The organism is Microbacterium sp. MTN4-26 (assembly GCF_042846595.1).
Classification (GTDB): Bacteria; Actinomycetota; Actinomycetes; order Actinomycetales; family Microbacteriaceae; genus Microbacterium; species Microbacterium luteum.
Genome location: NZ_BTGO01000008.1, coordinates 55,849 through 112,854, shown reverse-complemented (window position 1 = coordinate 112,854; position 57,006 = coordinate 55,849). Strand labels below are relative to the sequence as shown.

Below are 57,006 nucleotides of genomic sequence, written 5' to 3'. Positions count from 1 at the left end.
AGATGTAGTGCGTCACGTCACTCGCTCCATCGGGATGTCATCGGGCGCCCCTTCGGGCGCCCTTCCACCCTATGTCACGGCCTCTTCGCCCTCGCCCGCCGGGCGGCGCGTCGGCGATGCCGATCCTCAATCGGCGGCGCGGGCGATCTCTGCCAACTGGGCCCGGCTGAGATGCACGCCGACGCCCTGCATGAGCTCCTCGACGTGCTGCGCCGCATACGCGTTGACGATCGGCGCGCTCACCAGCTTCTGCGCGAGCAGCCACGCGACGGCCACGGCGGCATCCGGAACGCCCAGCTCCGCCCCCACCACGTCGAGCGCGCGGAGCGTGCGCGTTCCACGACGGTTCAGACTCGCCGCCAGCTGCGCACCGCGCACCGACAGCGCCCCCTTGGACCGGGTGCGGTGACGACCGGCGAGGAATCCGTGCTCGAGCGCGTGAGACGGCGTGACCGCCAATTGCTGCGCCCCGGCGATCAGCCGCAGGTCCTCGTCGAACTCGTGGCGGCGGAGGATGTTGAAGGGCACGTCGAGCACGTTCAGCCGTGGGAAGCCGGCGGACGCGAGGATGCGCGCCTCGATGAGCTGCGTCGCGGTGTAGCCGATCGCGCCGAGCGCTCGCGCCTTGCCGGTGTCGACGAGCCACTCGGCGGTCGCCAGCGTGTCTTCGAGCGCGGTGGCCGAGTCGGCGGTCGCGTCGAGGTAGATCAGATCGATGCGGTCGGTGCGCAGTCGGCCGAGCGAGGACTCCACCGCGCGGACGAGGTCGACCGGCCCGAGCCCGGGATTGTCGGGATGGCCGCCGATGCGGACCGCCAGCACCATGTCGTCACGCAGGCCGCGGGAGTGCATCCACTGGCCGATGATGTGCTCGCTGCGTCCTCCGGAGAAACTGTCGGCCGTGTGCACGGCGTTCCCGCCGAGCTCCGCGTACGCATCGAGGATGTCGTGGCTGGACTCGAGATCGACGTTCCACCCGAACTCGGATCCGCCGAGAATGAGCGGGAAGATCTCGAGACCGGTCTCACCGAGCCTCTCCCGGAGCCCGGTCGCGACCCCCGGTCCCTGCACCGGGATCGGCGCGGACGGGTGGTGTCCGCGGGATGTGTGGGAGCCGGCGGCCATCGCCGCAGCGTTTCCCCCGAAACCCGCGTTCGCTCCGATCACCGACATCCCACACCCCCTCGCGAATCTCGAGGCGGGCACCCGCCCCTCGCACCCCCCGGCACGTGATTCGAGGGTACGGCAGCGGCGCGCAGGATCGTTGCTCCCAGGCGACGTGGCGGTGAACTATACATAACGCTTTCATCACGGTCAATGGCGAATGCCCGCCCCCGGATGGGGACGGGCATTCGCTGCGGGAAGCGGATCAGCCTTCGGCAGGAGCCTCCGGGCCGGGGTTGGCCGCAGCGCGGCCTTCCTGGTCGGCGTCCTCGAGAACCGGCTCGAGCGACAGCTTGCCGCGGTCGTCGACCTTGGTGATGCGCACGAGGAGCTTCTGCCCCACCGACACGACATCCTCGACGTTCTCCACGCGCTTGCCCCCGGCGAGCTTGCGGACCTCGCTGACGTGCAGCAGGCCGTCCTTGCCGGGCAGAAGCGAGATGAACGCACCGAAGGTCGCGATCTTCACGACCGTACCCAGGAACTGGTCGCCCACCTCGGGGTTGGTCGGGTTGGCGATCGCGTTCACCTGTGCACGCGCGGCTTCGGCCGACGGACCGTCGGTCGCGCCGATGTAGACGGTGCCGTCCTCCTCGATCGAGATCTGTGCGCCCGTCTCGTCCTGGATCGAGTTGATCGTCTTGCCCTTGGGGCCGATCAGCTCACCGATCTTGTCGACCGGGATCTGCACGCTGATGACGCGCGGCGCCGTCGGTGCCATCTCGTCGGGAGCGTCGATCGCGCTGTTCAGCACGTTCAGGATCGTCAGACGCGCATCCTTCGCCTGGGTGAGCGCCGCCGAGAGCACCGACGACGGGATGCCGTCGAGCTTCGTGTCGAGCTGGATGGCCGTGACGAACTCGCTCGTTCCGGCGACCTTGAAGTCCATGTCACCGAGAGCGTCTTCGGCACCGAGGATGTCGGTCAGCGCGGCGTAGCGCGTCTGGCCGTCGACCTCGTCGGAGACGAGACCCATTGCGATGCCGGCGACGGGCGCGCGCAGCGGCACGCCCGCGTTCAGCAGCGAAAGCGTCGAGGCGCAGACCGAACCCATCGACGTCGAGCCGTTCGAGCCGAGCGCCTCGGACACCTGACGGATCGCGTATGGGAAGTCCTCCCGGCTGGGCAGCACGGGCACGAGTGCGCGCTCGGCCAAGAAGCCGTGGCCGATCTCGCGACGCTTCGGGCTGCCGACACGGCCGGTCTCGCCCGTCGAATACGGCGGGAAGTTGTAGTGGTGCATGTAGCGCTTGCTGGTCGTGGGCGACAGCGAGTCGATCTGCTGCTCCATCTTCAGCATGTTCAGCGTGGTGACGCCCAGGATCTGGGTCTCGCCGCGCTGGAAGATCGCCGAACCGTGCACGCGCGGGATGACCTGCACCTCGGCGTCGAGCGGGCGGATATCGGCCAGTCCGCGACCGTCGATGCGCACACCCTCGGTCAGGATCCGGCTGCGGACGATCAACTTGGTGACCGACTTGTACGCGGCGGAGAACTCCTGCGGCGCGGTGGCCGGAAGCTCGCCCGACTCGGTCGCGGCGATCAGCTCGGCCTTGACGCGGTCCTTGATGGCGTCGTCGGCGTTCTGGCGCTCCTGCTTGTCGGCGATCTGGTAGATCCCGACGAGCTCGTCGTACGCACGGGCAGCGACGAAGTCGTAGGTCTCCTGGGCGTATGCCGGGAAGACCGGGTACTCCTGGATCTCCTTGGCCGCGGTGGCGGCGACCTGGCTCTGCGCCTGGACCAGCTGGGTGATGAACGGCTTCGCCGCCTCGAGCCCGGCTGCGACGACCTCCTCCGACGGCTTGGTCGCGCCGCCGCGGATGAGGTTCCAGCTGTGCTCGGTGGCCTCGGCCTCGACCATCATGATGGCCACTTCGCCGTCGGGCAGCACCCGGCCGGCGACGATGAGGTCGAACACGGCCTCGTCGAGCTGCTCTGCCTTCGGGAAGGCGACCCACTGGTCGGCGTTGTCGCCCTGGCCCGGGATGAGCGCCAGGCGCACACCCGCGATCGGCCCGGAGAACGGCAGACCCGAGATCTGAGTGGACAGCGATGCGGCGTTGATCGCGAGGGCGTCGTAGAACTCCCCCGGCGCGATCGAGAGCACGGTCACCACGATCTGGACCTCGTTGCGCAGACCCGAGACGAACGACGGGCGAAGCGGCCGGTCGATGAGGCGGCACACGAGGATCGCCTCGGTCGAGGGGCGTCCCTCACGACGGAAGAACGAGCCGGGGATCTTGCCGGCCGCGTAGGAGCGCTCTTCGACGTCGACGGTCAGCGGGAAGAAGTCGAAGCCTTCGCGCGGGTGCTTGCCCGCGCTGGTGGCCGACAGGAGCATGGTCTCGTCGTCCAGGTAGGCGGCGACGGAACCCTGCGCCTGCTGGGCGAGGCGCCCGGTCTCGAACCGGACGGTGCGAGTGCCGAAGCGGCCGTTGTCGAGAACGGCTTCGGCGGCGGTGATTTCAGGACCTTCCAAGAGGTCTCTCCTTCTTTGTTTAGACTCGCGGGCGCGTTTCGCCGGCGAGATCGTGCGAAGGAGCAGGAACAGGCAGATCTCAGCGCGCGGCGACGCCGCGTTCGCGCCAGCACTGGTCACCAGTCGAAGATCACCGATCGCCTGATCGGGAACCCACCACAGGGGACCAGCTTCCTGCCGGCCTGCTCCGTGAGCTCATATGGAATTGAGCGGCTGCCACGGGGGCAACCTCGACGAGCCTACCAGCGCGCCGGCGTGCGACCTAGGAACGCCCGGACAGCGCCAGCGTTCGGCGAGCCGCGTCGACCAGCGCGGCGCCGTACGCCGGCCCGTGGCCCACTGCGTGCACGGCCAGCGGATGAAGCTGGTGAACCGGGATGCGCTGGACCCATCCCTCCCGGAGCGGGTGGGTGAGCCGGTAGCCCTCGATCACCTCCTGAAGGTGGGAGCAGCCGAAGAGCTCGAGCATCGCCAGATCGGTCTCACGATGGCCCCCGTGAGCGGCCGGATCGATGAGCACGACCCCGTCGGGCGAGAACAGCACGTTGCCGTTCCAGAGGTCGCCGTGCAGACGAGACGGCGGATCGTCGTCGTCGAACACACCGTCGGCGATCACCGCGCACGCCCGCTCGACGAGCGGCACGTCGTCCGCGGCGAGGTTGCCCGCGTCGACCGCGGGGCGGAGGAACACCTCGACGCGGTCTCGGGCGTAGAACGCACCCCAGCTGCGCTCGGCGGACGCGGGCTGGGCGAGCCGGCCGATGTAGAGCGGACCGTCCCACCCGTTCGGCGGCGCGCCGAAGGCGGCAGCTCCGGCGTCGTGCGTGCGGGCGAGAGCTCTGCCGAAGGCCCGGGCCGCATCACGGTCGGCAGGCGCGGTGGCGACGCGCTCGAGACGGATGCGCCCTGCGGCGACCTCGATCACCCTGGCGACGCGTGCTCCGCCCCGTTCCTCTGCCTCGCCCAGCCAGCGGAGCCCCGCCGCCTCGGCCTCGAAGAATCGCGCCGGCGCATCCGCCTTCTCCTTGACGACCTCTCGCATTCGACCATGCAATCACAGCCGCTCCGGCGAGAGGCCGCCGCTGTCAGCCGGGTCAGGGGGCGGGCTGGCGGTCGCGCGCGCCGGTGCCGCCGCGGCCGATGTCGACGAGGCCCGAGTGCTTGGCCAGCAGGCCGTCGCCGGCCGTGCGGCCGCGCAGCCGACGCCAGATCCAGGGCAGCGCGTCGCGTCGGAACCAGGTGCCGGTGAGCACCGGGTCGTTGTCGGCGTGCAGGGCCGCATCCAGACCGCCGAGGGTCTCGGCGTCGGGAACCCCGAGCGCGTCGGCGGCACGATACGCGACGAAGCGGTGCCCCCGGCTGCGCAGGTGGACCTTGTCGGCGGCCCACATCTCCAGGTCGCCGATCGCGGGGAGCGCTTCGAGGTCGAGCAGGATCGCTCCGGTCTCCTCGGCGATGCGCCGGAGCTCCGAGTTGAAGGCGGCGAAGCGCTTGGCGAAGAGCAGCGCGACGCGACGGCGAGGAAGGAACGGCGTGACCAGCAGAACGTCGGCGCCGGCCGTGCGAAGGGCGCGCACCGCCACCTCCACCTCACGGGCGAGGCCGACGGGGTGCCCCTTCCGCGCGACCAGGTCGTTGGACCCCATGAGGATCGAGACGAGGTCCGGCTTCATCGCGAGCGCCTGCGGCAGCTGCTCCTCGGTCAGATGACGCACCCGACGGCTTCGGACAGCGAGGTTGGCGTAGTGGAAGGGACCCGCCCCTCCCCCTGCGTAGGCCAGCAGCTCGGCGAGGCGATCGGCCCACCCGCGGTACTCGCCGGCGGCCATGCGCGAGGAGTCGCACAGGCCCTCGGTGAGCGAGTCGCCGAGCGCGACGAAGCGCTGCCACCTCGGCGCGGCACGGGTCTCGAGCGGGGCCCACGGCCGCATAGCCGCTCGCGCGAGCAACGCGTCGTCGATGCGACGAAGGCGCCGCGCATCCTCGTAGTGTGCTTCGAGGCGTCCGACCATCGCCTCCCACGACCGCTCGCGCACCGACTCGTGGGCGGCAGCGGCGAAGGCCAGACGCTTGGAATCGTCGCCGGTGAGGTCCGACACGCGCGTGCGCAGGTCGTCGAGATCACCGGGTCGATACAGCCAGCCGTCGATGCTCGAGCGGACGAGGTCCACGGGTCCTCCCACGCCGGTCGCGACGACCGGAACGCCGCTGGCGAGTGCCTCCTGGATGGTCTGCCCGAAGGTCTCGCTCTCGCCCGGGTGCACGAAGACGTCGAAGCTCGCGAGCGCCTCACCGAGCGCGTCACCCGTGAGATGCCCGGTGAACACCGCTCCCGGCAGCGCCCGCTCGAGAGCGGGTCGCGAGGGTCCGTCGCCGACGATGACGAGGCGTACACCGGGGAGGTCGGCGAGCGCACGCAGGTCCTCGACCTGCTTCTCGGGCGCGAGACGCCCGACATAACCGACAATCGTCTTGCCGGGTGCGACGCGCTCCCGCCACGGATCGCTTCGCCGGGCAGGGCTGAAGCGATCCGTGTCCACGCCGCGCCCCCACCGTCGAACCCTGTCGACCCCGAGGCCGGCCAGCTGCGTCATCGACGACGTCGACGGCGCGAGGTTGAGCGTGGCCCGCCGGTGCAGGCGCGTGATGTGCGCGGCCACGAGGGACGTCGCGTGGGGAAGACCGTACCGCTGTGCGTAGGCGATCACGTCGGTCTGGTACACGGCGACCGTCGGGATCTTCAAGGCGTCGGCCGCGGCGATGCCCTGCCAGCCGAGGACGAACGGGGAAGCGAGGTGGACGACATCGGGATCGAACTCGCGCAGCAGTGCGGCCAGTGTCGCTGCTCGAGCGAAGACCACGCGCACGTCGGGATAGGAGGGCAGGGGGACCGAGCGCATGAGCGCCGTGCGGGCGCCGTGCAGGTCGGCGTCGACCTCGCCGGCCTTCGGAGCGGTGACCAGCGTCTCATGTCCGTGGTCGGACAGGTGGCGCAGGACGTGGAGGACAGACCCGGTCACACCGTTCATGTGCGGGAGGAAGGATTCCGCAAGGATCGCGACTCTCACGACTCCAGGGTGAGGCTCGCAGCCCGCGACATGAGACGTTCCCCGCGGTCGTCGCCGACTGTTCACCCGATGCACCTCGGCATGTCACCCGGCCGTCGGCGTTCCGTCGCCGTTCACCGGCGCCTGGTAGTTCTTCGCGCATGCTCGACGACATGCTGACGTCCCTCGCCGCGAGCCCGTGGGCTCTGCCGCTGCTGTTCGCGGTGGTCATCGGCGACGCGTTCCTCGTGATCGTCCCCGGTGAGGCGTCGGTGACCGCGTTCGGAGCGCTGGGAGTCTCGACCGGGCAGCCGCCGGTGTTCGCCGTCGTGCTCGTCGCCGCGGCTGCGGCATTCGCCGGCGACGCCATCCTGTATGCGGTCGGCCGCTTCTCCACCATCGAGCGTCGCCGATGGATGCAGACGCCCCGCGTGCGCTCGGCGATGTCGTGGGCTCACGCACGCCTCGACCGCAGCATGGCGGTGATCGTCTTCACCGCACGATTCATCCCCTTCGCTCGCCTCGCGGTGAACCTCACCGCGGGCGCCACCCGCGTGTCCGCGCCGCGGTTTCTCACGGTGGCGGCGATCGCTGCCACCGGCTGGGCGTCGTATCAGGCGTTCGTCGGCGCCGTGGTGGCGCTGCTGGTGCCGGGGGGACCCGTGATCGCGGTCGTCGTGTCCGTCGCGATCGCGCTCGCCCTCGGCGTCGCCGTCGATGTCATCCTGGCGGCGCGACGGCGAGCGGCGCCGTGATGAACCTCACTCGCCGGCGAGACCTCCCAGGAGGTGACCGAAGGAGCGTCCTTCACCGAGGTAGGTCGCCGGGTCGAACGGATCGGCCGAGCGAGCGACCGGTCGCGACGCGATGGCCTCGGCGAACTCCGTGGCCCCTCGGGTGATCCGACTCGACAGGGACGCCGCGTTCCCGTCTGCTCCGCCCCAGTCCCCCGATGCGGCGAACACGCCGGTCGACACGGGCTGGGTGTGCAGGTACGCGAACACGGGTCGGATGGCGTAGTCGATCGCGAGGGAATGGCGCGGCGTGCCGGCATTGGCTCCGATCAGCACGGGCTTGCCCGTGAGCGAGTCCGGGTCGAGCACATCGATGAACGATTTGAACAGGCCGGAGTAGCTGGTGGAGAAGATCGGGGTCACGGCGATGAGCGCATCGGCCGACACGACCGCGTTGATCATCGCCTCGAGCTTCGGAGGCGCGAAGCCGGTCAGCAGGTTGTCCGTGATGTCGTGGGCGTGGTCTCGCAGCTCGAACGTGTCGACGTCGACGGGGATCTCCCGCGAGCGCAGCTGCTCCACCGTCGCGCGTGCCAGGCGATCGGCGAGCATGCGGGTCGAGGACGGGTTGGACAGGCCGGCGGAGACGACGGCGATGCGGCGCGGGAGGGTGTCGGTCATCTCACGCCCCCTGTCGTGCCGCAGCGGCGCCGAAGGACGAGCCCGCCGCCGCGGGGACGTCCCGGTAGGGGCTCGGGCCCGAGAGGTTGTCGCCCCGGTTCGCGCGAGGCCGGGCCTCGCGGGCTCCCCCGGCCGCGGCGACGCGTGCCGCGTGCGTGGGAGCGTCGGGCACGGCGGCGGGTCGGTTCTCGGCCAGTTCCCGGCGCAGGACGGGCACGACCTCCCCGCCGAGGATGTCAAGCTGCTCGAGCACCGTCTTCAGGGGCAGACCCGCGTGATCCATGAGGAACAGCTGGCGCTGGTAGTCGCCGTAGTGTTCGCGCATGCTCGCGTACCGGTCGATGACCTGCTGCGGCGACCCGACGGTCAGCGGCGTCATCTGGCTGAAGTCCTCGAGCGAGGGACCGTGCCCGTAGACGGGGGCGTTGTCGAAGTACGGGCGGAACTCGCGCACGGCATCCTGGGAGTTGCTGCGCATGAACACCTGGCCGCCGAGCCCGACGATGGCCTGCTCGGGGCTGCCGTGGCCGTAGTGGGCGTACCGCTGACGGTAGAGCGCGATGAGCCGCTGATAGTGCTCCTTCGGCCAGAAGATGTTGTTGGCGAAGAACCCGTCACCGTAGTAGGCGGCCTGTTCGGCGATCTCCGGCGTGCGGATCGACCCGTGCCACACGAACGGCGCGACGCCGTCCAGCGGTCGGGGGGTGGAGGTGAAGCCCTGCAGCGGCGTGCGGAACTGACCTTCCCAGTCCACGACGTCTTCGCGCCAGAGCTTGTGCAGCAGCGCGTAGTTCTCGATCGCGAGCGGGAGTCCCTGGCGGATGTCCTTGCCGAACCACGGATAGACCGGCCCGGTGTTCCCGCGGCCGAGCATCACGTCGGCGCGGCCGCCCGAGACATGCTGCAGCATGGCGAAGTCCTCGGCGATCTTGACCGGGTCGTTCGTCGTGATGAGGGTCGTCGCGGTCGAGAGCACGAGGCGCTCGGTCTGCGCCGCGATGTAGGCGAGGGCCGTCGTCGGCGACGACGACCAGAACGGCGGGTTGTGATGCTCGCCCAGCGCGAAGACGTCGAGCCCGACGTCTTCGGCGTGACGGGCGATCGTCAGTGTCGCGCGGATCCGCTCCGCCTCGCTGGGGGTCCGACCGGTCGTCGGGTCCTCGGTGATGTCGCTCACCGTGAAGATGCCGAACTGCATTCCAGGCCACGTGGTGTCGTCCACGATCTCTCCGATCCTCCGGATGCGGGTGGCATCCGATCTATGCAAGTGAATGTACCTTGTGGAACGCCGTACGCTCCAGGGTATTCCCGGCGATAGGGTGTCCTTCTCGACATGAGCGCTGCCACCACTCCCCCGCCACCCGCGACCGGATCCGTCCGAACGTCCTCGGGCAAACGCCGCGTCCCCTTCTGGGACAACGCGCGGTTCGCATGCATCGTGCTGGTCGTGCTCGGCCACGCGATCCAGCGCCTCACCTACGACTCCGACATCGCACTGGGCCTGTATCTGCTCGTCTACGCCTTCCACATGCCGGCGTTCGCGCTCATCTCGGGATACTTCTCGAAGTCCGACCCTCCCGGCAGGCGCCAGATGGTGCGCGTCCTCACCGACATCGTGCTGCCGTATCTCGTCTTCGAGGGCCTGTGGACGATCACCAAGCTGCTCGTCGAAGGGCAGGCGAACCCCAACATCACGCAGCCGTCGTGGACGCTCTGGTTCCTCCTGGCACTCGCGATCTTCCGGCTCGTGCTTCCCTACCTCGCCCTCCTGCGCTGGCCGCTGCTGTGGACGATGGTCATCAGCATCGGCGTGGGATATGTGCCGAACATCGACTCGACCTTCTCGCTGTCACGCACTCTCGGCCTGCTCCCCTTCTTCACCCTCGGATGGTGGGTGCACGAACGGGGTCTGGTCGAGCGCTTCGCACTGCTGCGCGTGCGGTGGTGGGTCACCGCCGCTTCGGTGGCCGCCTTCGCGGTCGCGGGATGGGCGGCCTGGTACTTCTTGGACATCTGGCAGGCGATGGAGCTGCGCCAGTGGCTGTTCTACGACGACGATTACGCCTCCATCGGCGAAACCGGGTGGTGGGCGGGCGGCGTGCGCCTTCTGCTGATGGTCGTCGCGCTCATCCTCAGCCTCGCCTTCTTCGCGCTCATCCCGCGCGACGGCCACTGGTGGACGCACTTCGGCCAGTACACGATGTACGTGTACCTCCTGCACTCCTTCGTGCTCTACCCGTTCCGGGAATCGGGCGTCCTGCGGGGCCTCGACCCGACATGGCTGTGGCTCCCCATCGTCATCGTCGCATCGGTGCTCATCTCCCTGGGCTTGGCGACCTCTCCCGTACGAAAGGTGTTCCGCCCCCTGGTCGAGCCGCGCCCGTCGTGGCTGTTCGCGGATGCGACCCTCGCCGACGTGGGCCGTCGCGATGACCCGACGGGGTCGCGCCGCGCTCGCAGCGGCTGACTCGAGCGGAGCGCACGACGAAGGGCCGCCCACACCGTGGACGGCCCTTCGAGAAGACGATTGAACGCGGTGGCTCTTATCGGCGAAGCCCCAGACGACCGATCAGCGCGCGGTAGCGCTCGATGTCGACGTCCTGGAGATAGCCGAGCAGGCGACGGCGCTGACCCACGAGCAGGAACAGACCACGACGCGAGTGGTGGTCGTGCTTGTGTCCCTTGAGGTGCTCGGTCAGGTCGGTGATGCGCCGCGTCATGAGCGCCACCTGCACCTCGGGGGATCCGGTGTCACCGGGGTGCGTCGCGTACTCTTCGATGATCGCCTTCTTGACGTCTGCTTCCAGTGCCATAAAGTGATCCCCTCTCTGCTTGTTGCGCGGTGCCCGACGCCTGATGCGTGAGCTCTCTTTATCCGCGGCCGATCCAACGGCAACCGCAACAGTCTACCAGCGTTGTGCCGCCGCCGTCGACGCGACGACGGGGCGGAGGAGACGCGCTCTCCCGCCCCGTCGCCATGCCGTGAGAGCGGCTCAGTCCTGCTGCAGCGAACCCTGCAGATCGAGGGTGATCGTCACGTCCTTGCCGACGAGGACCCCGCCGGTCTCCAGGGCGGCGTTCCACGTGAGACCGAACTCTTCGCGGTCGATGACCGTCTTGGCGGTCGCGCCGGCCTTGTAGTTGCCCCACGGGTCGGTTCCGAAGCCCCCGAACTCGACCTCGAAGGTCACCGGCTTGGTGACGCCGCGCACGGTGAGGTCGCCGTCGACGAGGAAGTCACCGCCGTCGTAGCGCACACCCGTGGAGACGAAGTCGATCGTCGGGTAGGTCTCGACGTCGAAGAAGTCCCCCGAGCGCAGGTGCGTGTCGCGTCCCTCGTCGCCGGTGTTGATCGAGGCGACGTCGACGGTCGCGGTCAGGGACGCCGCCAGCGGGTTCTCCGGCGCGGTGATCGTCGCGCTCTTCACACCGAAGGTGCCGCGCACCTTCGAGATCATCATGTGGCGGACCGAGAAGGTCACCTCACTGTGGGACGGGTCGAGGACCCAGGTCCCCGCCTTGTAGCCGGGAACCTCGATCGTGGTCGTTTCGGTCATCGTCATCCTTCGTGTCGTTGTCCAGCCGCCGCCGCGACGGCTCAGGGGGACTCAACGCCGCTCCGCGCCATCTATTCCCGTGAATGAAAAAAGAAGCGGATGCAACCTCATCCGCTTCTTTCTCAGGTCTGTCAGCCGACCTGCATGAGGTCGATCACGAAGATGAGGGTCTTGCCGCCGAGGAAGTGGCCGCCGGCGGGGCCGTAGGCGAGGTGCGGCGGAATGACGAGCTCGCGACGCCCGCCGGCCTTCATGCCCGGAATGCCATCCTGCCAGCCCTGGATGAGACCGCGCAGCGGGAACTGGATCGTCTCACCGCGGTTCCAGGACGAGTCGAACTCCTCCCCGCTGTCGTACTCGACGCCGACGTAGTGAACGGTGACGGTGTCACCAGGCTTGGCCTCGGCGCCGTCACCGACGACGATGTCGCGGACGACGAGCTCCGCAGGAGCCGGCCCCTGGGGAGCGTCGATCTCGGGCTTGGTGAGGTCTGCAGTCATGTGTCCATCCAAACACGTCGCGCGCGGCGCCGGGTGCCGGAACGACGGCTCTTGACACCCCGAAAGCACAAGGGCATCCTGAGATCAGACCAACTCAGCGCTCGGGAGACACGCAGGCATCGCCGCGGCACCGGGCGCTGAGTCTTTCACGTCAGGGCGCGGTCAGGGCGCGAACATCGCCGCTCGCGCGGCCGTGGTGCGATGCAGCAGCACCTGCTCATCCTGTGCGGCGTGGGGGTCGCGGCCGCTGATGGCACGCTGGCGCGCGGCGGCGAGCGCCGTCGCGTCGCGGATGAACCCTTTCATGATCTCGGTGCGATCGCCGCGGAGGGTGCCGGCCCACTGGAGGGCCGCCTTACGCCCGCGTCCGGTTGCGACCATGTCGACCTCCTGCTCGGTGAACCACCCGGCCGCCGCGTAATCGGCCAACCGCGTGCGGGTCAGCCGCGCCTCCTCGCGCCGCAGCGCCACCAGACCGAGGATGAACACGATGAACAGCGGGACCTGAAGGGTCAAGTAGAGAGCGAAGAAGTCGCCGAACACGGCAGAGCCGTTCCAGAACGCGTGCAGCAGCACGGCTCCGCCGAGCCCGAGCAGCCACGGGCCGAACGCCGCTCCCGCGCGGGCTCCCCGGCGGGCGGCCAGGCCCAGCGCGAAGCCGGTGACGCTCGTGAACATCACGTGCGCGAACGGTGACAGGATGCCTCGAACGAAGAACGTCGCGGTGGTGTCGGCGGCTCCGCCCTCGATGAAGCTCACAGCGAAGTACTGGATGTTCTCCGTGAAGGCGAATCCCGCGCCGACCAGTGCGCCGTACACGATGCCGTCGACGGGACCGTCGAAGGCCCGCCGCGCGCTCAGGAAGATCACGTACACCCCGAGCCCCTTGGCGACCTCTTCGACGATCGGCGCCTGGACCACGGGGGCGACGACGTCGGCGACAAAGGACGAGTCCGGCCCGAAGGCGAAGAGCAGAGCGAGATCGAACCCGAGGGTGATGCCGATCGCCACGAAGGCGCCCCACGCGATCGCGGCGGCGACCAGACCCTTCGGTTCGGGCTCCCAACGGTCGATGATCCGCACCGCGAAGAAGACGACGGCGAGAGGGACGAACGCGAGGATCATGCCGATGACCGAGGCGACGGGGCCGAGGGCGTTGAGGAAGTAGCCCACGACGGCGACCGCCACCAGCACGACCACGCCGAGCACCCACAACGGCGCGGAGCGACCGGAGCGCGGCGACACGGCACGCCCCTGGGGCATCGGAGCGGCGGGGGCGTCGGCGCGCGGGATCGGCGCGCCTGATGCCACGTCGGGCTGCTCGAACGGCGAGTGGAAGGGAGGGGGCGTCAGCGACGGGCGCGACGGATCGGACGACGGCGCGGAATGCGTCATGGACACAGCCTAGGGGCGACCGTGACCGCACCCTCGGCGATAGCCTTGAGATCATGCGCTTCGCCCACGTCGTCCGTCCCGGGTCATCGGAGCCCCGCCTGGTCGTCGCCGACAACGACGCCGTGATCGAGGTGGCGGAGCTGTTCGACGGCGCGCCGCGCACCCTCGAGGAGCTCATCGCCGGCGGCGACGAGCTCCTGGGACGTATCCGCACCGCCACGGCCTCGCCGAGCGGAACGCGGCACCCGATCGCGGGCCTCTCCTTCGCGCCGGCTGTGCTGACGCCGCCCGTGATCCTCGCGATCGGTCTCAACTACGCCGCCCACTCGAGCGAACTGGGGCTGAAGACCGATTCGACGCCGACGGTGTTCGTGCTCTGGCCGAACTCGCTGGCCGGTCATGAGGGCACCACGAGCTGGCCACGGGCACTCAGCGAGTCCGTGGACTACGAAGCCGAGCTCGGTGTCATCATCGGCACCCCCGCGAAGGATGTCTCACCCGAAGACGCCCTCTCGCACGTCTGGGGCTACACCGTCGTCAACGACATCACCGCGCGCGACATCCAGTACTCCGAGGCCCAGTGGTCGCGGTGCAAGTCGTTCGACGGCTTCACGCCGGTCGGTCCGTACGCCGTCACCGCCGACGAAGTGCCCGATCCGCAGAACCTGCACATCTGGACCCGGCTCGACGGTCACCTCCTGCAGGACGGCTCGACGGGGCAGATGGTGCGCCCCGTCGCGACGCTCGTCTCGCACCTGTCCCGCGCCGCCACCCTCCTGCCCGGCACGCTCATCTCGACCGGAAGCCCGGGAGGCGCCGGCTATTCACGCGACCCGCAGGTCTTCCTGCGCGATCGCTCCACCGTCACCGTCGGGATCGACGGGATCGGCGAGCTGACGACCCACTGCCGCATCCTCGACTGACGATGGGTCAGCCGCATGTGATGACGGTGCCGTCCGTGAGCTCCCACACGCCAGGTCCGAGCTCTCCGCAGGCGGCGAGGAGCGGGCCGAGGGCGGCGATCAGCACGACGGCGATGATGATCCCGATCACCATCAGAACGGAGCTGATGATGATGGCGGCGACGGCGAAGCCGTTCTTCGCACCGGCCTTGCGGCTCTGCACGAGCGCGACGATGCCGAGGATGAGGGCGACGAGCTGCACGAAGAACGAGAGCACCAGCGCGACGATGCCGAGGGTCTTCCCGGGCGTGGGGGCGGAGGACGGAGCGGGCGCGTCCTGCGCCCCGGGCGCCGCCGGAGGCGCCGGAGGATGACCGCCGGGCTGGGCAGGCGGCGGATACGCACTCGACGGCTCACGCGGCGTCGCGGCGTCGTCGCCGCGGGATGACGGGGGTACGGGGTTCTGCGGATCGGACACGGTCTTCCTCCCTCGCGGCCGCGCGGTGCGGCGTCGTTCCTCGGAACGCTATCGGTCCCGTGTGACCGGCGGCAACGGGTCAGCCGCGACACTCTCCTCGGCGCTGACGTCGCGGCCGCGCGAATCCGCTGGGGAGACGAGGTTCTCGGCCGGCTGCGCGATCGGGATCGCCGACGTCACCGCCTCGAGGCCCGACAGACGCGCCGGCGAGAGCTGCTTGGCCACCTCCTCGCGGGTCATGAGCTCCGCTTCGACCACCAGATCCGCGATGTTGCGCCCCGTCAGCAGCGCCGTCTTCGCCAGCGCCGCCGACGCCGCATAGCCGATGAACGGTGTGAGGGCCGTCACCACCCCGACCGAGGCGCCCACCATCGCACCGAGACGGTCGGTGTTCGCCGTGATGCCGTCGATGCAGTTGACCCTCAGGGTGTGCATGCCGCGTCGCATCCAGGTGATCGACTGGAAGATCGAGTGCGCGATGATCGGCTCGAAGGCGTTCAGCTGCAGCTGGCCGCCCTCCACCGCCATCGTGACCGTGGTGTCCGCGCCGGCGACGGCGAAGGCGATCTGGTTCACGACCTCCGGGATCACGGGGTTCACCTTGCCCGGCATGATGCTCGAGCCGGCCTGTCGCGGAGGAAGGTTGATCTCTCCCAGGCCGGCCTGCGGACCCGACGACAGCAGACGCAGGTCGTTGCAGATCTTCGACAGCTTGATCGCGTTGCGTTTGAGCGACGCCGAGAAGGACATGAACGAGCCGGTGTCGCTGGTCGATTCGACCAGGTCGGTGGCGAGCTCCAGATCCAATCCGGTGATCGCGCGCAGATGGCGCAGGACCGCCGGGGAATACCCCGGGTGGGTCGTGATGCCGGTGCCGATCGCCGTGGCCCCCATGTTGATCTCGAACATCAGGTACGCGTTCTCGGTGAGCCGCTTGTGGTCCTCTCCCAGGGTCGTGGCGAACCCGTGGAACTCCTGCCCGAGGGTCATGGGAACCGCATCCTGCAGCTGCGTTCGCCCCACCTTGAGGATGTCGTGGAACTCGGCGGCCTTGTCGAGGAACGACCGGCGCAGCAGGTCGAGTTCTTCCAGAAGGCTCTGCAGGTCCAGGCTCAGCCCGATCTTCACCGCCGTCGGGTAGACGTCGTTCGTAGACTGCGACCGGTTGGTGTGGTCGATCGGCGAGAGGAACGCGTAGTCCCCCTTCTCGCGTCCCGCCATCTCGAGGGCGATGTTGGTGATGACCTCGTTGGCGTTCATGTTCGTCGACGTGCCCGCGCCGCCCTGCACGACGCCGACCACGAACTGGTCGTGGAAGTCGCCGTCGATGATGCGCTGGGCGGCACGATCGATCAGGTCGGCGCGCTCGGCGTTCAGCACGCCGATCTCACGGTTCGCCCGCGCCGACGCCTGCTTGACCATCGCGAGCGCGATCACCAGATCCTTGTAGACCGAGATGGGACGCTTCGAGATCGGGAAGTTCTCCATCGCCCGGGCGGTGTGGATCCCCCAGTAGGCATCGATCGGGATCTCGAGGGATCCCAGCGAATCGGTCTCGATACGGGTGCGCGTCGTCGCGTCCTGGGCCATGGGTCATCCTCGTGGGTCGGCACGGCAAGGTGGAACGATGCCGAGCCTACTCGGCCCCCGCAGCGACCCGGATGGACATCGCGGCGGAACCGACTATCGCCGCTGTACGCCGCGGACGGTCAGCGCTTCCGGGAGAACGCCTCCAGGCGCTCGTGCGGGCTGAGCGCGGCCATGCGGTCGACCCACTGCTGCGAGAAGAAGTCGCCGGAAGGGGCTTCGACGACCGGGACCACGGAGTGGGTGACGGTGTCGGCGTACACGTGCGTGAGATGGAAGGACTGACCGGCATCCATCCCGTTGACCTCGACGGCGGGACGCGAGATGTCCATGGTGTAGCAGGTCGCCGCGGCGACGCTCACCGGCACGCCGGCGAACGTTCCCGACGTGGAGTAGTGGAGGTGCCCGGCGAGGATTCCCCGCACATCCGTGCCGGCGATGACGGCGGCGAGCGCCGGCTGGTCGCGCAGCTCCAGGATGTCGAAGACGGGCAGGTGGCACGGCAGCGGCGGGTGATGAAGCGCGAGCAGGGTGCCCAGCGGGGCGGGCTCGGCGAGGATCTCGGCCAACCACGCGAGCTGCCCGGCATCCAGCTCACCGTGGTGCCAACCGGGGACACTCGAATCCAGGGCGATGATCCGCAGGCCGCCGAGGTCGGTGACCGACGTGACGGGCTCTTCGGTGGGGTCGAGGTCGAGCAGATGCTGCCGCATCGGCGCCCGCTCGTCGTGGTTTCCCGCGACCCAGATGAGCGGTGCCTCGAGCGCCTCGGCGATCGGCTCCACCGCGGCTCGCAGGGCTCGGTAGGCCTCGGGCTCGCCGAGATCGGTGAGGTCGCCGGTGAACACCAGCGCGTCGGGCTGAGTGCCCAGGCGCTCGACCCGGCGAAGCGTGGCCTCGAGGTTCGCCGCGGTGTCGTAGACCCCAACCAGCGGTGCGTTCCCCGCGAGGAAGTGGGTGTCGCTGAGGTGCAGGATCGTGCGCTGGGCGGGGGCGTGCTGACCGAACGTCACGGATGCGGCGACCATGCGCCCAAGCCTAGGCCAGGGCACCGACGGGCTACCGTGGAGGGGTGACCGACACCCTCGAGCCGCCCCTCCCCCGCGCCGCCGCCCGTCCCGTCATCCGCAGCCATCACGGCGACGACGTCGAGGACCGCTACGAGTGGCTGCGCGACAAGGACGACACCGAGGTGATCGCGCACCTGGAGCGCGAGAATGCCTACGCGGATGCGCGCACGGCCCATCTGGAGGCCCAGCGCACACGCATCTTCGAGGAGATCAAGGCGCGCACGCTGGAGACCGACCTCTCTGTACCGATCCGCCGGGGCGAGTGGTGGTACTACGGCCGCACCCGCGAAGGCCAGCAGTACGGCATCCAGTGCCGCGCACCGCTCACTTCTCCCGACGACTGGACCCCGCCGGAACTCCACCCCGACGAGCCCGTGCCCGGCGAGGAGGTTCTGCTCGACGGCAACGTCGAGGCCGAGGGCCACGAGTTCTTCTCCCTCGGCAGCTTCGAGGTCTCCGCGGACGGGTCCCTCCTGCTCTACGGCGTCGATGTCGCCGGCGACGAGCGGTACACCATCCGCGTGCGCGAGCTCGCCACCGGCCGTCACCTGCCGGACGTGATCCCCGAGACGTTCGCCGGCGCGGAGTTCTCCCCCGACGGCCGGTTCATCGTCTACACCACGGTCGACGACGCCTGGCGGCCGGACACCGTCTGGCTCCACGAGATCGGCACGCCGGTCTCGGCCGACCGCAGACTCCACCACGAACCCGACGAGCGCTACTGGGTGGGGGCGGGATTCACCCGCAGCGAGCGCTTCCTCGTGATCGAGGCCGGGTCCTCCGTCACCTCCGAGCAGTGGCTCGTGCCCGCCGACGACCTCGGCGCCGAGCCGCAGGTGGTGTGGCCCCGCACCGAGGGCGTCGAATACGACGTCTCGCACGCCGTCGTCGACGGTCACGACGTGCTGTACATCCTCCACAACAGCGATGCGCTCGACTTCGAGCTCGTGCGCGTGGCCGCCGACGACCCGACCGGAGAGCGGCAGATCGTGCTGCCGCATGCGCCGGGCACGCGACTGCTCGGGCTGTCGACGTTCCGCGACTGGGCGGTCATCGGCTACCGTCGCGAAGGCCTCGCGCGACTCGGGATGCTCGACTACGTCTCCGGGTCCGTTTCGGAGATCGCGTTCGACGAGCCGCTCTACTCGGCCGGCACGAGCGGGAACGCCGAGTGGGCGCCGCCCGTGCTGCGGATCGGCTACGGCTCGTTCGTGACGCCGGGGACCGTCTACGACTACGACCTCGCCACCGGATCGCTCCTCCTGCGAAAGCGCCAGCCGGTCCTCGGCGGATACGAGCCCGGCGACTACGCGCAGGCGCGGGTGTGGGCCGACGCCGAAGACGGCACGCGCATCCCGATCTCACTCGTCTGGAAGCGTTCGTTCGGCGAGGCCGGCGCGACCCCTCGCCCCGTTCACCTCTACGGTTACGGCTCATACGAGCACTCGATCGAACCGGGGTTCTCGATCGCACGGCTGAGCGAACTCGACCGCGGTGTGGTGTTCGCGGTGGCGCACGTGCGCGGCGGCGGTGAGATGGGCCGGCAGTGGTACGAGGACGGGAAGCTCCTGGCCAAGCGCAACACGTTCACCGACTTCGTCGCGTGCGCGCGTCACCTCGTCGACAGCGGATACACCACGCCCGAGCGCATGGTCGCCGAGGGCGGATCGGCCGGCGGGCTCCTGATGGGCGCCGTGACCAACCTCGCCCCCGAGCTGTTCGCCGGCATCCTGGCCGCGGTCCCCTTCGTCGACGCGCTGACGACGATCCTCGATCCGACGCTGCCGCTGACGGTGATCGAATGGGACGAGTGGGGCGACCCGCTGCACGATGCCGAGGTGTACGCCTACATGAAGTCCTACAGCCCCTATGAGAACGTGCGCGAGGGCGTCACGTATCCGCGCATCCTCGCCGTCACCTCGCTCAACGACACCCGTGTGCTCTATGTCGAGCCGGCGAAGTGGGTTGCGCGATTGCGCGACGTCGGAGCCGACGCGCTGCTCAAGTGCGAGATGGTCGCCGGTCACGGCGGCGTCAGCGGCCGTTACAACTCGTGGCAGGAGCGCGCCTACGAGCTCGCCTGGATCTTCGACACCCTCGGCGTCGCCGATCCCACCTGATCCACCCCGCCTCCCCCACCGCGCATCCCCTCACCCCGGCGGCCGCGCATCCCCAACCCCGGCATGTCCCAATTTCTGTCCTCATGAGCCGCCATGAGAGCCGAGAGTGGGACACGCTCCGGCGGCGAGAGGATGCGTGTCCCACTCTCTGCGCCCAAGCGGCCTCAGGGCAGCAGATATTGGGACATGGTGCGTGGTGGTGTCCAGCCGGCCTCCATGAGGGCCGCGACGACCAGACGCACCGCGGGGATGCCTCGACCCCGCACGTGATGGTCGAGGCAGCGGACATGACGCCAGCCAGCGCGACGAATCGCCTCCCACCGGTCGGCGTCGCGCGCGAACTGCGCGGCGTCCTCGGCGTGCACACGCCCGTCGTATTCGGGCGTGACCTTCCACCGCGGGTAGGCGAGGTCCAGCTCGGCGACGAAGACGCCGCGGTGATCGCGCAGAACCCAATTGATCTCGGGTTCCGGCAGCCCGGCTCGCACGAGCAGGAGCCTCAACCGGGTTTCGCGCGGTGATCGGACGCCGTCACGCGCCTCCGCGAGCGCACGCCGCAGCAGTCCGTCCCGCACGTCGCCCATGATCTCGATCTCGTCCCGGAGCTGCATCCGCGACGCCCCCTGCGTCGCGTCGAAGGCGAGCGAGTCGGCCGCCGCGATCAGATCATCGAGGACCCACAGCGACCCGCACTGACGCCACGCGCGTGCAGGGTCCTCGACGGGCAGCCCGTCCCGCGTGGTGCGGACCGCAGACTCGCGGGCCTGAAGTCGATGCCCGACGACGCCGCGAGTCCGCGGTTCGCGACGGGGCCGGTGGGGTCGAGACGTGGATGCCGGGCCGGTACGGCCATCCGGGCATCGAGTGCCCAGAGAGCGCGAGCGCGGTCTCGTGGCTGAAGAACTGGTGCTCAGCCATACGCGGTGCGTAGGCACGGCAGAGCTCGCGAATCTGCGCATCGGGCAGCACAGGGTGCCGAGTGCGAACGCCGTGGAACGGGTGACCGAGGTCGCGACCGCGGAGCCGACCGTCGCCGACTCCGATCTCGGATGCGCTCGCCACGCTGAACGCGGCGGCAAGCATGTCGGGGAGCTCGGAGGGCCGTTTCATGCTCCGAGGCTTGCTCGCCGCCCGACAGTCCTGGCACGGTCAGCATCCCATTGTGGAGAGTTAACGCAGCGCCGCCCCCTGTGCAGGGCCGATCATGTCCCAGAAAAGGTCGGTCTCAGGCCTGAGAGGGACCGAAATGGGGACATGCTGTGGTGGCTCGGGCGGGGGCGCGCCGGGAGGCGGGGCACGCCGGGAGGCGCGGACGGCACATGCGCCGGAGGGGCGAGTGGTCAGCCGAAGAGGGCGGCGGCTTCCTCGTAGCGGGAGAGGGGAACGGTGTTCAGCTCACCGAGCGCGTCGGCGAAGGGAACCCGGACGATCTCCGTGCCGCGCATCGCGACCATCTGACCCCAAGCCTCGTCCATGACGGCGTCGGCGGCGTGCAGGCCGAGACGCGTCGCGAGCACACGGTCGAAGCCCGAAGGCGATCCGCCGCGCTGGATGTGGCCGAGCACCGTCGCGCGCGTCTCGACACCGGTGATCCGCTCGATCTCGGGCGCGAGGAGCTCGCTGATGCCGCCGAGGCGCGGCCGGTTGAAGGCGTCGAGACCCTTGTCACTGTAGGCCTCGTCCATGTCCTTGAGCTTGAACCCCTCCGACACGACCACGAGAGGCGCTCGACCGCGGGCGTGGGCGCTCGTGACCTGTTCGCAGATCTCGTCGATCGACATCGGCACCTCGGGGATGCAGATGACGTGGGCCCCGGCGGCCATCCCGGCGTGCAGGGCGATCCATCCGACATGACGGCCCATGACCTCGGCGACCATGCACCGCTGGTGCGAATCGCCGGTGGTGCGCAGGCGGTCCATCGCGTCCGTGGCGATGTTCACCGCGGTGTCGAAGCCGAACGAGTAGTCGGTGGCACGCAGATCGTTGTCGATCGTCTTCGGCACGCCGAGCACGTTGATGCCGTCCTTGGACAGCCTGTCCGCGGCGGCGAGGGTTCCCTCGCCGCCGATGGCGATGATGCCGTCGAGGCGGTGGCCGTACATCGTCTTGGCGATGTTCTCAGCGCCTCCGCGCGGACCCTCGTAGGGGTTCGTGCGACTGGTGCCGAGGATCGTGCCCCCGACCTTGGACAGGCCCTTGACCTCGTGACGCGTGAGCGGGAAGAAGTCTGCGTCCACGACGCCCCGCCAGCCGTCACGGATGCCGACGAACTCAAGATCGTAAGTGGTGGTGCCCTTGAGCACGACGCCGCGGATGACGGCGTTCAGGCCCGGGCAGTCGCCGCCGCTGGTCAGGATTCCGATCTTCATGCTGTGGTCCTCAATCGTCGGGATGATGCTGGGCGACGCTGCCTCACCCGACATTAGTGGCCGCGGACTCCCGCTGCCACACGGTCGGGCGGATGCGGAGGACTCAGGCGGCGCCGAGCGCCTGCCGCAGCAGGTGCATCAGGGCCGACAGCTGCACGGAGTCGCTCGACCCGGGATCGACGGCCTGCCCGTCCAGGGCACGCTGCGCCAATCCCTCCTTGGAATCGATCAGTTCGGCGATCTTGGTGTCGATCGTGTGGGCTGCGATGATGCGCCACGCGGTCACCGGCTCGTCCTGTCCGATCCGATGCACGCGGTCGATCGCCTGCGTCTGCTCGGCGGCGGTCCACGACAGCTCGGCCAGCACCACGTTCGACGCGGCCTGCATGTTCACGCCGACGCCCGCGGCGGTCAGCGAACAGACCGCGACACCGACCTCGGGGTCGTTGTTGAACGCGTCGATGGCCTCCTGGCGCGCCGTGGAGGTCTGGTCGCCCCTGAGCGAAACGCTTCGCAGGCCGGATGCGGCGAAGTGCGCCTCGGCGGCATCCATCACGTCGATGTGCTTGGCGAAGAAGACCACCTTGCCCACCGAGCGCTGCAGCTGCAGCGCGTAGTCCGCCGCCAGCTGAGCCTTGGCCTGTCCGATGCGACGGACCATCGTGAAGACGTTCTCGCTCCCCGAACCCGCCGCCTTCGACTCGTCGAGCTCGTTCTGCGCGACCAGCCGCACGATGTCGTCGTCGACCTCGCCCGGAGCCAGGGCCGCCCCGGAGCGCGCGTTCTCACGGGCATCGACGATACGGCGGTAGCGATCGGCCAGGCGCGCGCCGAGCTCGCGCTCGGCCTCGCGGATGGAGCGACCGAACTCGTCGTCGAGCTCCACCGGCAGATCGGCGACGAGCTTGTCGGGGAGGTCCGCCGCGACGTCCTTCTTCTTGCGGCGAACGATGCCCATCGAGATCACCGCGTCACGCGCCTCGGGGTAGAACGCCTTGTCGGCAGGGGTGAATCCGGTCGCGTCGAGCTTCGCCATCAGATCGGGGCCCGGCTTCTCGCCGTTGGTCCAGCCGAGGAAGCGCCAGATGGCATCGAAGTCCTCGACGTCGTTGATGAGCGGCGTTCCGGTGAGGGCCATCATGAGCGGGTCGCGCACCTGCTCGCGGATGCGCCCGGCGAGCGCGAGCACGTTGCGCGAGCGCTGCGAGGTGAGGTTCTTGATGAAGTGCGCCTCGTCGACGACCATGCCCTTCAGACCGATCGAGCCGAGCCATGACAGATGGCGGTCGAGGATCTCGTAGTTGACGATGAAGACGTCGGCGAACGCATCGATGTCTTCGCCGTCGCCCTGGATCACGGTCGCGCGACGGTGGGGCGTCCAGCGCTTGACCTCTCGGGCCCAGTTCATCTTCACGACGTTGGGAACGACCGCCAGCAGCGGATAGGTGTCGGCGACGGAGGCCGCCAGCACCGACTCGGCGGTCTTCCCGAGACCCGGTTCGTCGGCCAGCAGGAAGCTGCGGTGTCCGTCGCGCACCGCCTCGAGGAAACGCGACTGGTGCGGCATCACCTCGAGGCCCCGCGGCGAGACGCGGTCGAACTCCGGCACGGGAGGCAGCTCCATGGATGCGCTGGCCCCACCCGCACCGGTCTCGAACGCCTTGTACAGCGGTCCCATGAGCTCCCAGCCGTCGAGCCGACGACGCGGGCTCGGCACGGGCGCGCGCATGGTGAGGTCGGGTGCGAGGAACGGATTCGCCATCTGGCGCGACTCGATCCCGGCCGGCACGACCTGCCGGTCGGCGAGCGCGGGCGGCACCACCGTCGGAGCGACAGGAGCGACGTCGGTGATGATGAGCTCGTCCGGCGGAAGCTCGGCGCCCGACTCCAGCAGCCAGTCCCGTCGCATGCGCTTGGCGACCGGCGACGTGGCCTGATCGACCTCGAGCAGCTGGATGAGCGACGTGTCGCGCGCGGCGGTCTTCGCGAGGATCGTCGCGACGCCGTCGAGGCGCTTGAGCAGCTCCGCCCGCGCGGAGTCGGCGACGGCAGTGTCGGCCTTCACCCGCGCGCGCTCCTCGCGGACGAGAAAGGCGATCACCTGGAACTTGACACGATTGGTGGGGCCGAGCTTTCCGCGCTGGGCCTTGGCTTCGACCTCGCGCACCTTGCGGGCGAGGATCGGGATCAGCGGCGCCTCATCGTCGCGTCGGGAAGACGACGACTTGCGACGACGCGCGGCGGACGTCTGTGCGGCGGGTGCCGAGGTCGGCATGCTCCTCCTGAGCCTAGGGATCGGATACCGGTCGATCCGGTGATCCGGCGAGAGAACGTGATTCCCGTGGGCGGCGCCACGACGCCGTCACGAACACGGGGCGGAGATGCCGGCACCGTCGGTCGCGAGCACCCGCTTCAGCGAGCAGCGACAGGGCGGTCGGGATCCCCGCACAGCATTCTAGCGGCTACCCGGCCGAATCCGCAGAATCTGCTCCCCAGAGGGTGGCGATGATGTCTTCGCTGTAGCCCTCGGGAGCGAAGTTGATCCACCGGGTCGTCACGATCGCGCCGTCGCCGATGACGTGGGTCTCACCCAGCGTGTACGGCTCGTCGTCGAGCGTGATCCCCCGCTGCTCGATGCGATGGATGCTGCCGACGGCGACGTCCTCGGAGCTGAACCCGGCCGCGCTGAGCTCAGCGGCGATCTCCTCGCCCTGCGCGTCGTCGATGAGGGTGATGTTCGTGGCCAGGCCGTAGTCGGACGGAGTGCCCCACGTGCACCGCAGAGTCGGGGCACCCGAGTCGATCAGTTCGAGCACGACGGCGTTCTCGCTGGAATACATCGTCACACCGGGGTCGTTGAGCGGTGGGTTGTCCGCCTCGAGGGTCGCGCGCATGTCCGCGGAGTAGATCTCCTCGCACGAGCTCGGAAGAACGAAGGCGTCGGTCTCGGTGGGCGTCGGGGTCGGAGTGCTCTCGACGGTTTCGGTCGGTTCGGCCGTCGTACCGTCGGGCTCCGCGCTGCCGGACGCCACGGGCTCGGGCTGGCATGCGGCGAGAGAGAATGCCACAGCCGCAGCGGCCCCCGCGGCGAGCAGACGGGGTGTCCGGTGCTGACGAGTCACGGTACCTCCTGGAGGGGCGCTGCACCGCAGAGGGGCGGCACGGGCACCGACTCTACCGACCCACGAGGCCGGCCCCGCGGCGGCGCGGCGGACGTACCCTGAAAACATGCCGGAACGGATGCCGCGGGACCAGCGGCTACGGATGCCGCGGGACCAGCGGCTCGTCCTGACGATCGCGATCCTCGCGTCGTTCGTGTCCTTCCTCGACGGCACGGTGGTGACCGTCGCCCTCCCCGCGATCCGCGATGACCTCGGCGGTGGCCTCGCCACGCAGCAGTGGGTGGTCGACGCCTACCTGATCACCCTGGGCGCCCTGATCCTCGTGGCGGGATCCCTCAGCGACGTCTACGGCCGCATCCGCGTGCTGCGCTGGGGACTCGTGCTGTTCGGCATCACCTCGATCGCGATCGCCGCGGCCCCCACGCCCGAGTTCCTGATCGTCGCGCGCGCCCTCCAGGGGGTGGCCGGAGCGCTCCTCGTGCCCAGTTCACTGGCCCTCATCACGGCGACCTTCCGCGATGCCGCGCAGGCGCGCGCCATCGGCATCTGGACGGCAGCCACGACCGGGGCGATGGTGGTGGGCCCCGTCATCGGCGGGCTGAGCGTCGACCTGCTCTCGTGGCGACTGGTGTTCCTCATCAACGTGGTGCCGATCGTCATCACCCTGTGGCTGCTGGCGGTGCTCAGACGCCCCGATGTGCGCGCGCCGGGCCGCACCGTCGACGTGTGGGGCGCCGTGCTGTGCACGCTGGGTCTCGGCGGCATGGTCTTCGCGCTCATCGAGCAGCCGAGCCTGGGGTGGGGATCCCCCGCCATCTGGGGCAGCGCCGCCGTCGGCGTGGCGTCGTTCGCCGGTTTCCTCGTGCGGCAGGCGACGGCAGCGGATCCGATGATGCCCCTGGACCTCTTCCGTGCGCGCAACTTCTGGGCCGGCAACCTCGCGACGGCGTTCGTCTATGCCGCGCTCTCGCTCAACGGCTTCGTCGTCGGCGTCTACCTGCAGCAGGGAGCCGGGCTGTCGGCGACCCTGGCCGGACTCGCGACCCTCCCCATCACGATCCTCATGATCCTCTTCAGCTCGCGCGTCGGTGACCTCGCCGGCCGGTTCGGCCCGCGCCTGTTCATGACCGTCGGGCCGATCGTGATGGCCGCGGGCGCCCTGCTGCTGCTGTCCGTCGGCGAAGCGTTCGACTACTGGACCCAGGTGCTCCCCGGGGTGATCGCCTTCGGTCTGGGTCTCACCCTCACGGTGTCGCCGCTCACCTCGGCGATCCTCGGCGCGATCGACACGTCGAGATCGGGTATCGCATCGGCGGTGAACAACGCCATCTCACGGGTCGCGGGGCTCATCGTGATCGCGATGCTCGCCACCATCGTCGGCGGCGCCCTCGACCTCGACGGCTTCCACCGCGCTGCCGTCGTGACGGCCGCCCTGCTCGCGGTCGGCGGCGCGGTCTCGTTCGCCGGCATCCGCAACCGGCTCCCGGCCCGCTCCGACGTAGGCTGAGCACATGACCACCTACACCGAGCGTCAGCTCGCCGCGACCATCGACCACGCCATCCTCAAGCCCGAACTGACGCGGGCCGAGGTCGACGCCGAACTCGACATCGCCGCCGAATGGAAGGTCTTCAGCGTCTGCGTGCGTCCCTCGGACATCCCCCACGCCGTCGCGCGCCTGACGGGGACCGGGGTCGCCGTCGGCACGGTGATCGGCTTCCCCCACGGCACCACCTCGACCGCGACGAAGGTCGCCGAGGTGACCAGGGCCCTCGCCGACGGAGCGGTCGAGCTCGACATGGTGCTCAACATCGGATGGCTGCGCTCCGGCATGGACGCCGACGTGCAGGCCGACATCCGTGCGGTGGTCGAGGCGGCTGAGGGCCATATCGTCAAGGTGATCTTCGAGACCTCCTACCTCGACGACGAGCAGATCATCCGCGCGTGCCGCCTCAGCGAGGCCGCCGGAGCCGACTTCGTGAAGACGTCCACCGGATTCGCCGGCGGAGGCGCCACGGTCGCGCACATCCGGCTCATGCGCGACAGCGTCGGGGAAAGCGTGCAGGTGAAGGCCTCGGGCGGAGTGCGCGGCCTCGACGCGGCCGTCGCGATGCTCGACGCCGGCGCCACGCGCCTTGGCACCTCCGCGGCGGCGACCATCCTCGGCGCCGCCCGCGCGCACGATGCCGGCGAGACGGCTGCCGGCGGAGTCGACGAGTCCTCCTACTGAGGCGCGAGGCGCTCGGGCGTCAGGTGCCGCGCGTGAGGAGCGTCGCCCGCGTGCGGGCGACGTCGTCGGCCATCTGCGCCATCAGCGGCTCGATGCCGCTGAAGGCCACCATCCCGCGCAGCCGCTCCACGAAGCGGATCTCCACGGTGTGTCCGTACAGATCGAGATCGGTCTCGTCGAGCACGTAGGCCTCCACCTGGCGGACGAGGACATCGCCGAACGTCGGATTCGTCCCGATGCTGATGGCGGCGGGATAGCGAGTGCGGGCGTGAGGCGCCGCACCCGCACCGGCCGGCTCGCCCTCGTCGACGAGCCATCCGGCGTAGACCCCCTCCGCGGGAACGAGCCCGTCGCCGTCGGCGGAGAGGTTCGCGGTGGGGTATCCGAGATCGCGTCCGCGCTTCAGCCCGTGCACGACCTCGCCGCGCACCGCGTGAGGCCGACCGAGGAGCCGCGCGGCCGTGGCCACATCCCCGTCGGCGAGCAGGTTGCGCACCCACGTCGACGACACGCGGCGGCCGTCTACCGCGCAGACGTCCTCGACGACATGCACGTCGAACCCGAGCTCGGTTCCGAGTGCGCGCAGCGTCTCCGGGTCGCCGGCACCGGCGCGGCCGAAGCGGAAGTCCTGCCCGACGAGAACCGTGCGCACTCCCAGCGCATCGACGAGCACGTGCTCGACGAAGTCGCGGGGATCCAGGGCGGCGAGCTGCTCGTCGAACGTGAGCACGAGCGACGCGTCCACACCTGCGTCGGCGAGGAGCCGCACTTTCTGGGTCGTGCTCGCCAGCGCATCCGGGCACGAGTCGGGCCGCAGCACCGCGAGCGGATTGCGGTCGAAGGTGACCGCGACCACACGGGCGCCCGTTGCGGCGGCATCGACGCGGGCGCGATCGATCACCGCTCGATGGCCGGAGTGCACGCCGTCGAACTTGCCGATGGCGACGACCGACGGTCCGTAGCCCTCCGGAACCTCGTCGGGATGACGCCACACCGTCACGGGGCCACCGAAGCGGTATGCGGCTGCGCGGTGACGCGGGCGCGGTGCGTCCACAGCCACCAGAGTCCGAGGAACGGCAGCACGAGCGGCACGAGGAGGTATCCCCCACCGAACCAGGACCACACCGTCGGGTGGGCGAAGAGGTCGAGGAGCACGAAGCTCAGCGTTCCGACGATCAGGACGCCGGCGAGCTCGAAGCCGATGGCCACCCATGCGATGCGGTACCAGATCGCGGAGGCCGAGAACACCAGGGCCAGCGTCGCCAGGATGTAGACGACGGCGGCCAGAGCCGACAGAGAATACGCCAGCGGTGCCTCATCGAAGCGCTGGACGATCTGGACGAAACTGCGGCCGGTCGCGGCGAGGGCCATGATCGCGTACACGATCACGAGCACCCGACCGATGCCGGTCATACGGGGGCGGGACGGGGGTGTGGACATCGCACCTCGATTCTAGGCCTCGCGCGAGCGGGCCGCGTCACGCGATCTGGACGGCCCAGATCGCCTGCATGCGGTAGACCATGATCGCCACCGCGAGCGCAGCGACGCCGAGGACGACCGTGCTCCACCGGCTCCGCTCCAGCAGCGCCCACAGCACCGCCGCCGGCGGAACGAGCGCGGCGCTGACGAGATAGACCCAGAACTCGAGCAGGCTCCCGGTCGGCGGGTTGCCGGCGAGCGGAGCGATGATCGCGATCACGATCTGAGCGAGAAGCAGCAGCTCGACCACCGTGAGCGCGCCCACGGTGAGGTCGCTCGGGCGGCGTCCGGCGAGGCCGAGCACGACGCACAGGGCACCCGCGACGACGGCGATGGCGACCTGGACGTAGGTGAACCACTCGATCACGCCCCGGCCTCCTCGGGCATGTTCATCTCGCTCCGCAGATCGTCGCCGCGCGGACGCACGACCCCCACGAAGGTCCCGTCCGGCGCGATCGCCGCGGCGCGCGGGGCATCGATCGTCGCGGCAAGACCGTGCAGCCGCTTGCCGTGTCGCAGGTCACGGGCCTGGTCGGCGGTGACCTCGAGCCGCGGCAGCACCGCGCACGCCGCCGCGGCGACCGGCATCATCCGCGCCGCATCGAGGTCATCGAGCGCCGCGGCATCGACGACGTCGAACGATCCGACGCGTGTGCGCCGCAGCGCCGTCAGATGACCGCCCACGCCCAGCGAGGCGCCGAGATCGCGCGCGAGCGCCCGGATGTAGGTCCCGCTGGAGCAGTCCACGACGACGTCGAGGTCGAGGATGTCGCCTTCGCGCCGCTCGGCCATCACGTCGAAGCGCGACACCGTGACCTCTCGAGCGGCGAGCTCGACATCCTCGCCCGCCCGCGCGAGGTCATACGCACGGCGCCCGTCGACCTTGATCGCCGACACGCGACTGGGGATCTGCGAGATGTCTCCTCGAAGGTGCGAGATGGCGTCCGCCACGGCGTCGGATGACACGGCGGAGGCGTCGATCCGGCCGGTCACCTCGCCGTCCGCGTCGTCGGTGTCGGTCGCCACCCCGAGCCGGATGGTCCCGCGATACGTCTTGTCCTGGCCGACGACGAAGGTGAGCAGGCGGGTGGCCGCCTCAACGCCCAGCACGAGCAGGCCCGTCGCCATGGGATCGAGGGTCCCCGCATGCCCGATCTTCCGCGTTCCGAGTGCGCGCCGCGCACGCGCGACGACGTCGTGGCTCGTGAGGCCGCCCGGCTTGTCGACGAGCAGGATGCCGGGGGCAGGACGCATCCTCCCAGCCTACGTGGCCCGGCTCGCCTGCCCCGTGCGCGGCATCGGATCGTACGCTGGAGGGATGCCCCGCAGCGCCGAGATCGCCACGCCGCTGAACGCCTGGTTCGCCGACAACGCGCGCGATCTCCCCTGGCGACACCCCGGCTTCGGCCCCTGGGGCGTGCTCGTGAGCGAGTTCATGCTGCAGCAGACACCGGTGAACCGGGTGATCCCGCTGCTCGAGGCGTGGCTGCGACGCTGGCCCACGCCCGCGGCTCTGGCCGCTTCTCCCCCGGCCGACGCCGTCCGGCAGTGGGCCAATCTCGGCTACCCGCGCCGCGCCCTGTGGCTGCATCGCGCCGCCGTGGAGATCACGGAGCGCCACGGCGGCGTCGTTCCCCGTTCGGTCGAGGATCTCCTCGCACTCACCGGAATCGGGAACTACACGGCCCGCGCCGTCGCCGTGTTCGCCTACGGCGACCGCCATCCGGTCGTCGACACGAACACCCGGCGGGTGATCGCGCGGATCATCGACGGTCAGGCTCACCCTGGCGCGCCGCATCGTCGCGACCTCGCGGCGATGGAGGCGCTCATGCCGTCGGACGACGGCGCCGCCGCACGCTTCAACGCCGCCGCGATGGAGCTGGGCGCGCTGGTGTGCACCGCGCGATCACCGCGATGCGGGTCGTGCCCCGTCTCCGCCGAGTGCGCCTGGCGGGCGGCCGGATACCCCGACACCGGCGACACCCGCAAGAAGCAGGCGAAATACGAGGGAAGCGACCGACAGGCGCGCGGCGCGATCCTCGCCGCGCTGCGGGAGATCGAGGCGCATCAGGTCTCCGCCGAGGAGGTCATCCCCGCGTGGCCGGACCCGGTCCAGCGCGATCGCGCGATCGACTCCCTCGTGGCCGATGGGCTCATCGAGGCGGTCGACGGGATGCTCCGACTGCCGCGCTGAAACGCGACGCGCTCATTCCTCGTCGTCGTCGCGGACCTTCTTGTAGGGGTCCGCCTCGCCGGCGAAGCTCGCCGTTCCCGCGATCCCGGCCACGGCCTCATCCCGCTCACGCGCCTCGCGCAGGAGCTCCTCGATGTGGCCGGCGTTCTCGGGAATCCCGTCCGGGATGAACTCCAGGGTCGGCACGAGGCGGGCGCTGAGCTTGCGTCCCACCTCACTGCGGAGCATCCCGGTGGCTGCGCGCAGCGCTTCAGCCGACGACGCCCGCTCCTTCTCGTCTCCGAGCACCGTGTAGAACACCGACGCATGCTGGAGATCTCCGGTCACCCGCACGTCGGTGATGGTGACGAAGCCGAGCCGCGGGTCGCGCAGCCCCTTCTCGAGACGTTCGGCGATGAGGACGCGGATCCGGTCCGCCAGTCGCGCCTGTCGTTCGTTAGCCATGCTCACTTCTTCCTCTCCTCGCCGGCGGCTGTCGTCACGGCCGCGAGGAGGCTGCCTTCCCGAGAGCGAGCATCGGGGTGCCCGCGAAGCGGGCGGGGTCCCCGCTCTGCGAGCGAAGGGAAGGCAGCCTCCGGAGCAACACGGACGTCAGCCGCGCGGCTTCTCCACCATCTCGGTCGTCTCGATCTCGTCGCCGATCTGGATGTCGTTGTACTTGCCGAGACCGATACCGCATTCGTAGTCGGTGCGGACCTCGGTGACATCGTCCTTGAAGCGGCGCAGCGACTCGATGGCCAGGCCATCGGCGATGACGACGCCCTCGCGGATGATGCGCGCCTTGGCGTTGCGCGTGATCGTCCCGCTGCGCACGATCGCTCCGGCGATGTTGCCGAACTTCGACGAGCGGAACACCTCGCGGATCTCCGCGACACCCGACTGCACCTCTTCGAACTCCGGCTTGAGCAGGCCCTTGAGTGACTGCTCGACGTCGTCGATCGCGTTGTAGATGACCGAGTAGAAGCGGATGTCCACACCCTCGCGCGCGGCGCGCTCACGAGCCTTGGCGTCAGGGCGCACGTTGAAGCCGATCACGATCGCATTGTCGATCGTGGCCAGGTTCACGTCGGACTCGGTGACGGCACCCACACCGCGGTGGATGATCCGCAGCTGCACCGACTCGTCGACCTCGATCTTCAGCAGCGACTCCTCGAGCGCCTCGACGGCACCGGAGACGTCGCCCTTGATGATGAGGTTGAGCGAGGTGACCTTGCCCTCCTCGAGAGCGCGGGTGAAGTCCTCGAGCGAGATGCGCTTGCGGGCCTTGGCCAGCTGGGCGTTGCGCTCGGCGGCTTCGCGCTTCTCGGCGATCTGGCGCGCCGTGCGGTCCTCTTCGGTCACGATGAACACATCGCCCGCACGGGGCACCGAGTTCAGACCCTGCACCTGGACCGGACGCGACGGAGCGGCCTCGGCGACCTGCTCGCCGTTCTCGTCGATCATGGCGCGCACGCGACCGTAGGCCGTGCCGGCGACGATGGCGTCTCCGACCCGGAGCGTTCCGGACTGGATCAGCACCGTCGCGACCGAACCGCGACCCTTGTCGAGCTTGGCCTCGATTGCGACACCGCGGGCGTCCTTGTTCGGGTTCGCACGCAGGTCGAGACCCGCGTCGGCGGTGAGCAGCACCGCATCCAGAAGGTCCTGGATGCCCGTGCCCTGCCGGGCCGACACGTCGACGAACATCACGTCGCCGCCGTACTCCTCCGCGACGAGACCGTACTCGGTGAGCTGCTGGCGCACCCGGCCCGGGTTCGCGTCGGGCTTGTCGACCTTGTTGACGGCCACGACGATCGGAACCTCGGCGGCCTGGGCGTGGTTCAGCGCCTCCACCGTCTGGGGCATGATGCCGTCGTCGGCGGCGACCACGAGGATCGCGAGGTCGGTCACCTGCGCACCACGGGCACGCATGGCGGTGAACGCCTCGTGGCCCGGGGTGTCGATGAAGGTGATCGCGCGCTCGATCTCTTCGTGCTCGGTCCACACCTGATAGGCGCCGATGTGCTGCGTGATGCCGCCGGCCTCGCCCTCGGTGACGTTCGTCTCACGGATCGCGTCGAGAAGGCGCGTCTTACCGTGGTCGACGTGGCCCATGACGGTCACGACGGGCGGACGGATCTCGAGCTGGTCGTCGTCCTCTTCTGCGAGCTCCTGCTCGAGGTCGAGGCCGAAGCCCTCGAGGAGCTCCTTGTCCTCGTCCTCGGGCGAGACCATCTGGATCTTGTAGCCGAGCTCATCGCCGAGCACCTCGAAGGTGGCCTCGTCGAGGGACTCCGTCGCGGTGGCCATCTCGCCCAGGTTGAACAGGATGGTCACCAGGGTCGACGGCTGCACCGAGTAGCCGGCGAGCTGCTCGATCTTGTCCGCGAAGTCGGAGATCGATGCGCCGCGGCGCATGCGGATGATCTCGCCGTTGCCCTTGCGAACGTTGACGCCGCCGACCTGCGGCGCATCCCTCATCTCGAATTCTTGACGCTTCGCCCGACGCGACTTGCGCTGCTTCGACTTGCCGCCGCCCTTGCCGAAGGCACCGGCTGTGCCGCCGCCGCGGCCACGGCCGCCACCGCCGGGCCGACCGGCGAAACCGCCACCGGGCCGACCGGCGAAACCGCCACCGGCACCGCCGCCGCCACCGGGACGACCGGCGCCGCCCGGACGCTGCTGGAAGGGGGCACCGCCGCGGCCGCCACCGGGACGACCGGCGCCGCCCGGACGCGGGGCGCCGGGACGCGGCGAACCGGGACGCGGGGCCTGCGGACGCGGGATGTTGCCGGGGTTGGGGCGCTGCCCCATGCCCTGCGACGACGCGAACGGGTTGTTTCCGGGACGCGGGCCCGCGGGACGCTGGCCCATGCCCTGCGACGACGCGAACGGGTTGTTGCCCGGGCGGGGAGAGCCACCGGAACGCTGATTGCCGCCGGGACGCTGGGTGCCGCCGGGACGGGGAGCCTGCGGCGTCGAACCGCCGGGGGCGGGCTTCGGTCCGGGACGCGAAGCGGGTGCGTCCGCGGAAGGCTTCGGCGCCGGTGCACCCGGCTTCGGAGCGCTCGCGGCGGGCGCCGCCGCGGCTGCCGGAGTCGCGGCTCCCGGCTTCGGGGCCGCACCGGGCTTGGGTGCCGCACCCGGCTTCGGAGCGGTCGCGCCGGGTCGAGCGGAACCGGGCTTCGGCGCGCCGGCGGCGGGCTTGGCGTCAGCCGACCCGCCCTCAGAGGCGAGGGCTGCGCGAAGCTTGCGGGCGACCGGGGGCTCGATCGTCGATGAGGGGCTCTTGACGAACTCGCCCAGCTCCTTGAGCTTGGCGAGGGCCACCTTGCTGTCGACGCCGAGCTCGGAAGCGATCTCGTGTACGCGTGGTTTTGCCACAATTCTCCTGTCTGGGGTCCACCCAGGCAGGGCAGACCGTTAGTCGCGGACGGGTCTCATTTCGAGCCGTTCACTTTGTTTCCATAGCCGTTCAGCCGTTTCTCGATGGTCTGCGCGTCAAGTGGTCCTGACACACGCAATGCACGCACGAAAGCACGTCGCCGCAGAGCGGCTGTCATGCACTCGGGTGTCGGATGGACCCACGCGCCTCTTCCCGGCATCGAAGCGCGGTCGTCGGGGACGAGCCGGTCATCGATGGCGACCACCCGAAGGAGAGTGGACCGGGAAGCACGCGTGCGACAACCGACGCACGTTCGTACGGGTTCCATCCTACACCTCGGCGCCCGAGACGTTTCCCACGGCGGCGAACGCCGGGGTTCGCACGGAGATTTCGATACGCCCGCTCCGCCCGCTACTCGAGAATGGAATCGGGTTGGATGTCGATCTTCGCACCCGTGAGCTTGGCTGCCAGTCGAGCGTTCTGGCCTTCTTTGCCGATCGCGAGCGACAGCTGATAGTCGGGCACGAGAGCCCGCACGGCCTTGTTGTTCGCGTCCAGCACGAAGCTCGAGGTGACCTTCGCCGGCGACAGGGCGTTGGCCACGAACGTCGGCAGGTCGGCGTGGTAGTCGACGATGTCGATCTTCTCGCCGGCGAGCTCCTCGGTCACCGCGCGCACGCGACGGCCGAGCTCCCCGATGCAGGCGCCCTTGGCGTTGATCGCCGGATCGTTCGCCTTGACGGCGATCTTCGACCGGTGCCCGGCCTCCCGGGCCAGCGAGACGATCTCGACCAGACCGGCGGGGATCTCGGGCACCTCCATCGCGAAGAGCTTGCGCACGAGGCCCGGGTGCGTGCGGGAGACGGTGATCGACGGCCCCTTCGTCCCCTTGGAGACGCTGGTGACGTAGACCCGGATGCGAGAGCCGTGCGTGTACTCCTCGCCCGGCACCTGCTCCTCGGGCGGCAGGATCGCCTCGACCGTTCCGAGGTCGACGTGGATCATGCGGGGATTCGGACCCTGCTGGATCACGCCGGCGACGATGTCGCCCTCCTTGCCCCGGAATTCTCCGAGCACGGCGTCGTCCGCGATGTCGCGCAGGCGCTGGCTGATCACCTGCTTGGCGGCGAAGGCGGCGATGCGCCCGAAGTTGTCGGGAGTGGTCTCCTCCTCGCCGATCACGGCGCCGGAGTCATCCTGCAGGGGCACGAAGATGGCCACGTGGCCGGTCTTTCGGTCCAGCTGCGCACGAGCACCGTCGGGGACCTCTCCGGACGGCGAACTGTGCTTCGCGTACGCGGTGAGGATCGCCTGTTCGATGATGCGCACCAGCTCGTCGAAGGGGATCTCCTTCTCGCGCTCGACCGTCCGCAGCAGACCCAGATCGATGTCCACGTCGACCTCCCTATTCAGCTCTCACGCCGTCGCGGCGTGGCCGACGGCATCCCGTATACGTTACCCGATCACCCCGGAGGCGATCCGCTCAGCCGGGGAGCGCCCCGGTCACGCAGTCGTCGCGCGCGGGTTCGCGCAGCTCGAACCGGTCCTTCGTCCAGCGCACGAGCACCGGCAGCAGCGCGGACCGCGGCTGCATCACGTTCAGGTGCTCGTACCCCTCGTACTCGAGGAAGCGCACGTGCTCCCCCTGCTCGCAGAGGTCGGCGACGAAGCGCTCCTGCAGCACCGGCGGGATGACCTCGTCGTCTCCGCCCCAAGCGATCAGCAACGGCGTCTCCCACGGACCCTGCGGCGTGTTCTCGCGCAGGCGCTGCCCGAGGGGTCCGGCCGCGAGGTTCTCGACGTACAGCGGACGATCCTCCGAGACGCCGAGCGCCGTGGCGACCGAGATGACGACACCGGGTTCGGACGGACACCGCTGCGTCATCTCGCGCACGATCGCCTCGCCGCCGGGGGCGACGTACCGGGCGAGCTCGACGTCGTCGTAGGTGTCCGCATAGGGCACGAGCACCCACGAGATCAGGATGGACAGTTCCACGGATGCACTCTCGCGCAGCAGCTCGGTGGCGAGGGCGTGGGGATCGGCCGCCGGCGCGATGGCGGCCGTCCCGAGAACCTGCAGCGAGGGCGTGTAGCTGTCGGCGATCTGCGATGCCCACAGCGCAGCGTGCCCGCCCTGGGAGTGGCCCCACACGACGGTGCGGGTGGACGCGTAGAGGTCGTCCATCTGCCGCGCGGCGACGGCCGCGTCGAGGGACGAGCGCGCCTCGCCGAGTCCGATGAGGTAAGGGAAGGTGCCCGGCGCCCCCTGCCCCGAGTAGTCCGGAGCGATGACGATCCATCCGTTGTCGATCACCTCGTCGAGGCTCGGCACGGACCATTTCGTCGCGGCGGCGTCGCGCAGACTCGGCGCACACCCCTGGGCGACCCCGGTGGTGCCGTGATTCCACAGCACCACGGGGCGCAGACCCCGCGTGGGCGCGGTCGGCGAGATCACGAGCGCACTGCCGACGGCGGGCTGCCCGAGTGCGTCGCGGGTGGTGTAGAGGATGCGCTGGACTTCGGCGCCGTCGGGTTGCTGACCCGAGAAGTCACCCACGCGGATCAGCTGCCCGTGGTCGTACGGGACAACGGCAGGCGGATCGTAGAAGGCGTCGACGACGGGCGCGCCATCCTGGAGCCAGTCGTTGAGCCACCAGCCGCCGGCCGAAACGGCCACGAGGAGGACGGCCAGCGCATAGCGACCCGCGGCCGCCCACACGCGCCCGCGTCGATCATGAACCTCCGCGATGCTGAGCGAGGACCGGGCGAACAGCGCGGCGTCCCGCTCGTGGGGTGCCCGCGTGAAGGCGACCGACCCGCGGACGACGGTGGACACACCGAATGCGAGGGTGCGCACGCCGAAGACGACGGCCACCACCAGCACCGTGACGTCGGGCCAGGTGAGGGAGAGCACCGCGAAGACGATCTGCGCGGCGCCGGAGGCAGCCCACAGCACGCGCTGGCTGAGGGTGCCGCCGACCAGAGCATCGACGACGGCCTGCGCACCGCCGACGAGGAGAAGGAGCGCCAGGGCGACCGGAAGGAGTTCGAGGGTGCGTCCCAGTCCCAGCAGCATCGCGAGGCCGAGGACGACCCACAGCGCCGCGAAGATCCGGGCGGCCCATCCGCGCTCCTGGTGGGGTGCGGCGAACTGGACGAGTCCGAAGATGAGCGCGCTCAATCCGACGTAGACCGTGAGCAGCACGAGCGAGGTCAGCGGCCGCGTGACGATCAGGGCGCCCAGCAGCAGCGCGATTCCGCCGACAAGGATCACCACGATCGGCGGAGCGCCGGCGATCAGGCGCGGCAGGGCGTTCAATCCCCGTCGCCATGCGTCCACCCGATTCACCTCGTCAGCATAGGCAGGTCGAAACCGCTGCGGCGTCGACGCGGCCGCCCGATCACCGCCATACTGACCGGATGGCGGATGTGAGCGCGTGGCTGGCCACGTGGGGCGACAATCTCTGGACGTGGCTGGTGCTGCCCATCGTGGTGCTGCTCGGGCTGTACTTCACCGTGCGATCCGGGGTGGTCCAGTTCCGACTGATCCCGGAGATGTTCCGCACCCTCACCGACAAGACGCCGCGCACCGCCGAGGGCAGACCCCAGTCGGTCTCGGCGTTCCAGGCATTCACGATCTCCGCCGCCTCCCGCGTCGGAGTGGGGAACATCGCCGGCGTCGGCACGGCGATCGCCATCGGCGGTCCGGGCGCGGTGTTCTGGATGTGGCTGATGGCCTTCATCGGCGGTGCATCGGCGTTCATCGAATCGTCGCTTGCGCAGCTGTACAAGACCCGCGACGCCGACGGCTTCCGCGGCGGCCCGGCCTACTACATGCAGCGCGGACTGCGAGCCCGCTGGATGGGCGTGGTGTTCGCCGTCATCCTCATCATCTGCTTCCCCGTCGCCTTCTCTTCGCTGCAGGCCAACACCATCCAGGCCACGATCGCCGGAGGCCTCGACGACTCCGCCTCCGCCTGGCTGCCGTGGGTGATCGGAATCGTCCTGAGCGCGCTGATGGCGCTGGTCATCTTCGGCGGCGTGCGCCGCATCGCCTCGGTCACCCAGCTCCTGGTTCCGCTCATGGCACTGCTGTACCTGCTCATCGGGCTGGTCATCGTCGCGCTGAACATCGACCGGCTGCCCGCTGCGGTCGCGACGATCTTCACCCAGGCGTTCGGGCCGAACGAGGTCGTGGGCGCGACGCTCGGATACATCATCCTCACGGGCGTCAAGCGCGGCATGTTCTCCAACGAGGCAGGTCTCGGCTCGGCGCCCAACGCCGGCGCCTCGGCGGCCGTGACGCATCCGGTCAAACAGGGCCTCGTGCAGACCCTCGGAGTGTACTTCGACACGTTCCTGGTGTGCTCGATCACCGCGTTCATCATCCTGGTGTCGGTTCCGGATCTGGCGAACGCCGAGCGGGGCATCGACCTGACTCAGGGCGCCGTCATCGGCACCCTCGGCGAGTGGTCGAACATCCTGCTGAGCGTCATCATCTTCCTGCTCGCCTTCAGCTCGATCCTCGGCAACTACTACTACGGCGAGAGCAACATCGAATTCATCACCCGCAGCCGCGGGGTGCTGCTCGGCTACCGGATCGCCGCGATCGCTGCCGTCCTGATCGGAGCGCTGCTGTCGGCCGACGTCGTCTGGACCTTCGCCGACGGCGCGATGGGCTTCATGGCCCTGGTGAACCTCGTGGCGATCGGACTCCTCTCGGGCATCGCCTTCGCGCTCCTTCGCGACTACACGCAGCAGCGGCGCGAGGGCAAGGACCCGGTCTTCACCCGTGACCGGCTGCCCGGGGTGGCGAACATCGAGATGTGGGAGGACGAGCTGTCGGTCACCGGGCCGATCGATCTCACGACCCGCGGCCGCCAGGCGGAGAAGCACCGCGACCACTTGCACGAGAGGTCCGCGCGCGACTGACATATCCGCGAGCGACGGGCAACCCCGCAGGCGCGCCCGGGGCCGCGGCTAACCTTGCCGCATGGGTACATCCGCGAGTGCCGCCGCACGCGACGCGAGCTCCGCGCCGGCGGTGCGCATCGCCGCTCGCCTCGGCTACGTCGCCAACGGCGTTCTGCATCTGATCCTCGGCGCGATCATCGTCTCCATCGCCTTCGGAGCAAACGCCGACAGCGACCAGTCCGGCGCCTTCAAGGCGCTCGCCGCCGCCCCGATGGGCTTCGTGGCGCTGTGGGCCCTCGTCGCCGGCCTCTGGGCGCTCGGCGCCTGGTACGTGCTCGACGGGTTCCTGCAGCGTGATCGCCCCGGCAGCAAGGGGACGGCGAAGAAGTGGGGCCGACGGGCCTCGCTGTGGGCGCGCGCGGTCGTCTACCTCGCCCTCGGCGGCATCGCCGCATCCGTCGCCCTCGGCGCGCGTCCGAACGGCGAGCAGAGCACCGAGAACGTCAGCCGCGGAGTCCTCTCCCTCCCGGGCGGTCCTTTCCTCCTGGGCGCCGGGGCACTCGTGATCGGCGGGATCGGCGTCGGATTCGTCGTCATCGGCATCCGCCGCGGATTCCGGAAGAAGGTCGATCTCCCCGTCGGCGCGATGGGGAGGACCGTGGTGGTGATCGGCGTCATCGGCTACATCGCCAAGGGAATCTCGCTGGTGACGGTGGGCATCCTGGTGCTCGTCGCCGCGGTCCGCGTCGACGCGGATGCCGCCGGCGGCCTCGACGGCGCCATCCAGACGCTGGTGGGTCTCCCCTACGGCCCGGCGCTCGTCGTCGGCGTCGGGTTCGGGTTCATCGCCTATGGCGTCTTCTCGGTTCTGCGCGGGAAGTACGCCCGCCTCGACGATTAGGTGTTCTTCGCCGTGACGATGTCACCTTCGCGCCGGCAAGAGGGGCGTCAGGTCAGGGCGGCGACCGCGTCGGCGGCCGGGAGCGTCACGCGCTCGCCGGTGCGCCGGTCCCACAGCTCGACGTTGCCGTCGGCCGCGCCACGACCGGCGATGAGGATGCGCGGCACGCCGACCAGCTCCGCGTCGCCGAACTTCACCCCGGGAGACACCTTCGGGCGGTCGTCGTAGACGACATCCAGCCCCGCCTGCTCCAGCTGTGCGGCGAGCGTCTCGGCGAGCTCGAAGGCCACCGGATCCTTGCCGGTTGCGACCACGTGCACATCGAACGGCGCCACCGAGGTGGGCCAGATGAGACCGCGATCGTCGTTGTTGAGCTCCGCGATGATGGCCAGGATGCGGGTGACGCCGATGCCGTAGGAGCCCATGGTGACCGTGACGAGCTTGCCGTTCTCATCGAGCACCTTCAGGCCCAGCGCCTCGGCGTACTTGCGGCCGAGCTGGAAGACGTGCCCGATCTCCATCCCGCGTGCCAGTGACACCGGCCCGGAGCCGTCCGGAGCGGGGTCGCCCTCTCGCACGCTCGCGACGTCGACCACGGCGTCGGCGACGAAGTCGCGGCCGGCGACGAGTGAGTGCACGTGCTTCTGGTCGATGTTCGCGCCGGTGATCCAGCGCGAGCCGTCCACGACGCGCGGATCGACCAGGTAGCGGATGCCGGTCGTCGATTCCCCACCGAGCACCGCACCTTCGGGAGACCACGGCCCGATGTACCCCTTGACGAGGCCCGGGTGGCGGGCGAAGTCCTCGTCGGTCGCGGGCTCGACCTCGGCGGGCGCGAACGCGACCTCGACCCGCTTGTCGTCGACGTCGCGGTCGCCGGGCACTCCCACGATCACGAGCTCGCGGGTGCCGTCGAGGTGCCTGAGGGCGAGCACGACGTTCTTGAGGGTGTCCGCGGCGGTGAACCGGCCGTCCAGGTGGGCGTTGCAGTGGTCGACGAGGGTGGCGATGGTCGGCGTGTTCGGCGAGTCGAAGATCACCGGCGCCGGCTGTCCCTCGATGGCGACCGGTTCCGGCGCAACGGTCTCGAAGGCCTCCACGTTGGCCGCATAGCCGCCCGCGCTGCGCACGAACGTGTCCTCACCGACCGGCGTCGGGTGCAGGAACTCCTCCGATCGCGAGCCTCCCATTGCACCCGCGTCGGCCTGCACGATCACGTATTCGAGGCCGAGACGCTGGAAGATGCGCTCGTACGCGTCGCGCTGCGCCATGTAGGACGCATCGAGGCCCTCGTCGGACGCATCGAACGAATAGGCGTCCTTCATCGTGAACTCGCGGCCGCGCAGCAGACCGGCGCGCGGACGCGCCTCGTCGCGGTACTTGTCCTGAATCTGGTAGATCGTCAGGGGGAGGTCCTTATACGACGAGTACAGGTCCTTCACCAGGAGGGTGAAAACCTCTTCGTGCGTCGGCGCCAGCAGGTAGTCGGCGTCCTTGCGGTCCTTCAGCCGGAAGATCCCGTCGCCGTACTCCTCCCATCGACCGGTCGCCTCGTACGGCTCTCTCGGCATGAGCGCCGGGAAGTGCACCTCCTGGGCCCCCGCCGCGGTCATCTCCTCGCGGATGATGCGCTCGAGGCGGTTCTTCACGCGGAGTCCGAGCGGCAGCCAGGCGAAGATGCCCGGAGCCTGCCGGCGGATGTACCCGGCGCGTACGAGCAGCCGATGACTGGTGACCTCGGCATCCGCGGGATCTTCACGGAGGGTGCGGAGGAACAGGTGCGACAGACGGGTGACCACGATCGACAAGTGTACGGACCGCGACGACGCGGCATCGCCTTGACAGATGACGCTCGATGAGTATGCAATATATTGCATGCCGATTCCCACGGAGGCTCGACCTCCGCGCCCCCTCCTGCGCGACGATGTTCTCGACCGCATCCGCGATGCGATCGTCGACGGCACTCTCACCCCGGGTGAGCAGGTGCGCGACGCCGATCTCGCGACGTGGCTGGGCGTGAGCAGAACCCCGGTGCGCGAAGCCCTCCTCGAACTCGGGCGGGCCGGGCTCGTGCGCTCCTCGCCGGGGCGGTCGACCGTGGTCTCGCCCCTCGAGAGCGATGACGTGCGCGACGCGCAGCGGGTCGTCGCCGCCATGCACCGGCTCGCCGTCCTCACGGCGGTGCCCCGCATGACAGCCGTCGACCTCGATCGGATGCGCGCGGCCAACGCCCGCTTCACGGCCGCCCACGCGGCCGGCGACGCCGACGGCGCGCTGGTCGCCGACACCGCCTTCCACGCCGTCGCGGTGGACGTGTGCGGCAACTCGGCCGCCCGGGCGGTGATCGCGCAGTACGAGCCGATCCTCCACCGCGCCGAGCGACTGCGGTTCGCATCGGTCGACGAGGGCAGGGATTCCGCGGCCCGTCACGACCGGTTCATCGAGCTGTGCGCGGCCGGCGATGCCGAGTCCGCGGCGGCGCTCGCCGAGGAGATCTGGCAGGCACTCGTCATCGACGCCTCCCCTACCGACCCCCGACACGAGGAGACCCCGTGAAGCTCGACCAGTTCCCCCGCCATCCACTCACCTTCGGCCCGAGCCCGCTGCAGCACCTGAAGCGGCTGACCCAGCACCTCGGCGGAGCGCAGATCTGGGCCAAGCGCGAGGATGTCTCCAGCGGCCTCGCCTTCGGCGGGAACAAGGTGCGCAAGCTCGAGTACATCGTGCCGGATGTGCTGGCCTCCGGCGCCGACACCCTGGTCTCCATCGGCGGCTACCAGTCGAACCACACGCGTCAGGTGGCCGCGGTGGCCGCTCATCTCGGGCTCAAGGCGCGCCTCGTGCAGGAGAAGTGGGTGCCGTGGGACGACCCCACCAACGACCGCGTCGGCAACATCCTGCTCTCGCGCATGATGGGCGCCGACTCGCGACTCGACGATCACGGCTTCGACATCGGCATCCGCGATTCCTGGAAGGACGCGCTGCGTGAGGTCGAGGAGGCCGGCGGCACGCCCTACCCGATCCCGGCGGGCGCCTCCGAGCATCCGCTGGGAGGCCTCGGCTTCGCCAACTGGGCGTTCGAGCTCGCCGAGCAGGAGAGGCAGCTCGGGATCACGTTCGACACGATCGTCGTGTGCACGGTGACCGGCTCCACGCACGCGGGCATGATCGCCGGCTTCGCCGCCCTCGAGGACGTCACCGGCGTGAAGCGTCGCGTGATCGGCATCGACGCCTCGGCGACGCTCGAGAAGACGCGGGACCAGGTCGCACGTATCGCGCGCCACACCGCCGATCTCATCGAGCTGGGCCGCGACCTGCGCGACGACGAGATCCAGGTGCTCGAGGGCTGGGCCGGGGACCTGTACGGCATTCCCGTCGAGTCGACGATGGCGGCCATGGCCCTCGGCGCGCAGCTGGAGGCGATGATCACCGACCCCGTGTACGAGGGGAAGTCGCTCGCGGGGCTCATCGACCTCGTTCGCGACCGCGACATCCCCGCCGACTCGAACGTGCTGTACGCCCATCTCGGCGGTCAGCCGGCGATCAACGCCTATCACGCGCTGTGGGAGTGACCTCGCCCGACGGCGCGCGACCGGCGATCTAGGGTGGATCGGGTGACCACCGTGCTCCTGACCGGTTTCGAGCCGTTCGCCGCCGATCCGACCAACCCGTCGGGCGACGCGGTGCGCCTGGTGGCGGGCGGATGGGACGGCGCCGCGCATCTGGTCACCGACGTGCTGCCGGTGACCTTCGCCGGTGCCGCCGCGCGGCTCGACGAACTCATCGAGCGCCACTGTCCCGACATCGTGATCTCCACCGGACTCGCCGGCGGGCGAGACGCGGTGACCCCCGAGCGGGTGGCCATCAACCTGCAGGATGCGCGGATTCCCGACAACGACGGCGCGCAGCCGGTGGATCTGCCGTGCGTGCCGGGCGGCCCCGCGGCCCTGTTCTCGTCACTCCCGGTGAAGGCGATCGCACGAGACGTCTCGGCCGGCGGCATCCCGGCGCGGGTCTCCCTGTCGACGGGCTCCTACGTGTGCAACCACGTCTTCTACGTCGCCGCGCAGGGCGCCGCGTCGCGCCCCGGAACGCGCGCCGGCTTCATCCACGTGCCGTGGGACACCGCGCACGCCCCGGAGGGCCAGCCCGCGGTGCCGCTCGCGGACATCGCCGCGGCCCTGCACGTCGCGATCGCCACCACGCTCGCGACCCCGCACGACCTCTCGGAGCCGGCCGGCAGCATCCATTGACCCACCCCTGCGCCCGCGGCTTGGTCGGAGAATCCGCCCGACGTCGGAGGAATCGGCCCGAATCTTCCGACATCGGCGTGATTCTCCGACATCGGCGGGCGCGGGGCTGGGTCAGGAGGTGAGGACCTGGGCCGTGCCGAGGGGGGCATCCGGACCCATGTCGTCGGCGAGCCGGTTCGCCTCGGCGATGAGGGTGGCGACGATATCCGCTTCCGGAACGGTCTTGATGACCTCGCCCTTGACGAAGATCTGGCCCTTGCCGTTGCCGCTGGCCACTCCCAGGTCGGCGTCGCGGGCTTCGCCGGGCCCGTTGACGACGCATCCCATCACGGCCACCCGCAGCGGAACGGTCATGTCCTTGAGGCCCTCGGTCACCGAGTCGGCGAGGGTGTACACGTCCACCTGCGCGCGCCCGCACGACGGGCACGAGACGATCTCGAGCTTGCGCTCGCGCAGGTTCAGGGACTGCAGGATCTGGTGGCCGACCTTGACCTCCTCGGCGGGAGGGGCCGACAGCGAGACGCGGATGGTGTCGCCGATGCCCTCGGAGAGCAGGATGCCGAACGCCGTCGCACTCTTGATGGTCCCCTGGAAGGCGGGCCCGGCCTCGGTCACCCCGAGGTGGAGCGGCCAGTCGCCGCGCTCGGCGAGCTGCCGGTAGGCCTTCACCATCACGATCGGGTCGTTGTGCTTGACCGAGATCTTGAAGTCGTGGAAGTCGTGCTCCTCGAACAGCGACGCCTCCCACACCGCCGACTCCACGAGGGCTTCCGGCGTCGCCTTGCCGTACTTCTCCAGCAGCCGCTTGTCGAGGGAGCCGGCGTTGACGCCGATGCGCAGCGACACGCCGGCGGCCTGCGCCGCACGGGCGATCGCGCCGACCTGGTCGTCGAACTTGCGGATGTTGCCGGGATTCACGCGAACGGCCGCGCACCCCGCCTCGATGGCCTGGAAGACGTACTTGGGCTGGAAGTGGATGTCGGCGATGACCGGGATCTGGCTCTTCTTCGCGATGATGTGCAGCACGTCCGCATCGTCCTGACTCGGCACCGCGACGCGCACGATCTCGCATCCGGATGCGGTCAGCTCGGCGATCTGCTGGAGGGTCGCGTTGATGTCGGTCGTCGGCGTCGTCGTCATCGACTGCACGCTGACCGGCGCGTCGCCGCCCACCAGCACCTTCCCCACGCGGATCTGCCGGCTCCGGCGCCGGGGCGCGAGCACGTCGGGGACACTCGGCATACCGATGTTCACTGCGGGCACCTCTTCAGGGTACGCCGTGGAGCACCCGGCACGGCCGCAGGCGGCCTCACGGGCCTGTGGTAGGTTCGGCGCATGTTCCCGCGACGTCACTGGTGGCTCACCGCATAGGCGGTGGGTTGTCGCGCGAACGACAGACCGCCCCTGACTGACACGGGCGGTCCTCTTCTCTGCAAGGGCCGACCGCCCATCCGACGAGAGAACCCGATGAGCACGCCTGCCCCCTCCCTCGCTGCCCTGGCCGCCAGCGACGCTCCCTTCGCTCTCATCGCCCGCGATGCCGACACGGTCGAGGTGCTCACCGGCGAGGTCGTGGACGTCGACCTGCTCGGCGACATCCCGCTGGTCGCAAGCGACGGCACGCCTCGGGAGGTGCTGGCTCTCGTGCCGTTCCGGCAGGTGCGCGAGCGGGGCTTCGTCTGCCACGACGACGGCGCACCGCTGCGATGCCTGCTCGTCGACGAGCACACCTCCCTCCCGCGAGCAGACGTGCTCGCCGAGCTCCCCGGAGCGCCGGTCACCCTCTCCGATGCCGGCTTCGACATCGCCGACGACGACTACGCCGACATCGTGCGCCGAGTGATCGCCGATGAGATCGGCCGCGGCGAAGGAGCGAACTTCGTCATCCGACGTGATTTCACGGCCTCGGTCGACGCCGACCCGCGCGTCGCCGCGCTCACGTGGTTCCGCGCGCTCGCCGAGCACGAGCAGGGCGCGTACTGGACCTTCGCCATCGTCACCGACGGTCACGTGGCGGTCGGCGCGAGCCCTGAGGCGCACGTGAGCGCGACCGGGGGCGTGGTCACCATGAACCCGATCTCGGGCACGTTCCGCCACCCGCAGGGCGGCGCCACCGTGGCGACGCTGAGCGAGTTCCTCGAATCGACCAAGGAGACCGAAGAGCTCTTCATGGTCGTCGACGAGGAGCTGAAGATGATGAGCGCCGTGTGCTCCGACGGCGGCCGCATCACCGGACCGCGCCTGAAGGAGATGTCGCGGCTGACGCACACCGAGTACATGCTGCGCGGACGCAGCCGCCTCGACCCGCGCGACATCCTCCGCGAGACGATGTTCGCACCCACCGTCACCGGATCCCCGATGCAGAACGCCTGCACCGTCATCGCCCGGCACGAGACCTCCCCGCGCGGATACTATTCGGGCGTCGCCGCCCTGTTCACGCCGCGCCCGACGCAGGTTCCGGATGAGCCCACGCACGATCTCGACGCGCCGATCCTCATCCGCACCGCCTACCTCGTCGACGGGGCGCTGCGGGTGCCGGTCGGCGCGACGCTCGTGCGGCATTCCGACCCGTACGGAGAGGTCGGCGAGACGCACGGAAAAGCCGCCGGGGTGCTCGGCGCGATCGGCGCCGTCGCGCGTGACACGTCCGCATCCGCCGGCGACGACGACGCTCCCACCGGACCTCCCGCGCGGCTCGCGGAAGACCCGGATGTCGCGAGCCTGCTCGCCTCGCGCAACTCCCGCCTCGCCGACTTCTGGCTCAATCCGCAATCCGGCGGCACCGACGGCCCCTTCGCCGGACACCGCGCAGTGATGGTGGATGCCGAGGACCGGTTCACGACGATGCTCGCGCACCAGCTGCGCCACCTGGGCCTCGACGTCACCATCACCCCGTGGCACGCCGCCACCGATGAAGAGATCGTCGGCGCCGAGCTGCTCGTGTGCGGTCCCGGCCCCGGCGACCCCCGCGGACTCGAGAACCCGCGCATCGCTCGGATGCGCGAGGTCGTGGCGATGCGGCGCGCGAGCGGCCGGCCCCTGCTGGCCGTGTGCCTCAGCCATCAGGTCCTCGCCGACAGCCTCGGCATCGAGCTGGCTCCGCTGGCGCGCCCGCACCAGGGTGTGCAGCTGCGCGTCGACATCTTCGGCGAGCCCGCTTCGATCGGGTTCTACAACACCTTCACCGCGACGGTGCCCGCCGGAACGAGCCGCATCGGCGAGGCCGAGGTCTCCGCCGACCCCGAATCCGGCGCGGTGTATGCGCTGCGCGGGCCGGGGTTCGCCTCGGTGCAGGGTCACCTCGAGTCGATCCTGTCGCGCGACGGGCTGCGCACCCTCGAGCGGCTGGTCGCCGAGGCTTTCGCCGTCACCCCCGCCTGAGCGCTGCGAGGTCCCGCGATCGACGGGGGGCGCAGCTCAGGAGCCGAAGATCGAGATCGGATTGACGATGTCGGCGAGGATCAGCACGGCGCCCATGGCGATCAGGCACACGACCACGACGAAGGTCACGGGGACGAGCTTGGTCGCATCCACCGGAGCCGGGGGCGGACGACGCAGCAGCTTCGCCCACGCCCGCTTGATCCCCTCCCACAGCGCCACGACGACGTGACCGCCGTCCAACGGCAGCAGCGGGATGAGGTTGAAGACGAACAGGGCGATGTTCAGCGAGGCCAGGACCGACAGGATGCCCGCGACCCGGTTCAGGACCGGAGCCTCCGCGGACGCGACCTCACCGGCGATGACGCCCGCGCCGACGATGCTCAGCGGCCCGTCGGGATCACGCTCTCCCCCCGTGACGAGGTCGACGCCGGTCTCCCAGACCTTCACCGGCAGCTGCCACATGATGCCCGCCACGGCACCGACGTTCTCGAAGGCCATCTGAGGACCCGCCCAGACGGGCTGCGGCCGCAGTTCGCTCACCGGCGAGATGCCGATGAATCCGACCTCTTCGGTCACGGCGACATCGTTCTCGTCGGTGACGGCTCGTCCGGCCTCATCGGTCACGGGCCGTTCGGTCAGCAGCGGGGTGACCGCGAGGGCCGTCTCGACGCCGTCGCGGAGCACCACCACCTCGAGCGTCTCGCCCGGGGCGTCGCGGATGATCGACGAGGCCTCGTCGAAGCTCGCCACGGGCGTGCCGTCGATCGAGACGATCTCGTCGCCGGGCAGCATCCCCGCCTCCGCCGCGGGTGCGACGGGGTCGGCCGATGTGCACTCGGCGCCCGCCGCCGACGCCGGCACCACGCACTCGGACACGGCAGCGACCGTCGTCGTCGCCGTGGACAATCCGATGCCCGAGGCCAACAGGGCGAACAGGACGATCGCCAGCAGCAGATTCATGACCGGGCCGCCCAGCATGATGATCACGCGCTTGAACACCGGCAGCCGGTAGAAGACGCGATCGTCGCCGTCACCGTGGACGGTCTCATCGTTCGCGGCACGGGCGTCCTGGACCATCGTGGCGAAGAATCCGCCGCCGGCGCGTCCCTCGCCGGCACGCTCGGCGGGGGTGGGCGGATACATTCCCGCCATGGAGATGTAGCCGCCGATCGGGAGGGCCTTCACGCCGTACTCGGTCTCACCGAAACGGCGGGACCACAGCGTCGGCCCGAAGCCGATCATGTACTGCCCGACGCGAACCCCGAAGCGCTTGGCGGGCACCAGGTGACCGATCTCGTGCAGGGCGATCGACACGGCGAGGCCCACGAAGAGCAGGGCGAAGCCGATGACGAATGCGATCACGACCCCACGGTACTCGCGCCTGCCTATGAAGAGGCCGCGAGGTGAGAGGATGGATGCCGCCATGCCGACCGACACCGCCTCCCATCTGCCACCCGTGCTCCGGCCCGAGAATCCGCCGACGCACGGCCTCGCCGACTTCGCGCGCGAGGTCGGCGCGCGCTCTTCGGACGACCTCGCCGGCGTCACGCTGTCGGGCATCACGCTCGCCACCGCGGACCTGCGACCGGGCGACGTCTTCGTCGCGGTGCGCGGGGTGAACCGGCACGGCGCGGAGTTCGCGGCCGATGCCGCCGCCGCCGGAGCGGTCGCGGTGGTCACCGACGCCGCCGGAGAGGCGATCGCGCGCACGGCCGGCATCCCCGTGCTCGTCGTCGACGACCCGCGAGCGGCTCTCGGCGACATGTCGGCGCGTGTCTACGCGACCGGCGCCGACGACGACCTGCCCCTCCTGCTCGGCACGACCGGCACCAACGGCAAGACGAGCGTGTCGCACCTCCTCGAGGGCATCCTGTCGCAAATCGGCGCGGTGACCGGGCTCTCGTCCACCGCCGAGCGCCACATCGCCGGACAGATCATCGTGTCGCGACTGACCACGCCCGAGGCCTACGAGATGCACGCGCTGCTGGCGCTGATGCGGGAACGCGGCGTCGAGGCCGTGGCCGTCGAGGTGAGCGCGCAGGCGCTGTCGCGGCGCCGCGTCGACGGGATGATGTTCGACGTCGCCGGGTTCACGAATCTCTCCCACGACCATCTCGACGACTATGCCGACATGGCCGAGTACTTCGAGGCCAAGCTCCCGCTGTTCCGCACGGACCGTTCGCGACGCGCCGTCATCAGCCTCGACTCCGCATCGGGGGCCGATGTCGTCGCGGCGTGCGAGGTGCCGTGCGTCACGATCGGCACTCCCGACATCGCCGACGATCGCGACGCTGCCGCGGACGCCGACTGGGTCGTGGAGATCATCGATGAGCAGCAGATCGGCACACGCTTCGCGCTCGCCGCTCGCGACGGCCGGCGGCTGGAGACGACCGTGCCGGTCATCGGCCGTCACATGGCGGCCAACGCGGGTCTCGCGATCGTCATGATCCTGGAGGCCGGCTACCCGTGGGAGCGGCTGACCGCGGCGCTCGAGGGCGGCCGCATCGAGGCGTACCTGCCCGGTCGCACCGAACTGGTCTCCGGCGACACCGGCCCGGCCGTCTACGTCGACTTCGGGCACTCCCCCGACGCCTTCGAGAAGACCCTCGCCGCCGTCCGGCGCGTCACGCCGGGCACGGTCCTCATGCTGTTCGGCGCGGACGGCGATCGCGACACCACGAAGCGACACGACATGGGCCGCACCGCCGTCGACGGCAGCGACATCCTGATCGTCACCGACCATCACCCCCGTCATGAGGAGCCGGACGCGATCCGTGCGAGCCTCGTCGAAGGCGCGCGCGGGGCGCGGCCCGACGCGGACATCCGCGAGTCCTCACCGCCGGAGCGCGCCATCCGCGAGGCCGTCGAGCTCGTCGGCGACGGCGATGCAATCCTGTGGGCCGGGCCCGGCCACCAGGACTACCGCGACATCCGCGGCGTGCGCACACCGTATTCGGCCCGCGAGCTCGCCCGCCGCGCTCTGCGCGACAGGGGATGGCCGGTGCCCGAACCGCGCTGGCCCGTGCCCTACCCCGACGATCGGACGCCGGACTCCGACCCGCTGCGCCCGTCGCGCTGACTCAGGCCGCGGCGACGGCGCGATCCGCCGCCTCACGCGCCCAGCGCTCGGCCTCGGCGAGGGTCTCGAGCGTGAGCTCCGTCGGAGGCTCGTGCGCATCGACCACGGCGGCGATCGTCTCGACGATGTCGGTGAAAGCGATCGCGCCGTCGTGGAACGCGTCGACGGCCTGCTCGTTCGCCGCATTGAACACCGCGGGGAAGGTCGATCCCGCACGACCGACCTGCTTGGCCAGCGCGACGGCCGGAAACGCATCGTCGTCGAGCGGCTCGAACGTCCACGAGGTGGCGCTCGTCCAGTCGAGGGGTTCCCCCACCCCGCCGACGCGGTGCGGCCAGTCCAGGCCGAGGGAGATCGGCAGCCGCATGTCGGGAGGCGATGCCTGAGCGATCGTCGATCCGTCGACGAACTCGACCATCGAGTGCACGATCGACTGCGGGTGCACGACCACGTCGATGTGCTCGAACGGCACCTCGAACAGCAGGTGCGCCTCGATGACCTCCAGGCCCTTGTTCACCAGCGTGGCGGAATTGGTCGTCACGACCCGGCCCATGTCCCAGGTCGGATGCGCGAGCGCCTCACGCGGAGTGACCGTCGCCATGTCGCTGCGCGAGCGCCCGCGGAAAGGACCTCCCGACGCAGTGAGCACGAGCCTGCGCACCTCGGCCCTCTCACCGCTTCGCAGGGCCTGCGCGATGGCCGAGTGCTCCGAGTCGACCGGGACGATCTGTCCGGGGCGCGCCGCACGACGCACCAGATCACCGCCGACGATCAGCGACTCCTTGTTCGCCAGGGCGAGCGTCGTGCCGGTCGCCAGCGTCGCGAGCGTGGGTCCCAGCCCCACCGAACCGGTGATGCCGTTGAGCACGACGTCGGCCTCGACGTCGCGCACCAGCTGGGCGGCCTCCTCCGCTCCGAGCGCCGTGTGCTCCACGCCGAACGCCTCCGCCTGGGCGGAGAGCACGTCGCGCGAGGAGTGAGCGGACAGACCGACGACGTCGAAACGACGCGGGTTCGCGCGGATGACCTCGAGCGCCTGGGTGCCGATGGAGCCGGTGGAACCGAGAACGATGACGCGCCGCATGCGGTCAGACTACCGACGCCGCACGCGTGGGGTCACTCGGCCGCGACGGCGTGCTGCGTGCCCAGGATGTCCACGACGAACACGAGCGTCTCGTCCTGCAGCTCGTTTCCCTCGCTGTCCCCGTACCCGAACTCCGGCGGGATGACCACGAGCACCTGCGAACCGACGGTCTGCCCTTCCAGCGCCTGCTGGAAGCCGGCCACGACACCGGTGGTGGTGAAGGTTGCGGGGGTGTCGCGATCCCAGCTGGAATCGAAGATCTCGCCGTCGGACCACTTCACACCGGCGTAGTGCACGAGCACCGTGTCGCCGGACTCGACCGTCGCACCGTCACCGACCTTCAACTCGGCGATCTCGACATCCGTCGGCGCCTCGGCGTCGGGAATGGTCACCGTGGGGGCGCCGTCGTCGTCGAGGGTCACGTCCGGCATGCCTTCGACGGGCTCCTGCTCCTCGCCCCACGCGGCGTCGGGAACGACGCTCAGCAGATCGAAGACGTAGACCTCCGCACCGTTGGTGTCGCTCGCGGGGAAGGCCGCGACCACGCGCGTGCCGGGGGTCGCGCACCCGACGATCTGACCGATCGGGTTGTCGGCGGAGATCTGTGCGGGAAGGATCTCCGCGCCCTCGTACCCGAGCGTTCCCAGCTCCTCGCCGGTCTCGGCGCTGTAGGCGGTGAGCGCATAGGACACGAGGTCGCCGGATTCCACGGGGTCTCCCTCGCCCTCGGTCACCACGGAGCTCTGAAGCTCGCCGACCTCGAGCGGGAACTCGAACGTCGCGGTGGACTCCTCGCCCGTCTCGCCCTCGACGGTCACGGCTTCGGAGGCCGATCCCGAGGGGGCGGCGGCGGCGCAGAGCGCATCGGCGGACGCGTCCGGTTCGGGGTCGGATGTGCCGCATCCGGCGAGCAGGATCGCCGCAGCGGCGACGGCGGAGATGGCGAACAGGGAGCGATTGCGCACGAAGACCTCGAGACGGTGGACAGACACGGTCGCCCCCATCCTGCCCCACGATCTCTTTGATCGGGCTGAGAGCCCCGCCGCCCGGGCCGGGATCCGGTCGATCGACGAGCCGAGAGCCGACCGGCTCCACGCGCCCGGAGCATAACGTGCCGGGCATGCGATCCGCGGTAGCCTCGTCGGGTGATGTCTGCGGAAACCCCCGATTCCGAGAACACCGGCAACGACGACGAGCGCACGCCGGAGGGCGTGCGCCGCATGGGCGCGACCTATGCGTTCGGCCGCATGGTGGTGACCCCGCTCGGTCGGCTGCTGTATCGTCCGCGGGTCGAGGGCCGGCATCACGTCCCCCGGCAGGGTCCGGTGATCTTCGCCAGCAACCACCTGTCCTTCATCGACAGCATCGCGATCCCCGTCGCCGCTCCGCGGCCGGTGCACTTCCTCGCCAAGGCGAGCTACTTCGACGGGCCCGGGATGAAGGGGTGGCTGTCCAAGCAGTTCTTCCTCTCGATCGGCGCGATCCCCGTCACGCGGGGTGCCGGGCAGGCGGCGCTGGACGCCCTCGACCAGCAGCGACTTCTGCTGGATCAGGGCAGCGCCGTCGCACTGTACCCGGAGGGGACTCGATCCCTCGACGGGCGCCTCTACAAGGGGCGCACCGGCGTCGCCTTCCTCGCTCTCCAGACGGGCGCTCCGGTGGTGCCGGTCGGCCTCATCGGCACAGACCGCGTCATGCCCGTGGGCGCGAAGATGCCGTCGCTGCGCGAACGTGTCACGGTGCGATTCGGTGAGCCGATCGATCTCTCGCATCACGGTGCCGCGTCGTCGGGACGCGCTCGTCGCGGGGCCACGGACGACATCATGAACGCCATCCAGGCCCTCTCGGAGCAGGAGCTCGCGGGCGCCTACAACGAGCTGCCCGCCCACGGGCCGATCGAGAAGATCAGGCAGGCGCTGCCGCACGAGCGCGTGTGAGCGCCCGGCAGCTCAGGCCGCCACGCGCACGGTCGCCTCGTGACGCACCGGGAAGTTGACGGAGTTCGCGATGAAGCACCATGCGTTCGCCTGACGGTGTGCCGCGTACGCGGCATCCACCATCCCCTCCTCGGCGACCGTGACGACGGGGTGGAGCACGACCTCACGGAAGGCGCCGCCGCCCGTGCCGTCGAGCACGAGGGTTGCGGTCGCGTCGTCGTGGTACGCGGTGACGACCACACCCGCGGTCACGCACGCGTGGAGGTAGGACAGCAGGTGGCACTGCACGAGGGATGCCAGGAGCATGTCCTCGGGGTTCCACCGTGCCGGGTCGCCGCGGAACGGGGCATCGGCCGAGCCGAGCAGCGCCGGCTTGCCCTCGACCTCGAGGGTCACGGAGCGGTCGTAGTCGCGGTATCCGCTCGTGCCGCTTCCGCGCTCACCGGTCCAGGTCGCGCGCATCGCGTAGGAGTGTTCGCCGGGCATGGGGCCAGTCTGACACGACCGGCCCCGCGCACGGGCGGACGTTAGGCTGGTGGTGTGCCGGAGACCTTCGCCGCCAGCAGCGCCGTCCCCCTCGCCGTCGTCGAACGCAGCGGGTTCATCGAGTCCCGCCACATCGGGTCCGCGATCGTGCTGTCTCCCGACGGCGGCGCGTCGACGACGCTGGGCGACACCGAAGCGCCGATCCTTCCGCGTTCGTCCCTCAAGCCGGTGCAGGCGCTGGCGATGCTCGCCGCCGGCACTCCCCTCGAGGGCGAGCGACTCGGCATGGCCGCGGCCAGCCACTCCGGCACCGATCGGCATGTCGCCGCCGTGCGAGACATCCTCGACGCCGCCGGCCTCGATGACACCGCCTTGCAGTGCCCGCCCGCATGGCCGGGAGACGGCCCGGCGCGCGACGCGATGGTCCGCGCCGGGGCCGCGCCGGCACGCGTGCGGATGAACTGCTCCGGCAAGCACGCCGCCATGCTCCTGGCCTGCACGACGAACGGCTGGCCGATCGAGACGTATCTGCATCCCGAGCATCCGCTCCAGGTGCAGATCCGCGAGGTGACCGAACGCCTGACCGGGCAACGGGTGACGACGACGGCGATCGACGGATGCGGTGCGCCGGTGTTCGCGATGAGCCTCGCGGCGCTCGCGAAGGCGATCCACCGCATCGGCACGTCGTCCGAGCGCTCGCCCTTCGCGCTCCATCGCAGCGCAGGGGCGCTGGTGCGCGCCGTGAAGGAGAACCCGTGGACGATCGACGGCCCCTCGCGACCGGACACGCTGGCCATCTCCCGACTGGGGGTGTTCGCCAAGGGCGGCGCCGAAGGCGTGATGGTCATGGTCGCCCCCGACGGCACCACCGTCGCCGCGAAGATCCTCGACGGCAGCGGACGCGCGGCGACCGCGGTCGCGGGGCGCCTGCTCGAGCGCGCCGGAGCCCTGGCAGAGGCGGACGTCTCCGCGCTGCTGGCGGAGCTGCCGCTGCGGGTGACCGGCGGTGGCGTCGAGGTGGGCCGGATCCGTCCCGTCTTCTGAGGATCAGTCACGGTCGGACTGCTGCGCCGCGAGACACACTCGACGGGGGGCTGCGCCACCGCGGACGAGCCAGGCGCGCGCTCCTCGCGAGTCGCACGGGGGCGGAAGACCGCGATCACCGGTCAGCGTGCGGTAGGCCGTACCGCACGCGGCGTCGATCAGCAGGTCGTGCTCGAGGCGAATGCGCGTGAGCGTCCGCCAGTTCCGCTGCCACAGCTCGGGGTCTCCCACCAGCACCGTGCGCGAGCCGTCGCCGCCCTCGTCGTCGGCCTCGTCGACCATCCGCACCGTGGCACCGCCCGCCTGCCACGTCGAGAAGAGCGACCGTGCGCGGGGCCCCGGCGCGATCACCACCCCCGTCAGACCTCGCGGCGGTCGCCAGAGGTCGGGCTCCACCCGGGCGGACTCCGCGGGAAGGGGCACGATCGCGGTCTGGACGACGACTCCGTCGAGGGTGCCGCGGCCGGGAGGTGCGCTGGGGTCGAATCCCGATGCAGCGCCACCGGCGGCGATGTGCTCCGCGCGCCCCGGGGTGGCGAGCACCAATCGCCGCGCGACCGTCTCGGCCACCCGTGCGAGCGGCCCCGAGAGCCGACGGGCGGTGAGAACGACGAGGTATCCCCCGTGTCCCGCGTCTCTCACGATCGCTTCGAGCAGCGAGATCGCCGCCGCGGCGTGGTCGGCGGGAAGGCGCGCGAGCAGGGTGTCGACGTCGTCGAGCACGATCGCCGTCCCGGCGGCCGGCGGTCGCTCGGCGCAGCCGACGAGCTGATCCCACCCGTGCTCGAGATCCGCCGGGATCCACACCGAGCCGCCCGGCGCCTGCGCGGCGATCAGCGCTGCGGCGCAGGAGCGACCCGAGCCCGCACGGCCGACCACGAGCAGGGAGCGATCGGCCACGAGAACGCCGACGCGGCGCTGGTCCTGCTCGGCGGGGAGGTCGGCGAGACCCAGCGTGAGGTCGGATGCAGGCCGACCGGCTTCGCCCGCACTCAGCCGCGGGTCGGAGATGTCGATGCGCTCCGGCAGCGTCGGATGCCATATCGGGCGCGGGGCGGGTCCGGTCTCGGCGCCTCGAGCGCAGACCCGATCGAGCAGCCCGTCGTCGCTCAGACCGATACGCACGCGCTGGGGTTCCGCGTCCGACGCACGTCGCACGATCGCCACGCCCGCGCCGTCGCGCCCGCCGGGCAGCAGGGCGGCGTCTTCGGTGCCGACGACGGCCCTGCTGTCACCCCGATCGGCGACACGCAGGCTCACGCGCAGCGGACAGTTCGCCAGCAGGGCGTCTCTCACCACCCCGGCGATGCGTTGCGTGCCGAGGACGAGGTGCATGCCGAGCGCACGACCGCGCGCTGCGACGTCGGTGAACACCGTGTGCAGCTCGGGATGCTCGCCCAGCAGCGCCGCGAACTCGTCGACCACGATGACCAGGCGAGGCAGGCGGACTCTCG

At 70.1% G+C, this 57,006-nt stretch carries 50 protein-coding genes (2 of these 50 cut by a window edge); 16 read left to right on the top strand and 34 right to left on the bottom strand.

Annotated features, from left to right (window positions below):
* From ACGG9C_RS08800 to ACGG9C_RS08780, 5 genes are all read right to left on the bottom strand, one after another.
* A protein-coding gene (locus ACGG9C_RS08800) for a histidine phosphatase family protein (RefSeq protein ID WP_071045692.1) crosses the window boundary here: on the bottom strand, window positions 1-16 show its beginning. 587 nt of this gene lie to the left of the window's left edge; the window shows 16 of its 603 coding nt (coding positions 1-16); it begins with the start codon at window positions 14-16; its stop codon lies beyond the left edge, outside the window.
* Window positions 17-126: 110 nt separating this feature from the next.
* On the bottom strand, window positions 127-1,125 hold the full coding sequence (locus ACGG9C_RS08795; protein WP_390178588.1) for an aldo/keto reductase: 999 nt from the start codon (window positions 1,123-1,125) through the stop codon (window positions 127-129).
* A gap of 244 nt (window positions 1,126-1,369) precedes the next feature.
* A complete protein-coding gene (locus ACGG9C_RS08790) occupies window positions 1,370-3,646 on the bottom strand; it encodes a polyribonucleotide nucleotidyltransferase (protein ID WP_390178563.1) in 2,277 nt (758 codons plus the stop codon).
* A gap of 262 nt (window positions 3,647-3,908) precedes the next feature.
* Window positions 3,909-4,688: a fructosamine kinase family protein gene (locus ACGG9C_RS08785; protein WP_194383392.1), complete on the bottom strand. Its 780-nt coding sequence runs from the start codon at window positions 4,686-4,688 to the stop codon at window positions 3,909-3,911.
* Between the two features lie 52 nt (window positions 4,689-4,740).
* Entirely contained in the window at window positions 4,741-6,714 is a 1,974-nt protein-coding gene (locus tag ACGG9C_RS08780; RefSeq protein WP_390178562.1) for a GDSL-type esterase/lipase family protein, read from the bottom strand.
* 152 nt (window positions 6,715-6,866) lie between these two features.
* Between ACGG9C_RS08780 and ACGG9C_RS08775 the strand changes: the two genes are divergently transcribed.
* Window positions 6,867-7,448 carry a DedA family protein gene (locus tag ACGG9C_RS08775; RefSeq protein WP_286721254.1) on the top strand — a complete coding sequence of 194 codons (582 nt, stop codon included), beginning with the start codon at window positions 6,867-6,869 and terminating at the stop codon, window positions 7,446-7,448.
* Between the two features lie 6 nt (window positions 7,449-7,454).
* Here ACGG9C_RS08775 and ACGG9C_RS08770 read toward each other — a convergent pair whose 3' ends face one another.
* Entirely contained in the window at window positions 7,455-8,108 is a 654-nt protein-coding gene (locus tag ACGG9C_RS08770; RefSeq protein WP_286721256.1) for an FMN reductase, read from the bottom strand.
* Between the two features lies 1 nt (window position 8,109).
* Window positions 8,110-9,306, bottom strand: coding sequence for an LLM class flavin-dependent oxidoreductase (locus ACGG9C_RS08765; RefSeq protein ID WP_071045686.1), 1,197 nt, complete (start codon window positions 9,304-9,306; stop codon window positions 8,110-8,112).
* 135 nt (window positions 9,307-9,441) lie between these two features.
* Between ACGG9C_RS08765 and ACGG9C_RS08760 the strand changes: the two genes are divergently transcribed.
* On the top strand, window positions 9,442-10,575 hold the full coding sequence (locus ACGG9C_RS08760; protein ID WP_075807135.1) for an acyltransferase family protein: 1,134 nt from the start codon (window positions 9,442-9,444) through the stop codon (window positions 10,573-10,575).
* A 76-nt stretch (window positions 10,576-10,651) separates the two neighbouring features.
* On the opposite strand, the gene rpsO is transcribed toward ACGG9C_RS08760, so the two are convergent.
* From rpsO to ACGG9C_RS08740, 4 genes are all read right to left on the bottom strand, one after another.
* Complete coding sequence (rpsO, locus tag ACGG9C_RS08755) at window positions 10,652-10,921, bottom strand: 30S ribosomal protein S15 (RefSeq protein WP_071045685.1); 270 nt, start codon at window positions 10,919-10,921, stop codon at window positions 10,652-10,654.
* 180 nt (window positions 10,922-11,101) lie between these two features.
* A complete protein-coding gene (locus ACGG9C_RS08750; protein WP_071045684.1) occupies window positions 11,102-11,665 on the bottom strand; it encodes a YceI family protein in 564 nt (187 codons plus the stop codon).
* Window positions 11,666-11,796: 131 nt separating this feature from the next.
* Window positions 11,797-12,165, bottom strand: coding sequence for an FKBP-type peptidyl-prolyl cis-trans isomerase (locus ACGG9C_RS08745; RefSeq protein WP_071045683.1), 369 nt, complete (start codon window positions 12,163-12,165; stop codon window positions 11,797-11,799).
* Between the two features lie 162 nt (window positions 12,166-12,327).
* Window positions 12,328-13,560 (bottom strand): PrsW family intramembrane metalloprotease, encoded by a 1,233-nt coding sequence (locus ACGG9C_RS08740; protein ID WP_286721260.1) that lies wholly within the window; start codon window positions 13,558-13,560, stop codon window positions 12,328-12,330.
* A gap of 53 nt (window positions 13,561-13,613) precedes the next feature.
* On the opposite strand from ACGG9C_RS08740, the gene ACGG9C_RS08735 reads away from it, so the two are divergent.
* Window positions 13,614-14,483, top strand: a complete 870-nt coding sequence (locus tag ACGG9C_RS08735) for a fumarylacetoacetate hydrolase family protein (protein WP_071045681.1) — start codon at window positions 13,614-13,616, stop codon at window positions 14,481-14,483.
* 7 nt (window positions 14,484-14,490) lie between these two features.
* Here the strand turns inward: ACGG9C_RS08735 and ACGG9C_RS08730 are convergent, their stop codons facing one another.
* The 3 genes from ACGG9C_RS08730 to ACGG9C_RS08720 form a co-directional block, all read right to left on the bottom strand.
* Entirely contained in the window at window positions 14,491-14,940 is a 450-nt protein-coding gene (locus ACGG9C_RS08730; RefSeq protein WP_390178561.1) for a DUF4190 domain-containing protein, read from the bottom strand.
* Between the two features lie 48 nt (window positions 14,941-14,988).
* A complete protein-coding gene (locus ACGG9C_RS08725) occupies window positions 14,989-16,530 on the bottom strand; it encodes an aspartate ammonia-lyase (protein ID WP_083336648.1) in 1,542 nt (513 codons plus the stop codon).
* A gap of 119 nt (window positions 16,531-16,649) precedes the next feature.
* Window positions 16,650-17,555: a phosphodiesterase gene (locus ACGG9C_RS08720; RefSeq protein ID WP_390178560.1), complete on the bottom strand. Its 906-nt coding sequence runs from the start codon at window positions 17,553-17,555 to the stop codon at window positions 16,650-16,652.
* 44 nt (window positions 17,556-17,599) lie between these two features.
* Between ACGG9C_RS08720 and ACGG9C_RS08715 the strand changes: the two genes are divergently transcribed.
* Window positions 17,600-19,717, top strand: a complete 2,118-nt coding sequence (locus ACGG9C_RS08715; RefSeq protein WP_390178559.1) for a S9 family peptidase — start codon at window positions 17,600-17,602, stop codon at window positions 19,715-19,717.
* 164 nt (window positions 19,718-19,881) lie between these two features.
* Here ACGG9C_RS08715 and ACGG9C_RS08710 read toward each other — a convergent pair whose 3' ends face one another.
* The 4 genes from ACGG9C_RS08710 to ACGG9C_RS08695 all read right to left on the bottom strand — a co-directional run bounded on the left by ACGG9C_RS08710 (window position 19,882) and on the right by ACGG9C_RS08695 (window position 25,208).
* Window positions 19,882-20,328, bottom strand: coding sequence for a hypothetical protein (locus ACGG9C_RS08710; RefSeq protein ID WP_390178558.1), 447 nt, complete (start codon window positions 20,326-20,328; stop codon window positions 19,882-19,884).
* Window positions 20,329-21,057: 729 nt separating this feature from the next.
* Entirely contained in the window at window positions 21,058-22,086 is a 1,029-nt protein-coding gene (locus tag ACGG9C_RS08705; RefSeq protein ID WP_071045745.1) for a 6-phosphofructokinase, read from the bottom strand.
* Between the two features lie 103 nt (window positions 22,087-22,189).
* Window positions 22,190-24,361, bottom strand: coding sequence for a DEAD/DEAH box helicase (locus tag ACGG9C_RS08700; protein WP_071045677.1), 2,172 nt, complete (start codon window positions 24,359-24,361; stop codon window positions 22,190-22,192).
* A 187-nt stretch (window positions 24,362-24,548) separates the two neighbouring features.
* Window positions 24,549-25,208 (bottom strand): hypothetical protein, encoded by a 660-nt coding sequence (locus ACGG9C_RS08695; RefSeq protein ID WP_390178557.1) that lies wholly within the window; start codon window positions 25,206-25,208, stop codon window positions 24,549-24,551.
* A 106-nt stretch (window positions 25,209-25,314) separates the two neighbouring features.
* On the opposite strand from ACGG9C_RS08695, the gene ACGG9C_RS08690 reads away from it, so the two are divergent.
* Together ACGG9C_RS08690 and deoC are read left to right on the top strand one after the other, a co-directional pair.
* A complete protein-coding gene (locus ACGG9C_RS08690; protein ID WP_390178556.1) occupies window positions 25,315-26,715 on the top strand; it encodes an MFS transporter in 1,401 nt (466 codons plus the stop codon).
* A 4-nt stretch (window positions 26,716-26,719) separates the two neighbouring features.
* Complete coding sequence (gene deoC / locus ACGG9C_RS08685; protein ID WP_071045674.1) at window positions 26,720-27,436, top strand: deoxyribose-phosphate aldolase; 717 nt, start codon at window positions 26,720-26,722, stop codon at window positions 27,434-27,436.
* 19 nt (window positions 27,437-27,455) lie between these two features.
* Here deoC and ACGG9C_RS08680 read toward each other — a convergent pair whose 3' ends face one another.
* From ACGG9C_RS08680 to truB, 4 genes are read right to left on the bottom strand one after another with little or no spacing between them, the layout of a single operon-like run.
* Window positions 27,456-28,436, bottom strand: coding sequence for a bifunctional riboflavin kinase/FAD synthetase (locus ACGG9C_RS08680; RefSeq protein WP_071045743.1), 981 nt, complete (start codon window positions 28,434-28,436; stop codon window positions 27,456-27,458).
* Window positions 28,433-28,876: a hypothetical protein gene (locus ACGG9C_RS08675; protein ID WP_071045673.1), complete on the bottom strand. Its 444-nt coding sequence runs from the start codon at window positions 28,874-28,876 to the stop codon at window positions 28,433-28,435. Before ACGG9C_RS08675 ends, ACGG9C_RS08680 begins: the two co-directional genes overlap by 4 nt.
* Before the next feature lie 37 nt (window positions 28,877-28,913).
* Window positions 28,914-29,282: a hypothetical protein gene (locus tag ACGG9C_RS08670; RefSeq protein ID WP_390178555.1), complete on the bottom strand. Its 369-nt coding sequence runs from the start codon at window positions 29,280-29,282 to the stop codon at window positions 28,914-28,916.
* Window positions 29,279-30,169 carry a tRNA pseudouridine(55) synthase TruB gene (truB, locus tag ACGG9C_RS08665; protein ID WP_390178554.1) on the bottom strand — a complete coding sequence of 297 codons (891 nt, stop codon included), beginning with the start codon at window positions 30,167-30,169 and terminating at the stop codon, window positions 29,279-29,281. The genes ACGG9C_RS08670 and truB overlap by 4 nt, the downstream gene beginning before the upstream one ends.
* A gap of 64 nt (window positions 30,170-30,233) precedes the next feature.
* Between truB and ACGG9C_RS08660 the strand changes: the two genes are divergently transcribed.
* Window positions 30,234-31,109 (top strand): A/G-specific adenine glycosylase, encoded by an 876-nt coding sequence (locus tag ACGG9C_RS08660; RefSeq protein ID WP_390178553.1) that lies wholly within the window; start codon window positions 30,234-30,236, stop codon window positions 31,107-31,109.
* 12 nt (window positions 31,110-31,121) lie between these two features.
* On the opposite strand, the gene rbfA is transcribed toward ACGG9C_RS08660, so the two are convergent.
* The 5 genes from rbfA to ACGG9C_RS08635 all read right to left on the bottom strand — a co-directional run bounded on the left by rbfA (window position 31,122) and on the right by ACGG9C_RS08635 (window position 37,822).
* A complete protein-coding gene (gene rbfA / locus ACGG9C_RS08655; protein ID WP_390178552.1) occupies window positions 31,122-31,553 on the bottom strand; it encodes a 30S ribosome-binding factor RbfA in 432 nt (143 codons plus the stop codon).
* A 147-nt stretch (window positions 31,554-31,700) separates the two neighbouring features.
* Window positions 31,701-34,472 carry a translation initiation factor IF-2 gene (infB, locus tag ACGG9C_RS08650; protein WP_071045669.1) on the bottom strand — a complete coding sequence of 924 codons (2,772 nt, stop codon included), beginning with the start codon at window positions 34,470-34,472 and terminating at the stop codon, window positions 31,701-31,703.
* 56 nt (window positions 34,473-34,528) lie between these two features.
* The gene (locus ACGG9C_RS08645; RefSeq protein ID WP_194383414.1) at window positions 34,529-34,801 is read right to left on the bottom strand and encodes a YlxR family protein; all 273 of its coding nucleotides are present in this window, start codon (window positions 34,799-34,801) and stop codon (window positions 34,529-34,531) included.
* An 83-nt stretch (window positions 34,802-34,884) separates the two neighbouring features.
* A complete protein-coding gene (gene nusA, locus ACGG9C_RS08640) occupies window positions 34,885-35,868 on the bottom strand; it encodes a transcription termination factor NusA (protein ID WP_071045668.1) in 984 nt (327 codons plus the stop codon).
* Window positions 35,869-35,956: 88 nt separating this feature from the next.
* The gene (locus ACGG9C_RS08635; protein WP_143003776.1) at window positions 35,957-37,822 is read right to left on the bottom strand and encodes an alpha/beta fold hydrolase; all 1,866 of its coding nucleotides are present in this window, start codon (window positions 37,820-37,822) and stop codon (window positions 35,957-35,959) included.
* A 71-nt stretch (window positions 37,823-37,893) separates the two neighbouring features.
* On the opposite strand from ACGG9C_RS08635, the gene ACGG9C_RS08630 reads away from it, so the two are divergent.
* Window positions 37,894-39,405 carry a sodium:alanine symporter family protein gene (locus ACGG9C_RS08630; protein ID WP_286721290.1) on the top strand — a complete coding sequence of 504 codons (1,512 nt, stop codon included), beginning with the start codon at window positions 37,894-37,896 and terminating at the stop codon, window positions 39,403-39,405.
* 61 nt (window positions 39,406-39,466) lie between these two features.
* Window positions 39,467-40,288 (top strand): DUF1206 domain-containing protein, encoded by an 822-nt coding sequence (locus ACGG9C_RS08625; protein ID WP_071045666.1) that lies wholly within the window; start codon window positions 39,467-39,469, stop codon window positions 40,286-40,288.
* Window positions 40,289-40,335: 47 nt separating this feature from the next.
* Here the strand turns inward: ACGG9C_RS08625 and ACGG9C_RS08620 are convergent, their stop codons facing one another.
* Window positions 40,336-42,087, bottom strand: a complete 1,752-nt coding sequence (locus tag ACGG9C_RS08620; RefSeq protein ID WP_390178551.1) for a proline--tRNA ligase — start codon at window positions 42,085-42,087, stop codon at window positions 40,336-40,338.
* A gap of 76 nt (window positions 42,088-42,163) precedes the next feature.
* On the opposite strand from ACGG9C_RS08620, the gene ACGG9C_RS08615 reads away from it, so the two are divergent.
* From ACGG9C_RS08615 to pcp, 3 genes are read left to right on the top strand one after another with little or no spacing between them, the layout of a single operon-like run.
* The gene (locus ACGG9C_RS08615; RefSeq protein WP_071045665.1) at window positions 42,164-42,844 is read left to right on the top strand and encodes a GntR family transcriptional regulator; all 681 of its coding nucleotides are present in this window, start codon (window positions 42,164-42,166) and stop codon (window positions 42,842-42,844) included.
* Window positions 42,841-43,860: a 1-aminocyclopropane-1-carboxylate deaminase gene (locus tag ACGG9C_RS08610; protein ID WP_071045664.1), complete on the top strand. Its 1,020-nt coding sequence runs from the start codon at window positions 42,841-42,843 to the stop codon at window positions 43,858-43,860. Before ACGG9C_RS08615 ends, ACGG9C_RS08610 begins: the two co-directional genes overlap by 4 nt.
* Before the next feature lie 42 nt (window positions 43,861-43,902).
* Window positions 43,903-44,541 (top strand): pyroglutamyl-peptidase I, encoded by a 639-nt coding sequence (pcp, locus tag ACGG9C_RS08605; protein WP_390178550.1) that lies wholly within the window; start codon window positions 43,903-43,905, stop codon window positions 44,539-44,541.
* A 111-nt stretch (window positions 44,542-44,652) separates the two neighbouring features.
* Here pcp and ispG read toward each other — a convergent pair whose 3' ends face one another.
* On the bottom strand, window positions 44,653-45,783 hold the full coding sequence (gene ispG, locus ACGG9C_RS08600; protein WP_390178587.1) for a flavodoxin-dependent (E)-4-hydroxy-3-methylbut-2-enyl-diphosphate synthase: 1,131 nt from the start codon (window positions 45,781-45,783) through the stop codon (window positions 44,653-44,655).
* A 225-nt stretch (window positions 45,784-46,008) separates the two neighbouring features.
* Between ispG and ACGG9C_RS08595 the strand changes: the two genes are divergently transcribed.
* Window positions 46,009-47,922, top strand: a complete 1,914-nt coding sequence (locus ACGG9C_RS08595; RefSeq protein ID WP_390178549.1) for an anthranilate synthase family protein — start codon at window positions 46,009-46,011, stop codon at window positions 47,920-47,922.
* A 36-nt stretch (window positions 47,923-47,958) separates the two neighbouring features.
* Here the strand turns inward: ACGG9C_RS08595 and ACGG9C_RS08590 are convergent, their stop codons facing one another.
* Window positions 47,959-49,284 carry a M50 family metallopeptidase gene (locus ACGG9C_RS08590; RefSeq protein WP_390178548.1) on the bottom strand — a complete coding sequence of 442 codons (1,326 nt, stop codon included), beginning with the start codon at window positions 49,282-49,284 and terminating at the stop codon, window positions 47,959-47,961.
* A 61-nt stretch (window positions 49,285-49,345) separates the two neighbouring features.
* On the opposite strand from ACGG9C_RS08590, the gene ACGG9C_RS08585 reads away from it, so the two are divergent.
* Window positions 49,346-51,001 carry a Mur ligase family protein gene (locus ACGG9C_RS08585; protein WP_390178547.1) on the top strand — a complete coding sequence of 552 codons (1,656 nt, stop codon included), beginning with the start codon at window positions 49,346-49,348 and terminating at the stop codon, window positions 50,999-51,001.
* 1 nt (window position 51,002) lies between these two features.
* On the opposite strand, the gene dxr is transcribed toward ACGG9C_RS08585, so the two are convergent.
* Together dxr and ACGG9C_RS08575 are read right to left on the bottom strand one after the other, a co-directional pair.
* Window positions 51,003-52,085: a 1-deoxy-D-xylulose-5-phosphate reductoisomerase gene (gene dxr / locus ACGG9C_RS08580; protein ID WP_390178546.1), complete on the bottom strand. Its 1,083-nt coding sequence runs from the start codon at window positions 52,083-52,085 to the stop codon at window positions 51,003-51,005.
* 32 nt (window positions 52,086-52,117) lie between these two features.
* Window positions 52,118-53,077: an FKBP-type peptidyl-prolyl cis-trans isomerase gene (locus tag ACGG9C_RS08575; protein WP_390178545.1), complete on the bottom strand. Its 960-nt coding sequence runs from the start codon at window positions 53,075-53,077 to the stop codon at window positions 52,118-52,120.
* A gap of 156 nt (window positions 53,078-53,233) precedes the next feature.
* On the opposite strand from ACGG9C_RS08575, the gene ACGG9C_RS08570 reads away from it, so the two are divergent.
* Window positions 53,234-54,022, top strand: a complete 789-nt coding sequence (locus ACGG9C_RS08570) for a lysophospholipid acyltransferase family protein (protein WP_390178586.1) — start codon at window positions 53,234-53,236, stop codon at window positions 54,020-54,022.
* Between the two features lie 12 nt (window positions 54,023-54,034).
* Here the strand turns inward: ACGG9C_RS08570 and ACGG9C_RS08565 are convergent, their stop codons facing one another.
* Entirely contained in the window at window positions 54,035-54,508 is a 474-nt protein-coding gene (locus ACGG9C_RS08565; RefSeq protein WP_286721309.1) for an OsmC family protein, read from the bottom strand.
* 54 nt (window positions 54,509-54,562) lie between these two features.
* Here ACGG9C_RS08565 and ACGG9C_RS08560 point away from each other — a divergent pair, with 54 nt between their 5' ends.
* The gene (locus ACGG9C_RS08560) at window positions 54,563-55,552 is read left to right on the top strand and encodes an asparaginase (protein ID WP_390178544.1); all 990 of its coding nucleotides are present in this window, start codon (window positions 54,563-54,565) and stop codon (window positions 55,550-55,552) included.
* 3 nt (window positions 55,553-55,555) lie between these two features.
* On the opposite strand, the gene ACGG9C_RS08555 is transcribed toward ACGG9C_RS08560, so the two are convergent.
* A protein-coding gene (locus ACGG9C_RS08555) for an FtsK/SpoIIIE domain-containing protein (protein WP_390178543.1) crosses the window boundary here: on the bottom strand, window positions 55,556-57,006 show its 3' portion. 1,387 nt of this gene lie beyond the right edge of the window; only the last 1,451 of its 2,838 coding nucleotides appear in the window; its start codon lies off the right edge, out of view — the gene reads right to left on this strand; the stop codon is at window positions 55,556-55,558.

Excerpts from the sequence above, each read along its gene's own strand:
- ACGG9C_RS08750 (WP_071045684.1), bottom strand. The coding sequence starts at position 11,665 with ATGACCGAAACGACCACGATCGAGGTTCCCGGCTACAAGGCGGGGACC.
- ACGG9C_RS08660 (WP_390178553.1), top strand. The coding sequence starts at position 30,234 with ATGCCCCGCAGCGCCGAGATCGCCACGCCGCTGAACGCCTGGTTCGCC.
- ACGG9C_RS08615 (WP_071045665.1), top strand. The coding sequence starts at position 42,164 with ATGCCGATTCCCACGGAGGCTCGACCTCCGCGCCCCCTCCTGCGCGAC.
- ACGG9C_RS08585 (WP_390178547.1), top strand. The coding sequence starts at position 49,346 with ATGCCGACCGACACCGCCTCCCATCTGCCACCCGTGCTCCGGCCCGAG.
- ACGG9C_RS08570 (WP_390178586.1), top strand. The coding sequence starts at position 53,234 with ATGTCTGCGGAAACCCCCGATTCCGAGAACACCGGCAACGACGACGAG.
- ispG (WP_390178587.1), bottom strand. The coding sequence starts at position 45,783 with ATGCCGAGTGTCCCCGACGTGCTCGCGCCCCGGCGCCGGAGCCGGCAG.
- ACGG9C_RS08775 (WP_286721254.1), top strand. The coding sequence starts at position 6,867 with ATGCTGACGTCCCTCGCCGCGAGCCCGTGGGCTCTGCCGCTGCTGTTC.
- ACGG9C_RS08690 (WP_390178556.1), top strand. The coding sequence starts at position 25,315 with ATGCCGGAACGGATGCCGCGGGACCAGCGGCTACGGATGCCGCGGGAC.
- ACGG9C_RS08770 (WP_286721256.1), bottom strand. The coding sequence starts at position 8,108 with ATGACCGACACCCTCCCGCGCCGCATCGCCGTCGTCTCCGCCGGCCTG.
- ACGG9C_RS08795 (WP_390178588.1), bottom strand. The coding sequence starts at position 1,125 with ATGGCCGCCGGCTCCCACACATCCCGCGGACACCACCCGTCCGCGCCG.
- rpsO (WP_071045685.1), bottom strand. The coding sequence starts at position 10,921 with ATGGCACTGGAAGCAGACGTCAAGAAGGCGATCATCGAAGAGTACGCG.
- dxr (WP_390178546.1), bottom strand. The coding sequence starts at position 52,085 with ATGCGGCGCGTCATCGTTCTCGGTTCCACCGGCTCCATCGGCACCCAG.
- deoC (WP_071045674.1), top strand. The coding sequence starts at position 26,720 with ATGACCACCTACACCGAGCGTCAGCTCGCCGCGACCATCGACCACGCC.
- ACGG9C_RS08565 (WP_286721309.1), bottom strand. The coding sequence starts at position 54,508 with ATGCCCGGCGAACACTCCTACGCGATGCGCGCGACCTGGACCGGTGAG.
- ACGG9C_RS08595 (WP_390178549.1), top strand. The coding sequence starts at position 46,009 with ATGAGCACGCCTGCCCCCTCCCTCGCTGCCCTGGCCGCCAGCGACGCT.
- rbfA (WP_390178552.1), bottom strand. The coding sequence starts at position 31,553 with ATGGCTAACGAACGACAGGCGCGACTGGCGGACCGGATCCGCGTCCTC.
- ACGG9C_RS08760 (WP_075807135.1), top strand. The coding sequence starts at position 9,442 with ATGAGCGCTGCCACCACTCCCCCGCCACCCGCGACCGGATCCGTCCGA.
- ACGG9C_RS08630 (WP_286721290.1), top strand. The coding sequence starts at position 37,894 with ATGGCGGATGTGAGCGCGTGGCTGGCCACGTGGGGCGACAATCTCTGG.
- ACGG9C_RS08740 (WP_286721260.1), bottom strand. The coding sequence starts at position 13,560 with ATGACGCATTCCGCGCCGTCGTCCGATCCGTCGCGCCCGTCGCTGACG.
- ACGG9C_RS08765 (WP_071045686.1), bottom strand. The coding sequence starts at position 9,306 with ATGCAGTTCGGCATCTTCACGGTGAGCGACATCACCGAGGACCCGACG.
- ACGG9C_RS08725 (WP_083336648.1), bottom strand. The coding sequence starts at position 16,530 with ATGGCCCAGGACGCGACGACGCGCACCCGTATCGAGACCGATTCGCTG.
- ACGG9C_RS08645 (WP_194383414.1), bottom strand. The coding sequence starts at position 34,801 with ATGGAACCCGTACGAACGTGCGTCGGTTGTCGCACGCGTGCTTCCCGG.
- ACGG9C_RS08700 (WP_071045677.1), bottom strand. The coding sequence starts at position 24,361 with ATGCCGACCTCGGCACCCGCCGCACAGACGTCCGCCGCGCGTCGTCGC.
- ACGG9C_RS08675 (WP_071045673.1), bottom strand. The coding sequence starts at position 28,876 with ATGTCCACACCCCCGTCCCGCCCCCGTATGACCGGCATCGGTCGGGTG.
- ACGG9C_RS08710 (WP_390178558.1), bottom strand. The coding sequence starts at position 20,328 with ATGCAGCTCCGGGACGAGATCGAGATCATGGGCGACGTGCGGGACGGA.
- truB (WP_390178554.1), bottom strand. The coding sequence starts at position 30,169 with ATGCGTCCTGCCCCCGGCATCCTGCTCGTCGACAAGCCGGGCGGCCTC.
- ACGG9C_RS08785 (WP_194383392.1), bottom strand. The coding sequence starts at position 4,688 with ATGCGAGAGGTCGTCAAGGAGAAGGCGGATGCGCCGGCGCGATTCTTC.
- ACGG9C_RS08625 (WP_071045666.1), top strand. The coding sequence starts at position 39,467 with ATGGGTACATCCGCGAGTGCCGCCGCACGCGACGCGAGCTCCGCGCCG.
- ACGG9C_RS08735 (WP_071045681.1), top strand. The coding sequence starts at position 13,614 with ATGCGCTTCGCCCACGTCGTCCGTCCCGGGTCATCGGAGCCCCGCCTG.
- ACGG9C_RS08705 (WP_071045745.1), bottom strand. The coding sequence starts at position 22,086 with ATGAAGATCGGAATCCTGACCAGCGGCGGCGACTGCCCGGGCCTGAAC.
- ACGG9C_RS08745 (WP_071045683.1), bottom strand. The coding sequence starts at position 12,165 with ATGACTGCAGACCTCACCAAGCCCGAGATCGACGCTCCCCAGGGGCCG.
- ACGG9C_RS08720 (WP_390178560.1), bottom strand. The coding sequence starts at position 17,555 with ATGGTCGCCGCATCCGTGACGTTCGGTCAGCACGCCCCCGCCCAGCGC.